Here is a 57671-nt window from a genome sequence, read left to right as displayed (position 1 = left end):
ATCAGGCTATATCGAACGTGAGCAGGAAACCCGTAGGCGAATTAAAGCCGCGATGCGCTATCCGATTTTTGTTTTGATCGCGATCGCTATTGCCATGGTGATCCTCAATATTATGGTGATCCCCAAGTTTGCTGAGATGTTTTCCCGTTTTGGCGCCGATCTGCCCTGGGCGACTAAAATCCTCATTAATACGTCGAATCTTTTTGTTAATTACTGGCCTGCGATGATAATTGCGCTTATCGGCACTTTTGTCGGCATTCGTTATTGGCATAGCACCGAGAAAGGCGAGAAACAGTGGGACAAGTGGAAGTTAAACATTCCCGTAGTCGGTAGCATCATCGAGCGCTCAACTCTGTCTCGCTATTGCCGCAGTTTTTCAATGATGTTGAGCGCCGGCGTACCCATGACCCAAGCGCTGAGCCTCGTCGCTGACGCAGTCGATAATGCCTATATGCACGACCGTATTGTGGGTATGCGTCGTGGTATCGAGTCGGGCGAGTCGATGTTAAGGGTATCGAATAACTGTCAACTGTTTACCCCTCTCGTACTGCAGATGGTGGCAGTCGGTGAAGAGACGGGGCAAATCGATCAATTACTCAATGATGCCGCCGATTTCTATGAGGGTGAAGTTGACTATGATCTTAAAAACTTAACGGCTAAGTTAGAACCGATTTTGATTGGTTTTGTTGCCTGTATTGTTTTGGTACTCGCACTCGGTATTTACCTGCCTATGTGGGATATGCTCAATGTGGTTAAGGGCGGCAATTAATGAAGAGTGTGGAACATTAACGTGCGGAGTCAACAAAAATCCGACGCAGAATTGATTACCATTTATGGCAAAATGATCGCACTGATAATATTGCTATTTGTGTTGTCTTACTTAGGCTTTCATTATTTTGGCAGCATTAAGCAAGTTGGTCAGCCAAGTATTCGAGTGGAGCATACTCGGCTACTGAATGTATTAGGGGTTGTGCGCTCACAATGGCTTATGCGCAGTAAGCCTGAAACCTTAGTACTCGATTGGTATTCAGATAATCCGGAGCATGCCTCATCGTCTGGCCAAGTGCGTATGGCTGTTGGTGGCTGGCCTATTCCTGATGAGACAAGTGTTGCTGGTTGTCGTCGATTATTGACTGAATTGCTCGGGCTGAGTTATGTGCAACAAATTGAAACACAGTTCAACTCAGATACAGGGGTGTGTCGATATATTGGCGACTCGGGCGAAAGTATTAGCTATCAAACAAGCTCTGGACGAGTCATTTTTTTGACAGAGGCCCGTTAGGCGCCTAAAAAGAGTGAAATTATCTGTTTTCTAATTTTAACAAACTGCTAGAATAGCCATATACAAAACTGGGGGTAAAATGAAACAACAGTATCAAAAGGGCTTCTCCCTTATCGAATTAGTCATAGTCATCGTGATCTTAGGCTTGTTAGCTGCGACGGCTATACCACGTTTTTTAAACGTAACTGATGATGCTGAAGATGCCAGTGTAGACGGCGTAGCCGGTGGCTTGAGCACTGCGGTGAGCTTTGTTCGCTCACAATGGGAAGTCGACGGTCGTCGTAATAATTCAGTTCTGTTGGACGGTACTAATGTATCGCTGGATACTCGTTTTGGTTATCCGACGGGTCTTAGCAATACCGATGCTAAAGGCATGGACCAAAATTCTTGCCAGGAAGTATTTGATCTTGTTTTACAAAATGCACCACGAAGCGTAGTTTCAGGAGTCGACGCGCGTAAAGCAAGATATGTAGTGAGCGTGGCAAAAGGAGCGGGTGGTAGCTCAAACACTATAGATGGCGAGCTTGTTAGCGGTCTTGATGTTTGTTTGTATTACCTCGCCTCATCACTGGTGTTGAATTCACAAACGGGCATACCGACAGAGGATTTAACGGACTTAAATAATTTGGCGGGCAAAGGGGTGACTTATAACCCAGGCTCAGGCCAAGTGGCGAGTTTTATTGACTAAACTAACTTAACTACTATTTAGTAGCTCTTAGTGAAGACGTTAATAGCAAAAGTTAATAGTTTACAGCTGACAGGTATTAGCCGTCCGCTGTATTTGATATGTGATTGAGGATATTTCTATGCAAAAGCAAAATGGTTTTACACTAATCGAATTAGTGGTAGTGATTATTATTTTGGGTATTTTGGCAGTGACTGCAGCGCCTAAATTTATCAACCTACAGAGTGATGCCCGTGCATCAGCGCTTCAAGGTGTTAAAGGTGCCATTCAAGGCGCTAACGGCCTAGTGTTCGCAAAAGCGGCTCTAGCTGGTGATGAAGCTAAGGCTGGCCCTGTGGATGTTAATATCGGTACAGATACGGATAAAATTGAGGTTCCAACAACTTATGGTTATATGACCGCTGAAGAGGCTGCATTTGAACTTGCTGTTGATGCAAGCTTTGTTGCTGAAGTGGGGATTCCTGCTGATAGCACTGAAGATTGGATTGTCGCAGAGGCTGGAACTCCAGGTGCTGGCGCAACAATGGTTATCTATCAACGTGGTGCTCCGAATGATAGTAAAACATGTCAATTGACATATAAAGAAGCGACATCTACAACTACCCCTACGTACACAATTGTAGATACTGGCTGTTAATCGGACCTGTTTAAGAGTAAATGAAAATGCAAAAGCAAAATGGTTTTACCCTAATCGAATTAGTGGTTGTGATTATCATCCTAGGTATTTTGGCGGTTACGGCCGCACCTAAGTTTATCAACCTGCAAGGCGATGCTCGTTTATCGACTCTTCAAGGTGTGAAAGGGGCTATTCAAGGAGCTAACTCTCTTTATTACTCGAAAGCGGCAATCGGCGGTTTTGAAAAGAAAGCAGCTACCGATACAACAGATCCTCTTCCAGTGGTTGGCGACGTAACTTTACAATATGGTTATGTTCAAGCAACTAAAGACCAGCTTGTGAAAGCACTAGAAATCAGTGCAGCTGATTGGAAGTTTGTTGAAACAGCTGCAACTGGCAATGCTGCTGCTTCTGTTGAAATATCTCCTGTTGACGCACCTGCTGAGTGTAAATTTGAGTACACTGAAGCTAAAGATGCATCAACGCCACCAGTATATGGCGCAATGCCTACTGCTGATCAGTGTTAAAGTTATCTGAGTGAAAAAGGCCTGCCTCGCAGGCCTTTTTTGTATCTGGGGCGTTAATGGTGGCTTTATTTGCCATAATTATTAAACTGTTGGAAAATTAGTTTTAGAATTTGCAGAACCTAGAACCTAGAACCTAGAACCTAGAACCTAGAACCTGCTAATACTCAGGCCTAGCTCCTAGAACCTAAGCTCATCAATCAGGACTGACAATGCATAGAGCGCAGCGACACGCCGGCTTTACATTAGTGGAGCTGGTGACCACCATTATCCTTATTGCCATTCTTGCTGTGGTGGTTGTTCCTCGCTTGCTTACCTCTTCAAGTTACAGCGCCTTTACCCTGCGAGATGAGTTTATTAGTGAACTGCGTAAGGTGCAGATCATGGCGATGAATAATCAAGATCGCTGTTACCGTCTGTCGGTAACTGACACCAATTATCAAGTCTCGCGCTATAATGGTCGCTTTAGTGGTGCTTGCACTGGCACACTCGTGCGCACCGATGCGCCGCAAGCGTTTCAAGGCGGCGCGAGCCTCGCCCTGCTCAATGGCGGCGCGAGCACCTTTAATATCGAGTTTAATGCTCTGGGTGTCCCCATAATAAATGGTGCTCGTTGCAGTGGTAATTGCATCAGTGTCATTGCCGATGAAACGCTATCTCTTGCGATAGAATCTGAAGGTTATATCCATGATGGGCAATAGATTTTCAGCAATAAAACGGCAAACTCAAAAGGCTTTTACCTTAATTGAATTAGTCGTGGGTATGGTGGTGATCAGTATCGCCTTCGTGCTGCTGAGTACCATGCTATTCCCTCAAGCGGAAAGAGCTGCCGATACCCTGCATCGAGTGCGGACTGCAGAACTTGCCCACTCTATTTTGAACGAGATTTGGGGTAAGCGTTATGATCAAAATACCAACGCCAATGGCGGCGTTCCGGCTTGCGGTGCGCCAGAAAATCTAGCGTTAGGCTTGCCAGCTGGTTTACCTTGCACCTCACCTAGTAAATTAGGCCCCGATACCGTTGCTGGCGTGACGGAGAATCGTAATAACTATAACGATGTCGATGATTACAATGGACTTAATATTAACAGTCTTATGCTTGACAGTAGCGAAACCTATGCTCAGCGTTATGTGAATTATGGCCTTAATGTTGAAGTGACATATAACAATTTACCTAGCCTAAATACTAAGCTTATTACTATCAATGTCACCACGCCCAATGGCGAGGTGATGACTTTCAATGCGATCAGGAGCAACTATTAATGCAATCGTTAATACGTCCAGCTTCGAGGTTGCAATTAAGCAAACTGAAACAGCTTAGAAGCCGCGGCTTCACCTTGGTGGAGATGATCACAGTGGTGATTATCTTAGGTGTGTTAGTGCTTGGAGTCAGTAGCTTTCTGCTTTTTGGCACTCGCATTTTTATCAACGCCACTTCGGTCGACCAAGTGATGAGTCAGAGCCGTTTCGCTATCGAGCGCATGACCCGAGAGATCCGTAACGCCGCGCCAAACAGTATTCGTGTCCGCGATAGTGGTGATGGTGCTTGGCAATGTATCGAGATGATGCCGATTATCTCTAGCGCGTCTTATATCGATATGCCTATCGCGCCAGCCTCTGCTGCTAGTAGTGGCACTGCGATGCAATCCAGTGCCAGCGCGCCTTTAAACGCGGATCAATTTTTGCTGATTTATCCACTGTCAGCAACCGATGTTTATACCTCAACAACTGGCTCGCAGGGCAAGTTATTTAGTATCAAGTCAATTACAGCGAATAGCACCAATGATCTTAGTATCGATTTTGGCCGAGCCGTTCGTTTCGATGCCGCCTCTCCACGGCAGCGTTACTTTGGTGTTCAAGATGCGGTGAGTTTCTGTTTCGAGCGAGTAACTCCAGAGCTGAGTTTATTAAAGCGTTACGCGGGCTACGGCTTTAATCACCCCAATTTACAGCCAGCACCTAATGATATGGGCACGGGAGTGTTGATGGCCGAAAATATCGTCAATACTATAGGTAACAATAGCCCTATTGCGTATACCCCGGGGACGCTACGCAACAATGCCATGGTGCATCTGAGTCCGTTGTTTGATGTGCAAGGGCAAACGTTTCAATATCATCATCAAGTGCAGGTGATTAATGTTCCATAACAGCATGCGATTCCTCTCTAGCCGCAACCGTGTCTCTCTGAAAGCTTTGGGGTCTATGAGCTCAGGCTCTATGAACTCAGGCTCTAGTATGAGCTCTGGGCAGCGCGGTAGCGCCTTGATAATCGGTGTATTCATCATCACGGTGATGTTTCTGTTGGCAGCGACACTGATTAATGTATTGGATGATGCCGATCAAGAGATCAGCATAGAGGTTTGGGGCACTCGCGCCTTTGCGGTAGCAAATAGCGGTGCGGATCGCGCCTTAGCGACTCTGTTTCCTGTCGATGGCAGCAGCGGCAGTTGTAATACTCTGCCACCTTGGAATACTCCTTGGAATATCGGAAATGAAACTGGTCTTGTCGGTTTTCATGGCTGCGAAGTGCTGATGACTTGCTCTGCAACAACCGCAACAACTAATTCATCACAAAATGAGATGACCCAATATTTGATTACCAGCACCGCAACCTGTAGTACAGGCCAATGTGATTCCGGTCGTGATAGCGATGCCAGCTGTATTCGAGTGAGCCGTCAGGTGGAGGTCGAAGCCCGTGATTAAAATGGTACGTTCAATCCAATTTTTCCTATTGATATTTGTATCTGTATTATTTGCAGGAAGTGCAATGGCGGCCGATTGGACGCAAACTTTTAAAGAGGGGGTTAACTCCTACTCTAGCTCAGGGCAAATACGATTTCACAGTGGATCTAAATTGTTTGACGCCCCGAATAACGGCAGACTGCCTTCTTATTCAGTTACCGATTCCACTAGGTCAGCTTGTGTTCCCGCTAATGGGAATTCAAAAAAATGTAAGGCGGGTAATTTTACTGCAAGATTACCGAGTGACAGGTTCCCTTTTGCGCAATGTGCTTCAACTAGCAATAAAAATTTAGGGCCATCGGATGCCGTTAATTATGTGATAGAGGTACCCGAGGGAGAGTACTCGAATATTAACTCTCACTTTTACTATCACACGGTTAAATTTACGAATAGTGATACCGGTATCTATCGGATTAAGCAGTTAAATATTCAAGATGGCATATTAGAGTTAGCGCCCGGCCAATACTGGATTGAAAACTTACAAATAGCTGAGGGGGTGACGGTTAGATTTCCTACTAGTGGAACCGTTAGCTTCTTTGTCAAAAATCACTTTGTTCAGTACAACAGCATGCTGCCATATCGTTCAGAGTTCTTCATGCTGTATGGTTATTCAGACATAGATTTGGCTGAAGACTCTTATCTTCGTGGTCATATTGTTTCCGAAGGTCGACTTATTTTTAGTGAAGAAGCTAGAGTCGAGGGAGCTGTCACTTCTGATTATATTGCGATTGATGACGACGGCTGGGTACAGTTTGATGATCGTGCCTACTTGATCGACTTAGTTCCTAACTGTGACTTGGATCTGCCTAACCCTCCAGTCATTCCCCAATGCCCTGCCGAGCAAAATAACATCCAAGGCTTAACTTATCGTACTTACGATGCTGAAAGTTGGGATGATGACGGTGATAGTCCTGAAGATCACGATGATTTTGAAGATCTAATTGATGAAGTAAAGAAAACTCGCTATCAGATCGGCGAGTCGATTGAGACAAATTTAAATCAGAAAGGTAATGGCATTAATCCCCATTCAAATGCAGCAGCCGACCAAGACCAGTATTTAGGTATATTCGAAGGTTACATTGACGCGCCTGAAACGGGTGAGTATACCTTTGCTATCGATGGCGATGATGCGATTGAGTTATTGATAGATGGTGAAGTCATTACCGGATTTTATGGCGCCCATGGCACATGTAATTGCACACGGTATCAGGGCAAGGTATCGCTTGAACAAGGGGCGCATACTATTGAACTGAGATTTCATGAGGCCTTTGGGTCAGAAGCCTTTAGATTGTATTGGCAAACACCCTCTTCAAATCGCTTTGAGATTGTTCCTGCTGATAACCTATTAACCTGTCCGGCGCCACAGTTTGAGTTTGGCCGCGTGGAGCTCGATGCTAATGGTAAGGCCACTATTAGCTTTGACAATACCTACGCAGCTCCACCAGTCATTATGGTTATGCCGACGATTGATGGTGCAGATGCCAATGGTGACCACTCCTCTACAGTAAGAGTCGATAGCCTTAGTTCGAGTAATGCTTCAATTAAGCAGCTGAACTCAGGAAGTTCGCAAGTTCTGGACAAAAAGATGGATAAAGTGGATTACTTTGTCATGGAGCCAGGTTATCGCTTCCTTGAGAGAGGCAAAGCCTTGCAGGCTGGATCGATATCGACCGAGTTGTACCAAGGTAAAAACTTGCCAAGCTCAGGTCGAGGCTATGAGAGTATCGAATTTGAGCATGATTTTGGTATTCAGCCTGCCATGATTGGTCAGACATTGACTCATAATAACAACCGCTTTATCACAACAGTGATTAATAATGTCGATGCTGATGGTTCACAATTTGATATTGCAATTGAAGGTTCTGAAATGAGCTCTGTGATCACACACCCAGAACTTTTAGGCTTTGTTGCGGGTGTTGGCCAGGGCGTCATGACGGTCAATGGTGAGAACCTAAAATACGAGTTTGCTAATGGCTTAAATTATGGCAACGGAAGTTCAGTTCGAACACTGAGCCAGCAGTGTGCTTTTAATAACAACTATCAGCAAACCTATTCTGCGCAGCCTTTAACCATCGCCAATAAAAATCAACGTCGTGGTGGCGATGGCGGCTGGGTAAGACGTTGCACTAAAGATAGCTTTAACAATCAGGTCAGCTTTGCAATCGATGAATATCAACATACAGACGGTGAGCGCCGTCACCTCGCTGAAAGTATCGGTTACTTTGCCTTTGAGTATGCACCAGAGCCGCCTGCGGTTAACCATTACCAGATTAATTTTAATTCCGGGGCGCTCAGCTGCGCCGCTAAATCAATCACTATTCAGGCCTGTGCTAATACTGATTGTACATCTTTACTAAGCGATCCCGCCTCGGTGACGTTAACCAAGAACAACACAAATTATACTCGTACAACCTTTACTGGTAACACAACAACAGAGCTATGGCATCCTGAGGGAGGCTTGGTCACACTCGGATTAAGCTCGACCTTGCCGACGGCTAACTACAGCTGTTATATCGATGGCGCTTTTGTCGTCAACAGTCAATGCCAATTGAATTTTGAAGATAGCGGCATCTACTTTAATATAGATGACTCTACCGCCTGTAAAAACTCCAATAACTTTGAGCTGTTTGCGGTTAAAAAAGATCAAACCACTCAGCAGTGTGTACCGTTATTTGCCAACAAAACAAAGCCGATTTCAATGGCGTTTAATTACATTACACCCGATGCTGCAGGGATAAATGAAGCGGCCAAGCTGACCATTAACAGCCTCAATGCCCCAACAGCAAGTAAAGAGATCGCAGGCGGGGCAAGCCAAGAGCTGCAAGTGCATTTTGATGCCAACGGTAAGGCGCTGCTTAATGTGAATTACCCTGAAGCGGGTAAGGTCGAGCTTGCTGCAACACTCACAGAAACAATTAGCTCTCCTGATGGTAGCACTAGCGAGACCTTGGTGCTTGAGCATAGTGAGCAGTTTGTCTCTAAACCCGACGGCTTCCACTTCTTCAATGATTCAGGCCGTAATGGATGCAGCGGGGCAAGTTGTGACCTGTTTGCTAAGGCCGGTGATGACTTTAAGATGAACGTGAAGGCGGTATGTGGCGTCGATGATGGGACGTCTTATAAAGATCGTCCAGCACTTAAGAATTTCCAATTTTCAGACTTAAAAATTAAGCCTGTGCTACAAGCGCCATTAATCACTAACGGCGATGAAAAAGATGGTGGCCTCGGAGGCTTAGGACTAACACAGCTTAACTTTAGCAAGACCAATAGCGCACCATTGAAAGTGACCAATCAGAGCTATTCTGAGGTTGGCGCGATAAGCATAATGCTGGATGGTGAAGTCAATTACCTAGGCGCAACGATTGCCGAGGCAAATTCAAGCAGTGAAACCTTTGGTCGCTTCTCTCCTTACTATTTAACCGTGACAGGCAATACCCCTAGCCTTGAAGCTCAGTGTGGTAGCTTCACCTATATGGGGCAGCCGTTTGGCTTCTTAACGGGTAAAGAGCCTACCTTGTCGATTACCGGTAAGAGTAAGAGTGGGGCGAACACCAATAATTATCAAATTGGCGACTGGTGGCGCTATCATGGTAATCAATGGAACAATCGAAGTTACAGCGATACCTCTGGTGCAACGTCCGTCAATGGCGATGCACTACAGATTTTGGATGGTTCGCCAATATCGGAGAAAGTTGAATACTATCCGATAGACCAAAACAACACAGTTCAAAGGGCTTACTTAACAGGAACACTGCTACATTACGCCCGTACGGCTTCATTGGCGGTACCGTTTAATGCGCAGTTTGATCTAGATCTTTCTAAGACCGATGTCACCGATATAGACGCCATCTGTTACCAAGACTCGGCCTCTGGCGCCTGTATCGGCTTTAACTTTGATGATATTGCTAAAGGCGATGGTTTTGTTATGCGTTACGGTCGACTTGCGATGCAAAACGCCTATGGCCCATCATCTGAAGAGCTACGCCTTGAGGTCAGCACTCAATATGTGAATGCCGCAGGCAAGTGGGTCACCAATACTAGCGATAGCTGCTCGGTTTTTGATACAACTAGCGCGACGGAATCGGCAGATGTGGGCTTGAATTTAAAGCCTGATGTGGGGCTTGAAGCGGTGCAAGGTTTTACCCAAACTGGCGGGTCAGGAAAAGCGGGAGCTATAGGTTTAGGTAACAGCTTTATCTATTTTCCTGCACCTCATAGCGATGGTGAAGTGGGCTTGCAACAACATGTCGACAAATGGCTACAGTGGTATTGGAATTATGATGGTAATACAGGCCTGCAAGATCCGCGAGCGACAGCCTATTTTGGCACCTATCGCGGCCATGATCGTATTATTTACTGGCGAGAAGTTAATTAAATGTCAGTAATTGAGGGCGAGACAAGTTATTGACTCGCTCTTTCGCGGTTATATCGCAAAAAATACAGTTTCATTAGCAATTGTTAACCTCTGCGGTCTTGTGGATTTTAAGAAGCATGATAAAGTTACCTGATTTCTTTTTTCTACGACTCCACTGAGACAGGCTGGTTACATGTTCAAGAAGCTACGCGGCATTTTTTCTAATGATCTTTCGATCGATTTGGGTACAGCAAATACACTAATTTATGTCCGTGAAGAAGGCATAGTGCTAAACGAACCGTCAGTAGTTGCGATTCGTGGAGAGCGAAGCGGTTCGGGTCAGAAGTCGGTTGCGGCCGTCGGTACTGAAGCTAAGCAGATGCTAGGTCGTACTCCTGGAAACATTCAAGCAATTCGTCCAATGAAAGACGGTGTTATCGCCGATTTTTATGTCACAGAAAAAATGCTACAGCATTTTATCAAGCAAGTTCATAACAACAGTGTGTTCCGTCCAAGCCCTCGCGTTCTAGTGTGTGTGCCAGTTGGCGCAACGCAAGTTGAACGCCGTGCGATTCGTGAATCAGCAATGGGCGCGGGTGCACGTGAAGTGTATTTGATTGAAGAGCCTATGGCGGCTGCAATCGGTGCTGGTCTACCCGTTTCTGAAGCAACCGGTTCTATGGTTGTCGATATCGGTGGTGGTACTACAGAAGTGGCTATTATCTCGCTAAATGGCGTGGTCTACTCATCATCTGTTCGCATCGGTGGTGACAAGTTTGATGATGCCATCATCAACTATGTACGTCGTAACTACGGTAGCCTAATTGGTGAAGCAACGGCTGAACGCATCAAGCACACAATCGGTACAGCCTACCCAGGCGATGAAGTACTAGAGATTGAAGTTCGCGGTCGTAACCTTGCAGAAGGTGTACCACGTAGCTTTACCTTGAACAGTAATGAAATTCTAGAAGCCCTACAAGAGCCGCTATCGGGCATTGTGAGTGCGGTCATGGTTGCCCTAGAGCAGTCTCCACCAGAATTGGCATCTGATATTTCAGAGCGCGGTATGGTATTGACCGGTGGTGGTGCACTTATTCGTGACCTAGACAGATTGCTAATGCAAGAGACGGGCATTCCAGTGATGATCGCTGATGATCCATTAACTTGTGTTGCACGCGGTGGCGGTAGAGCTTTAGAGATGATCGATATGCATGGCGGCGACCTGTTCTCTGAAGAAAACTAACCACGGTTAAAAAGGGCGGTATTTAACCGCCCTAGTTTGTTATGAAGCCAATTTTTGCTCGCGGTATTTCCAACCAATTTAGATTAACACTGGCCGTTATCATGTCAGTGATTCTGCTTGTCGCTAATGACAGGCTTGAACCTGTGCGTAATTCACTCTCTTCGCTATTAAGCCCACTACAATATGTGGCAAATATTCCCGGTGCACTGCTTGACCTCTCTGCTGAAAGTTTAGCGACGCGCAACATGCTAGCTAAGCAAAATAAAGAGTTATTGCGCCACCAACTGCTGATGAGTGAACGTTTGCAGCGCTTTGAGCACTTGCGCCAAGAAAACGATCGCTTACGTGGCTTACTTGGCTCTCCTGTACACATGGATGCTAAGAAGGTAGTTGCCGAGGTGATGGAAGTCGCCAGCGACCCTTTTCGCCAATATGTGGTGCTAAACCATGGCTCGCGTAGTGGGGTATTCGTCGGTCAACCTGTGGTCGATGCTCAAGGGGTTGTCGGCCAAGTCGTGCAGGTGAGTGAGCTTACCAGCCGCGTGTTGCTGCTTTCAGATACCACCCATGGAATCCCCGTACGAATTACTCGAAACGATGTGCGCTTAATGGCGTTTGGAACTGGCGTGCTCGATGAGTTAGAGCTAAGACATGTGGCCAAGAGTACCGATGTGCGTGTCGGCGATCTCTTGGTGTCATCAGGCTTAGGTAAACGTTTTCCTGAGGGCTATCCCGTTGCTCGAGTCATGAGTGTCGAAAAAGACGATGGTAAGAGCTACGCTACCGTGATCGCTCAGCCGTTAGCCGCATTAGATAGAATCCGTTATCTGTTATTACTTTGGCCTGATATTGAGTCTGACGGTAAAGATCTTACCCCTCCAGAGGGTGTTGAAGAGGCTGTGAAGGCGAGTCAGGAGGTAGCGCTATGAGCCTACATGTAGCAAATGGCCGCTGGGTTGTTTGGTTAAGCCTATTAGTGGCGATGCTGTTTCAAATTATGCCGTTGCCAGACTTGGTGGAAGCGTGGCGCCCAGAGTGGCTATTGCTAGTCATCATCTATTGGGCGATGGCACTGCCTCACAGATACAATATTCTAACGGCATGGATATTGGGTGTGATGTTGGATATCTTACTCGGGGCAACCTTAGGTATTCGTGCTTTTGCAATGTCGGTGGTTGTGTATGTGGTGGTGCTGCATTTCCAGCGTTTGCGTAACTTCCCAATGTGGCAGCAGGCACTATTGATGGCTATGCTGGTCGCGCTCTATAACCTAGTGGTATTTTGGGTGCAATTTGTTACTGGTAGCGCTGTGTTCGATATTAGTCTGTTCTATCCAGCATTTTCGAGCCTAGTGATGTGGCCATGGATCTTCTGGGTTCTACGTCGAGTAAGGCGTCTGTACAAGGTTCGATAGTCACTGTTTATTTGTTTTTCTTGGCTTATGGAATTAGCGTCATTTCCGTTCTTGTTAGCCTAGTTAGAATCATAGAAGGGTACTGTGTATGAAGTTAGTACTTGCTTCGGGCTCGCCTCGTCGTAAAGAGTTATTGGGCCAGTTAGCTTTTTTAAACACTAACAGTGCTGCCCCATTTGAATTTGAGATTTTAGCGGCCGATATCGATGAAAGTCATCAAGCAGGTGAGTCTGCTGAAGCGTTTGTATTACGACTTGCCGAAGAGAAAGCGCTAGCTGGGTTAGCCCTATATGGCGTGGAAAGTGGCGCGAATAAGCAAGCCGTGGTTCTTGGTTCTGACACCATCGTTGTGCAGGGTGAGACCATTTTAGGCAAACCAAAGGATGAAGCCGATGCGGCGCTAATATTGGCGAGTCTTTCAGGGTTACAGCATCAAGTGATGACGGCCGTAGCGTTAACCGATGGCATTAAGACAGTGAGTCGCTTGGTTAAAACCAAGGTGCAGTTTTGTCAGTTATCTGAGGCTGATATTTTAGCTTATATCGCAACGGGTGAGCCGATGGATAAAGCGGGTGCCTATGGGATCCAAGGATTGGGTGGAAGTTTTGTTGAAGCTATCGAGGGAAGTTATTCTGCGGTAGTCGGGTTACCTTTGGTAGAAACCCGTGCGTTATTGTGTGAGATGCAAGTTTTATAGTCATAAAGAACAGTAATAAATAGGCCTTAATTGCCAAGCTATAAAACATCATTCTTTGCAGACTTTAGCTCGCTAACCGGTATTTAATCCCCGCTTAGCGAGATCACAATCTACGCCAAATCCTTTTTAAATTAGCTATTTCCCTAAGTGGGGTGAGTTGTGAGTAGAAGTCGATTCGCGCAGAACAGAGTGCAGAAAAAAATAGGCTCTGAACTCTTAATTAATGTAACACCTACAGAAGCTCGAGTAGCATTAGTTGAGCATGGGGTGTTGCAGGAAGTCCATATTGAGCGCCGCATGAAGCGGGGCTTGGTTGGTAATATTTATAAAGGCAAGGTTAGCCGTGTACTACCCGGTATGCAGGCCGCTTTTGTTGATATCGGCCTCGATAAGGCGGCATTTTTGCACGCTTCAGATATTGTGCCACATACCGAATGTGTAGCCGATGTTGAAAAAGGCAACTTTGTCGTGCGTGATATCGCCGAGCTTGTTAGGCAAGGGCAAGACATCATGGTGCAAGTGGTTAAAGACCCATTAGGCACTAAAGGCGCGCGTTTAACTACAGATATCACTCTGCCATCTCGTTACTTGGTTTTCATGCCTGGCTCTAGTCACGTTGGCGTATCGCAGCGTATTGAGTCGGAAGAAGTACGGGCCCGCTTGAAAAAAATTACTCAGCCATTTGTCGATGATGATGGCGGTTTTATTATTCGCACCGCAGCAGAAAGTGCCGGTGAAGATGAGCTAGTGCAAGATGCCGGATTCTTAAGGCGCGTCTGGGCTAAAGTCAGTGAACGTCGTAAGCGTCGTGGCGTGTCTTTGTTATATCAAGATCTCGCCTTGCCTGTGCGTATCGTGCGTGACTTTGTGGGTACAGAGCTGGACCAAATTCAGGTCGACTCCGCCCAAACCTATGAAGAGCTACAGCAGTTTGCGCAAGAGTTCATGCCGGAGATCGCCGATAAGCTAGATCACTACAATGGACCGATCCCGATTTTCGATCTATATGATGTCGAGAATGAAGTGCAGCGCGCACTTGGGCGTAAAGTTGAGCTTAAATCTGGCGGCTACCTGATCATTGATCAAACTGAAGCCATGACCACAGTCGATATCAATACTGGCGCATTTGTTGGTCATCGTAATCTTGCTGAAACGATTTTTAATACCAACCTCGAAGCGACTCATGCGATCGCAAGGCAATTACGTCTGCGTAATTTAGGCGGAATTATCATTATCGACTTTATCGATATGATGAACAATGAGCATAAGAAGCGGGTGCTAGCCAGTCTAGAAAGCGCTCTATCTAAAGACAGAGTGAAAACCAATATCAGTGGTTTCTCTGGTTTAGGCTTAGTGGAGATGACTCGTAAACGTACTCGTGAGAGTTTAGAGCACGTGCTGTGTGGTGAATGCCCTGCATGTCTCGGTACGGGGAATTTAAAGACGGTAGAAACGGTTTCTTATGAGATCTTTAGAGAGATCATTCGCTTGAATCGTGGTTACGATGCCGATGAGTTCTTGGTGTACTGTTCACCCAATGTGTATCAAAGCCTGAAAGGTGATGAGAGTCATCTACTAGGAGAGTTGGAAGTCTATATCGGTAAACGAGTTAGGCTGCAAAACGAACCTATGTACGCGCAGAACAAATTTGATGTGGTGATAATGTAGTGCCGCTTGAGACCTGTGCGCCTAAAAAGCGCTCTTTTAATTTGACGCGTTTTTGTTGGCAATTTCTGGCCATCATTTTAGTGTTATTTGCATTGATGGTAAGCCTCTTCAGAGGCTTATTGCCACAGCTAGATCAGGTTCGTATGGAGCTGATCGCTTTTGTCGAAGCCGAATATCAAGTCGAGGTCGAAGTCGGCCAGCTTGCGGCTGAGTGGCAGGCCTATGGGCCTGCATTAACCGTTAAAAACTTTGTCTTACCCGCACAGGATAACCTCCCCGTTACTCTGCTATTCAATCAAGTTCATATAAAGTTCGATTTTTGGCAGTCTTTAATGACCGCATCGCCACAGATTGAAGATGTGATTTTTGACGGGGCTAACATCGCCTTAGATCTGGATCGCTTAAAGGCGCTCGAGCCTCGCGAGTCGACCACAAAAATGCAGACGGATTGGATCTATAAGTTGTTATTAGAGCAGCTGGATCGCTTTTCAATTACCGATGCGAGATTTCAGTTACTTAGCAAAGAGCATGACTATCGCCCCATCTTTATTAAGGATATGAAGTGGCGTAATACTAGTGGTCGACATAGAGCTGAAGGCAAGGTGGTGCTCGATGAAGATGCCTCTGAGGTTGAGCAGTTAGCATTAAGTGTCGATATTAAAGGTAATGGTGATCGGCCTGAATCACTCGTAGGTCAGTTCTATTTAGCCGCTCGCTCACTCGATATTGGTGAATGGGCAGCGAGACAGCCTAATCCATATGACACCACACAGAGTCTGCCACTGGAAGGCGTTGTCAATCTCCAGGCTTGGGCTGGATTTTCAAATAGAAGTATTGATGGTGTCACGGTCGAGTTTCAGCCTAGCTGGTTAGAGTGGTTTCTCAATGATGAGTCGCAAAAATTTACCATTAACTCTGGCACTGCAGTATGGCAGCCGAAACCGCAAGGTTGGTCATTAACCAGTTACGGGCTGGATTTTTCAACCAATGAGTCATCATGGCCAGCATTATCGTTGCTCGCTGAAAAGACCGAACAAGGTGTTGATGCTAGCTTAAATCAGTTAGCACTGAATATGTTGTTGCCTCTGCTGCCGCTAATCCCAGGGGTAGAGCTCGATAGCCTAAATACTTGGCAGGCATTAAAGCCTGCCGGTAACGTCAAAAATATTCGCGCGCATTGGGATGATCTGCTTAAGCTGCCCCAAGTTTCGCTTGAACTGGATAAAATTACTTGGCTTGCTTATGGGGGTATTCCAGGTGTCGCCCCTATTGACGCTAAAGTGAAGATGATTGATGACTCGCTAAGTTTTGCACTGCCAAAGCAAAATTATCGCCTCGACTTTAATGGTGGTTTTGAAGCGCCAGTCAATTTTAATGGTGATGCCTTTAGTGGTGATTTTAACGTTTCAGATTTAGCCTTATCTTTACCCAAGGTGCACTTTAGTAATACCGACTTAGATATTGATGCGGGTCTGCGTTTAGAGTTTGCCGATGCAGTGCATATGGCGCTACTGGCCAATATTGATATCAATGATGTTGCCAACATTCACCGCTATTTTCCGCTTAAAGGCATGAGTAGTGCGCTGGTTAGTTATCTTACCGAGGCGCTCAAGGCGGGTAAAACCGACGATGCGGTTGTGGTGTGGCACGGTGCATTTAGTGATTACCCCTATGCCCAGCACGATGGTATTTTTCAGGCAGGCTTTACCTTAACTGATGCGACTTATGAGTTTCAGGAAACTTGGCCTGCGGTTGATAAACTGAATCTATCGGCGTTATTTGAAAATGACTCCATGGATCTTTGGGTTAACCGTGGTCAGCTACTCGATGTTAAGGCCGACGGCGCCTATATCGGTATTCCAGCCTTAGGTGAAAGGAGTTTGCTGAGTGTTAAGGCCGATCTCGCCACCACAGCGGAAGCCGCCAATGAGGTGATCCAAAAGTCGCCGCTGGTAGACTCAGTTGGTGCCACGCTCGATGTGGTACAAATTGCTGGTGATATCACTGGCCAGATAGATTTATCTATCCCGCTTTATGACGGTGAGTCAGAGGTGATTAAAGGCACGGTAAACTTTAATGACACCCCTGTGTACATTACACAGCCGGGTATCCAGCTAGAGAAAGTCACAGGACAGGTGCAGTTTGTTAATGATGTGGTTACAGGGACAAACCTCAGTGCCCTCATGTATAAACAGCCGCTACAACTTAGTTTTAATACCGAAAGCATGAATCAGAATTATGGTGTTGATGTCGAACTTGCAGGGCAATGGCAGTTAGCCAACTTGCCACAAGAGTTACATAATCCGCTGAGTGATTATTATGCGGGGCAAGTCGATTGGACCGGCGATTTGATGCTGATTTTCGATCCTTTGGGTTACCGAGTTCAGGCGCGAGTCGAAACCGATCTTGTCGACGCTGCGCTGAATTTACCTGCACCATTTTTCAAGCCAAAGGGCCAAGCTAAGCATCTGGTTGCCGAGTTAATTGGTGATAATAAGCAAGCATCACTTGGCATTAAGCTGGATAAGCAGATGGAATTTTGGGGTGGTTTTGGGGCTGACTCGGGTAATGCGCTAGAGCATTACGACCTGTTACTTGGGCGGTTATTCAAACCCGGCGATAAATTACGTAAGAACCAAGGTCACTTGCAGATAGATATAGATAAGACTGAGTTGTCACCTTGGTTGCCGATAGTGCAAGCCTTTGTCAGTCAAGGTGATGTGACAACAGCTCAGGCAGATGAGCCTGTAACAACGAAAGCAACTTTCTTCCCTGCTTTAGTATCAATCGATGCCGATTTTAATGAGCTAAATCTAATGGGGCAGCCACTAGAGGATATCCACTTTAGCGCTGCGCCAACAGAGCATGCTTGGCGTTTCGATGTTAAGTCGCAGCAGTTCGACGGTCGTCTCGACTTTTACCCTGACTGGGTCGATCAAGGGCTAAAAATCGTTGCCAGTAAGTTCTATATGGCACCAGAATCTCGTACAGAAGAAAATACTCACTATAAGTCCGATACGATTATGGCTAACTTGCCGCCATTGGCGATCGATGTCGATGACTTCTCATTATATGGCAAGTCTTTAGGTCACTTAGTGCTGCAAGGTACACCTAAAGGGACGTCATATGAGATCCAAACTGTGTCGCTCACCACGCCCAATGTACAGTTAAAAGGCCGTGGTGACTGGGATATGAGCCAAGGTAAAAACCTCACCTCATTCCAACTCACTTTAGATGCCACAAAGTTCGACTATCTGTCAGAGCAACTGGGGATCGACCCCGGACTTAAGAACGCACCGACAGCCGTTACCGCTGATATTTCTTGGACTGGCGCCCCTTATGCGTTCTCACTCGAGACGCTTAATGGCGACGTGAGTTTTGAGTTAGGTAAAGGCCACCTGTCAGAGGTGAGTGACAAAGGCGCGCGGATCTTCTCGCTGTTTAGTTTAGACTCGCTACTGCGCAAGTTGTCATTGGACTTTTCCGATGTCTTCGGTAAAGGCCTTTACTTTGACTCTTTTAATGGAACGTTAAAGCTCGATAATGGCGTGGTGAAAACCACTGATACCGAGATGAAAGCTGTCGCTGGCGATATGCGTGTACGCGGCTATACCGACTTAATGACCGAAAGTCTTAACTATGATATTCGTTTTGTACCGCAGCTGGCCTCTAGCGTGCCGACCGTCGTACTGCTCAGCACTGGCGGTTGGACCTTCGGCTTAGGTGCATTTGCGCTGACCAAGGTACTCGAGCCTGTGATTGAGGTGATCTCTGAGATCCGTTTTAGGCTCACAGGCACCATGTCTGAACCTAAGCTCGAAGAGCTAGAGCGTAAGAGTAAAGAGATTGAGATCCCTGAGTCGGTGCTACCGAAGAAGGTCACCGGACCAGAGACTCTGCAAGTGCCAATGGGGCCACAAGTCATGGGACAAACAGCCCCAGATATGAGTGTTCAAGCCGAGCCTAACGAGGCTAATATTGAACCAGACAAAGGTGCGCAAACATCTGGAGTGGAGCTTAAAGCCGTCACCCCGCCGAATACTGATTTTGTCGATAGTAGCAAGGAGCCCGCAAAGCTGACCCTGATAGAGGGCAAGCCGAGTGAGCAAGCGCCTAGTGAGGCCCAAGTTGAGTCATCACCAAAGCCACTGCTAGATGGGAATAAAGAGGGAGAGTTAGATGCAAGTCAGCCTACTGCAATGTCAAAGCAGCCGCAGCGTATCGGACAACCTAGCGTTTATCGAATCGCAGCTTAGCCAGTTACCCCGTAAAGTAGATGAGCCACAGTTGGTGGTGCTGCCGGAGTGTTGCCTGCTCTTTGGTGGTCAGGAAAGCCAGCAGCTGCAATATGCGGTGGATGCCAAAGATAGCAAACTCAAGCACGATTTAGCTAAGTTAGCGGCGCTATATCGCGTTGTGATGGTCGCTGGCAGCATTCCTATTTTGGCCGAGGATGGCCGCGTTTATAATCGCTGTTATGTTTTCGATGCCGATGGCAGTATCTTAGGTCAATACGATAAATTGCACCTGTTTGATGTTGAGGTGTCTGATGGTACTAAGCAGTATCGGGAAAGCGATGCGTTTTGCCCCGGTAAGCAGATAGTTGTGGTCGATACCCCTATGGGGAAGTTGGGGCTGGCGATTTGCTACGATATCCGCTTCCCAGATCTTTTCAGGGCGCTGCGCGAGGCGGGCGCTGAAATGATCGCTGTACCTGCTGCATTTACCAAAGTGACGGGTGAAGCCCATTGGCAGGTGCTGTTACAGGCTCGCGCTATCGAAACCCAATGTTTTGTCTTAGGGGCTGCACAGTGGGGGCAACATAATCAAGGTAGCCGAGAGACCTGGGGACAAAGTATGATAGTCGGTCCTTGGGGAAACATTCTTGCCCAAAAAGCGCAAGGTACGGGTTGGATTCAAGCCGAGATTGAGCTGCAAAGCTTGCAAGAACTTCGCGCTAAAATGCCGGTGATGACTCATAATCGATTTGTGTCGCCAAAGCTTAAATAACTCAATAAATTTAGGGGAAGCCGAAACTTGCAGTGAGTGAGACTCGGTTTGCCGAAGTATTTTATCGAATTAATATAAAGAGAGAAGAGATGTCATTTATAACCCAAGTTGGACAAAGCTTATTACAAGATGGGCTAGCAATCGATGATCTACAAAGCTATTTAAAGCGTATTCATGAACATCAAATTGATTTCTCAGATCTTTATTTTCAAGGCAGTCGTCACGAATCTTGGGTATTGGAAGATGGCATCGTTAAAGATGGTAGCTTTCATATTGAGCGTGGTGTTGGCGTTCGTGCCATTAGTGGCGAGAAAACCGGCTTTGCCTATGCCGATGAAATTACACCTGCGGCATTAGAAGCGGCGGCAACCGCTGCTCGTGGTATTGCTACAGCTGGTGGCAATGCGCAAGTTAATGCTTGGCAGCAACAACAGAGTAAGGCGCTGTATATCAGTTCTGATCCGATTGCTGCAATGGAAGAGGTGAAAAAGATTGAGCTGCTTAAGCAGGCCGACGTTTATATCCGCAGCTTAGATAGCCGAATTATTCAAGTTGTAGTGAGCTTGTCTGGTGTTCACGAAGAGATTTTAGTCGCGGCAAGCGATGGCACACTTGCTGCCGATATCCGTCCTTTAGTGCGCTTTAACTGTAGCGTTATTTTAGAAGAAGACGGTAAGCGCGAGCGCGGCGCCTCTGGCGGCGGCGGGCGTCATGATTACAGCGTGCTATTAGAAGATGATAGCGATGGCCTACCTTACTGCTTCGGTTTTGCTCGTGAAGCGGTGCGTCAAGCTCAAGTGAACCTACACGCAATTGATGCGCCTGCGGGCGAGATGCCTGTGGTACTCGGTGCTGGCTGGCCGGGCGTGTTACTACACGAAGCCGTGGGTCATGGCCTTGAAGGTGACTTTAACCGTAAGGGTAGCAGTGCCTTTAGCGGCAAAGTGGGGCAGAAAGTCGCGTCAGAATTAGTGACGGTAGTCGATGATGGCACTATGGATAATCGCCGCGGCTCACTGAGTATCGATGACGAAGGTGTACCGACTCAGAAGACAGTATTGATTGAGAACGGGATCTTAAAAGGCTATATGCAAGATAAGCTCAATGCGCGCCTGATGGGTGAGCAATCAACGGGTAATGGCCGTCGTGAATCTTATGCACATCTGCCGATGCCACGTATGACAAACACCTATATGGAAGCGGGGGAGTCAGATCCAGCCGAGATCATCAAGTCGGTTAAGAAGGGTGTCTATGCGCCTAACTTTGGTGGCGGCCAGGTGGATATTACCTCGGGTAAGTTTGTGTTCTCGGCATCAGAAGCCTATTTGATTGAAAACGGTGAGATCACTCAAGCGATCAAGGGCGCGACTCTGATTGGTAATGGTCCTGAATCGATGAGCCAGATCTCTATGGTCGGTAACGATTTAGCGCTGGATAAGGGCGTAGGCGTCTGCGGTAAAGATGGTCAAAGCGTACCTGTCGGAGTCGGCCAGCCGACATTGAAACTGGATAAGTTGACTGTTGGTGGTACAGCGTAAAGTTAAAACTTTAACCTCCGCTAGGATTTAGTGAGTAAAATATCGACTAAGTCCTAGCGAGTAAGATGTTGCGATGGTAGTATCTACCGATTAAAAAATAGAGTAAATACTCTAGAGGTGTTGATGAAACGTTCGCTGTGTGCTCTTTTGCTACTGTTACCTTTAACCGCTCAGGCTAAAACAATGGCCTTCGATGAGGCGTGGCAGCAGCTGATTAAGGTCAGCGATAAGCTGCAGGCGGGGGCTCAGGAAGTTAACCGTGCTGAAGCTGAGCGAAGAGCTGGTGAAGATATGAACCTGCCCTCTATTGAGCTTACTGGTAGCTATACTCGTTTAGAAAAACCGATCGAATTAGATCTGCGCGATCTTAATCCTCTGGCTTCGCTCGATCCTGCCACATTGCCGCCCGCTCTCGGTGGAGCGCTTGCAGGCATTCCTGGTTCTATGTTCGTGACGCCTTTTACCGAACAAGATATTTTCCGCTCAAGCCTACAAGCTATGTGGCCTATCTACACAGGCGGTAAAATTTCGGCTGCGCAAGGGATCCATGAGGCGGAGGTTGCCGAGAAAGAACAGCAACTCAAGCTGACAACTCGCGATCTATTTTTACAGTTAGTCGATCGCTATTACGCGGTTGCCGTTACCGAAACCCTAACCCGAACACAAGCAGAGTTAGTTGATTCACTGACCTTGCATGCATCTCATGCCGAAAAGCTTGAGCAGCAGGGGCAAATTGCCAAAGTCGAACGTCTCAACGCCCAGGTTGCACTGGAAAATGCCCGTGTGAGTTATGGTAGTGCGAAGCGCCAGTCCGAGATGGCGATGATAGCCTTGTCGAGAATGCTGCATGAAAGAGAAGTCGATACCACCTCACCACTATTTATGTTGCATCAAGCGCCATCTCTGCCACAACTGACTCAGTTGACGATTAATCAACACCCTGCCTTAAAGCTACTCGAGGCTAAAGAAGCTCAGGCTCAGGGTTTGGTGGATGTCGAAAAGGGCAGTTATCTACCAACCGTATTTCTTTACGGTAATTACACCTTATATGAAGACGATAGTCTATTTGCGCAAATAGAGCCTGATTGGATGCTGGGGGTTGGCTTTAAGCTTCCTCTATTAAGTCGAGAAGGACGCAGCGGCAAGGTAGAGGCGGCAAAGAGCGCCTTGCTACAGGCTCGATACACCAAAGCGCAGACTCAACAGGATTTGAACTTACTGCTGGATCAAAGTTATCGCCAGTTGCTACAGGCACAAGAAGAGGTGGTGTCGCTAAATACCACCATGAGCTTGGCAGAAGAGAATAAACGTCTTAGAGACATTGCCTTTAAGCAGGGATTATCCACCTCAATCGAAAAGGTGGATGCTGAGCTTAAGCTTAATGCGGTAGCAACTCAGCAACTGGGCGCGCAATATCGATATGTACAAGCATACGCAAGACTGATGGCGATTAGCGGTCAGTTAGATGAATTTATAGGTAGAAGTATTATGCAAGGGGAAACCAATGCGCACTAACCGTATCTTAGCCGCAGTGGCATTAATCGTATTAATTGGTGCCTTGCTATATGGGTTGCTCCTTGCTTACACACCAAAGCCACAACTGTTACAGGGGCAGATAGAGGCGCGCGAATATAATGTGTCCTCAAAAGTACCGGGTCGAGTAGAAGAGGTATTGGTTAGACGTGGTGATCTTGTTACTGAAGGCGACCTGCTTTTCGCTATCAATAGTCCAGAATTAGAAGCTAAATTGATGCAAGCAGAGGGCGGCCGTGATGCCGCCGTTGCGATGCAAAAAGAGGCGGATAACGGCGCACGTAAGCAGCAAATAGCTGCAGCAAAAGAAGAGTGGTTAAAGGCGCAAGCGGCGGCCAAGTTATACCGTACGACTTATGAGCGTTTAGAGGTGCTGTTTAACGAAGGGGTACTGGCAAGACAGAAGCGAGATGAAGCCTTTACTCAATGGCAAGCAGCCAAATATACCGAGCAAGCAGCGCTGGCAATGTACCAAATGACTGATGAAGGCGCGCGCATTGAAACCAAAGCTGCCGCAGCGGGTAATACTCGTATGGCCGAAGGTGCAGTGAATGAAGTCTCTGCAATCTTGCTTGATAGTCAAATGCGCTCACCAAAAACGGGTGAGATTAGTGAAGTTTTACTACAGGCGGGTGAGCTAGCCCCTAGTGGTTTTCCCGTGGTGAGTTTGATTGATATGAGTGATGCTTGGGCCGTGTTCCAAGTACGCGAAGATCAGCTAAAGAAGTTTAAGCAAGGTGATGTCCTCAAGTTAACGATTCCGGCACTAGAACAGGAAGTGGAGTTCAAGGTCACCAATATTGCTGTGATGGGTGACTTTGCCACTTGGCGAGCGACAGAGAGCGGTCATGACTTTGATATGCGTACATTCGAAGTAGAGCTACGTCCTAACAAATCTATTGCAGATCTAAGAGTCGGCATGTCGGTACTATTCACCCTTTAAGGTGAATAGGACAACTAAGAGGTCAAGGATTTGATAAAGGCGCTCAAACGAGAGTTCACAGCTCTGCAAGATGATCCATGGCAGTTGGCGTTGATAAGCTATATTCCGCTGCTGTGTATTATCGCTCTGTGGCTGCTGTTTAGTGCTGGCTTACCAAGACAGCTACCGGTTGCTGTGGTTGATCTGGATAATAGCCAAGTTAGCCGTGCTTTAGCGCGTCAATTGCAGGCCAACCCCGTGACTAAGCCGATTAGTTACACGGGTTTGCCGAGCGCAGTCGATGCGATGAAGCAGGGGGAGGTTTATGCTCTGCTTGTGCTACCCTATGGGCTCAATCGCGATCTACTGACAGCCAAAACGCCAATCATCGATATTCGTTACAACAGCCAATTCCTATTAGTCGGTAAGTTATTATCGAGTCAGTTACAGCTGAGCATGGCCGATGGTCTCAAACCGCTCGGCAAGATGAAACTGCTTGCTGCTGGTGTTCCTATAGAGAGAGTTGCAGTTAATTTAAGCCCTGTGAGTAGCCAAACTACCGCGCTATTTAACAGTAATACTAACTACGTTGGCTTTTTAGTACCGCCGGTGTTGATTGCACTGTTACAGCTGGTGGCCATGATGGTGTTTGCTAACAGCCTCAATCGCGAGCTACGCTGGAATACCACTGAGCAGTGGTATGCTCTTGGGCTCTGGAAAGTGATTGCGGCTAAGGTGCTGTTCTATACACCGTTGGTATTGCTACACGGTGGCTTTATGTTAGCGCTTATTTATCTGTATTTGGAACTGCCTATTGCTGGCAGTATTGCGGTGTTATTAATAGCCCAAACCCTGATGTTTCTGGCGGTTTGGCTGATGGTGCTGACCATCTTCTTCGCCCTAAAAGATAGTGCGAGAGTCATTAGCTTTTGCACCGCGATGTTTGCCCCCGCTTTCGCCTTTATGGGCGTGACTTTCCCAGTCCATGAGATGCCAGTCCTTGCCCAGTGGTGGCGAGTTATCATGCCTACCAGTCATTATATTGAAACCCATATTGCGGTAGTCAGTTATGGTCAAGGTTTGCTCGCAAGCTTATCGCAAATGGCCAGTTACTGGGGATTTCTGTTGTTGCTCTTTCCAATCGCTATTTTGGCTAAAAAAGGCTTCCCTGTGACAGAAGAGCCCGAGCTCGACACATTGGCAAAGGAGCAATAATATGAGCTTCTTACAACTTATTTTCGCTGAGATAAAAGCGGTATTAGCAGATAAAACCATTGTTCTTACCGTTTTTGGTGGCGTGCTATTTTACTCGATTCTTTACCCGCTGCCTTATCTCAATGAGGTCCCGACAAAACAGCAAGTGGTGGTAATCGATCATGACCACTCGTCATTGAGCCGCAAGCTTATCCGCGATGCGAATGCCAGCCCCAAAATTGAAGTGGTTGCCCAGCTAGGTTCAATCGATGAGGCTAAGCGGTGGATTGAAACCGGGCGGGCTCATGGTCTGCTGGTGATCCCTGCGAACTTTAGGCGAGATCTGTTATTGGGCCGCGGTGTCACCTTAAGTTATGGCGGCGATGCCAGTTACTTTCTGATCTACTCTGCCATTGTTGAAGGTTTAGTATCAGCAGGTTTAGATGTCAGCAAAGATGTCCAGCGCATGGGACTGCTAGACAAGGGCGAAAACGCCGCTTCGGTAAAGCAGAGTCTTAATGTCGTTAAGCTTAATAGTATTCCCGCTTTTAACCCAAGCTTAGGGTATACGCCTTATGTGGTGCCGGGTTTATTCCTGCTGATATTGCACCAGACTTTGCTGATTGGCACCGGAATATTAGGGGCAAGCCAATGGAAAAAGCAGGGCTATTGGCGGCAGGTGAGCCCGATTAAATTGATTTGTGGCCGTATGGCTGCCTTTATGTTGATTTATGCGTTACTAAGCAGTTATTACGTTGGCTATTGCTACTATTGGTATGACGTTAGTTTGCAGGCGAGTCTAGGTCAGGTTGGGCTGCTGATGTTGCCTTTTTTGCTCGCCACCAGCGCAGCGGGGATAGCCTTTAGCAGCTTGTTTAGCCGTCGCGATCTACCGACCCAAGTATTACTATTGGTTTCTATGCCGATATTGTTTGTTTCAGGCTTTGTGTGGCCAATAGCGCTTATTCCCGATGGCGTGATCGCTGTATCGCAAGTGGTGCCAGCGGTACCCGCTATTATGGCGATGTTAGAGCTAAATCAGATGGGCGCTTCGTGGCAGAGCATTATGCCCCAGTGGTTACAATTATGGGCTATGGTCGCAGTTTACTTTGGCTTGGCCTATTGGGGCGTATCAAAGCGATTAAAGCCGACAGCTTAATTAACGGCTCATCTTGATTTGACTCCGCAAGACGCCGTGAACTTATCCATGAGGGCTTAACCGCAGCATCCATGCTGCAGATACTTACTCCATCAATACCAAGCTGATCTTCATTGGACTGTAAGATTAATCGTGTATGTAATTGGTATCATTAAATTGCAATTAGGCGATAGAATCAGATGGAATCATGCTAAATAAAAAGCCCGCTGTAACCTAAGTTACAGCGGGCTTTTTATTTGCTTATAGAGTGAAGTTGCTGGTGTTTAGGTGCCGCTTAACTCAACAGTTAATGATGCGCCTGACTTCACCGCTTTAGGTGTTTCTACATTGATAGAAATAGAGCTGCTCTTGGCGGGTTCGCCAACGCTTGCAGGATCGATATCATTGCTCAGGATAAAGCTGGTTGTGGTGCCACCTATGCTGTTGGTGTTTGGTACTTCATAGGTTGAAGCATCTAACTCACCTTTGCTGGCAGTGGTGGTTAGTGTGGTGCCCGCTGGCATAATCTGATTCGCGCTATCGAAGAAGCGCACTGCAAATGTTGATGTTGCGCCAGCTGGAATTGCTGTTGGAGTCAGGGCTTGTTGGCCACTGGTGTAGATAACAACGCCATCTTGCTTGATTTCAAAGTGAGCAGTAGAGCCTGACATGGTCATAACTAATGCTTTACGAATATAGGTTTTGTTAGCTTGAGTTCCACCACATAGGCTACCAGTACACTGTGGGCCGTTAAAGACTCCATCCGCTGCCGAGTAACTATTACTAGCTAGAGCGTTGAAGTACGGCTCTCCAGAGTCATACTTTCCATCTTCATTATTATCACGAAATGCATCGCCTAAATCGCTAAAGCCTTGAGCATGATAAGTTTCGATATCCATGCCGTTACCTGTACAGGCTACTGCAGTGCCATTTTTGTCTAGGCAGGCTAAGGCAATAGCGCTGCCATCAGCATCATCGAACACATTGTTACCGTTAGTGTCGAAGAAGGTCTCATGGCCGAGTGCGTAAGCTAGGACTGTGATGCGGTGATCGGGCACGCGTGGGCTGGCCGAAGTCCACTGAACGCTACAACTGCCGTTAACTGTGACGCAGCTTGGCTCAATTTGGCCGCCCTCGGCGGTAAAGTTGATGGTGGTGTCATTGGCGGCTGGGTTGCCAAAGCTGTCCGAGGCATAAGCAGTAATCGCTACTTTTTCGCCATTGTGGTTTGCGGCCTCAGGGTTAAACAAGCTGCTCGATAAACTAAAGCCTAACTGCTGTGGTAAACCCGTGTTAATGGTGAGCTGCTCTGACTGAGTGGTGACTGACTCACCATTCGCCGTTGCGGTTGCGAGTACGCGCACAGGGGTTGGCATAGTGCCTGACAGTACGGTGGCGCTAACAAGACCTGCCGAGTTACTGGTGTTGCTCGTGCTCGTGCCACCGTTAGCGAAGCTAATGCCGCCCACCGTTGTATCGAGCGAGAAATCAACGGCTTGTTGAGCGATAGCTTGGCCATTGGCGTCAGATACCTTAAAGGTGATTAGTGATGACTCACTAGAACCGGTACCGCCGGCGCCTTTAATGCGAATCGACGTTGGTTCAGCCGAGATAAAGCTCAAGTTAGCCAAGGTCTGGCTTGCGAGTGAAAAATTAAGCTCAGCGGTTAGGGTTTGGTTACCTGCCACCACGGAAGCGATAATCTGATCATCACGCTCGCCATTACCACTACAGTTCGTGTTTTGGAAAGTGGAACTGGCGGTGCCTGATAATGTGGTTACCGGCGAGTCTATACTGGCATTATTGCTTGATATACAGCTAGAGTTGAAACTGACGCTGGTCGGCGTTTGTAATCGTGTATAGCTGCCATCGTCATTTTTAGTGGCTAAATCGGCGGTAACGCCAAAGGTTCCGCCTGCGCTAACAATATATTTATCCGCTTCAAATGGCAGAGTCGTAGCGAGTTTATTTTCTGTAAACGTGCCGTCTTCTGAGAAGTTACCGATAACGATAATGCCATCGTCACTGACTGCATCTTTTGCTAGTACTTCGTACAGACCTGAGCTTTGATAGGTCTTGCCGTCATCTTCAAGAGTCACCGAGAAATTAGCGGCTCCCAGCTCACTGTCACTCGGTGTGTAGCTCACCTGAGCAATACCATTGTCTTTAGTGAGCGCCGAGTCTGGATTAAGGCTAGCGCTACCAGCGGTGAAGCTTGCTTTCTTGCCTGCTACGCCTTGGCCCTGCTCATCGAGGAACTGAGCTTGCAACTGTACGGTTTCACCTGCCTTAAACTGGGTCACGACTGTAGTGCCGTTGATAATGGCGCTATTTAGGCTGAACTTAGGCTCTGATGGCGCGGTTGCCGAAGTGAACTCAAAGTTCTTGCTGGCATTAGCATTGTTTTCACCTTCGGTGAAGCTAGCGGTTAATGTTCCCGCGCCTTCGGCTGCTGTAGGGTTACTGACGATGATTTCGGCCAGACCATTGGAATTAGTGAGCTTGGTGGCTACAGATAGCTCGCCAAAGCTTGTCGAGAAAGAGATCAGTTGGCCGCTGCGGTTACTGTTATCTTGCTTGAGGTGGGCAACGGCGCAAAACTGACTATTGGCGGCAAAACTGAGTGAATTAGTTGGCTCGGCACAAACGCCATTTTCAACGGTTTTGTAACTTAACGAGAGACTGTAAGTACCGCCGTTGTCGGTATCACTATTGTCATCCGATGCACCATTACAGCCACCGAGTAGAGAAAGACAGAATAAAGATAGGGGGAGGGTAGCCAGTTTTGAAGGCAGGCGCATTTGCATATTCCTTAGTGCTACAAATTTTTACTGAAACAATGCCGAACGGTAAAGAATACCAATCAGTATGAGATGGGACCTTCAGTAAAAGCCTAAGAAATAGACCCATAAAAAAGCTCCCTAAGTATGGTTAATACTAAGAGAGCTATTGTGTCGCTATATAGTGATGATGTCTATATATGTAACGATTAATCTTTGATCTCGTTACGTAAATACTTACTTAACTCTTTAGCTGTCTTTGACGCTTCAATATCAGCATTTTTAGTCAGCTCTTTTTTGGTCTGACGAATAAACTGACGTAGCTTCTGACGATCGAATTCAGGATGTTGCTCAATCAAAGCTTGCACTGCAGAGTCGCCTTCAGCTAATAACTGATCACGAGTCTTGTCTGCCACATTGGTTTTAGCACTTTCATTACTATTTTTGTTGAGCACATTCCTAATCGCGACTTCTAACTCTTCGAGATCAACATAACGCATCAGTTTACCAATGTATTGAATGTGACGACGATGTGCTTCAGTATTCATTTTAATCGTTTTAGCTTTCAAAACATTATCGTGAAGTGTTTCATCGAGGTTCAATTTTTCTACTTGGGTTTTACTAAGTGCAACTAACCTATTACCGTATTCTTGATAGATGGCGATTTCGCGTTTAGCGTCCGCTCTACTTTCGTAGTTCTCATCTTTGTCATAAGGCTGGTGGAAGTGTTCTGAGTCACCGACAATCTTCATATCTAAAATCTCTTACAAATTCTGTGCTAATAATAACATCTAAACTTGCTTATTTCCTTTCCTATTTTTGAGGCTGCTGACCTTTATTACCGGTTTTTAGTTTCATTTAGCGGATATTTTTATACTTAAGAAGCGAGCGATAGAGCAGGTTATGAGGGTATTATTTAATGTGATTGGGTTTTGGGTTTGTTATGCTATCGCTATTGCCGACAAATAAAGAGTAGATTTGTGTCCTCACCTAGCATTGATATTGAATTGGATTCCTTGAAAGATGCCGTTTCGATGGCGCTGGAATATGCAAAAACATTAGGCACTTCTGGTGCAGAAGTTGCGATCAGTAAGCAGCAAGGCTTGTCTGTTTCGACTCGAATGAAAGAAGTTGAAACCGTTGAGTTTAATAAAGATGGCGCCCTAGGCATTACCGTTTTTAGAGACGGATGCAAAGGTAGCTCATCGACTTCAGATTTAAGTAAAGCTGCGATTCAACAAGCGGTGAAGGCGGCCGATGATATCGCTCGCTTCACTTCTGCGGATCCTTTTAACGGTTTGGCTGAAAAGTCGTTAATGGCGACCGAGTTCCCGGACCTTGATCTGTACCACCCAGAAGATATTTCTCCTGAGGAGCTAACTCGCTTAGCCGTATTAGCCGAAGAAGCGGCGCTAGATACTGATCCGCGAGTGCAAACTTCTGACGGTGCGAGTGCTAATGCGCACTCTAGCGTTAAAGTTTATGGCAATAGCCATGGCTTTTTGAACGGCTATTGCAGTTCACGCTACAGCCTAAGCTGCGTCGCGATTGGTGAGCTTGAAGGCAGTATGCAGCGTGACTATGACTACACGATTGCACGCAAATTTAGTGAGATGACGGCGCCGGAAATTATCGGTAAGAAGGCGGCTGAAAAAACGGCTGGCCGCTTAGGTGGGCGTAAAATAGCCACCACGCAGCTTCCTGTGCTGTTTTCACCTGAAATTGCTACAGGCTTGATGGGTCACTTGGTAGGAGCTATCAGTGGTGGCAGCTTATATCGTAAGTCTAGCTTCCTGCTCGATGCTATCGATACTCAAGTGTTCCCAGATTGGTTTAGCATTCATGAAGACCCATTACTGGTCGGCGCATTGGCAAGCTCGGCATACGATAGCGAAGGCGTTGCCACTCAGGCGCGCGATATTATCGATAATGGCCGCTTAGCAACCTACCTGCTTACCAGTTACTCGGCGCGTAAGCTTGGGTTGACCAATACTGGCCATGCCGGTGGGATCTATAACTGGACGCTATCGACAACAGGGCAAACTTTTGACCAGTTGGTTAAAGAGATGGGCACAGGTCTTATCGTGACAGAAGTGATGGGCCAAGGCGTGAATACGGTTACTGGTGATTACTCTCGTGGCGCAGCGGGTTTTTATGTCGAAAATGGCGTAATTTTGTACCCAGTTGAAGAGATCACCATTGCGGGCAACCTTAAAGATATGTACCAAAATATCGTCGCGGTTGCTAAAGACAGAGATCTGCGTTCATCGATCCGCACTGGCGGGATCTTAATGGATAAGATGAAGATCGCGGGTAATTAAGGCTCCATATCTCTATTGCTATTAGTGATAGAGTGATTAGCTCTTATATAGAGCCAGCTGTAATCGACTCATCTAAAAAAGGCTTCCAATGGGAAGCCTTTTTTATAGCGGCTTACATAAGGGAACCCAAATTGACAGCTAGTCGCTGGATTAATCAGGCTTGCGACTATGCGCCTGCTCAGTGCTTTCCCAAAATTGGTGTAGTGCCCTCGCAAGTTTATCGCTACGTAAAATACTGACGTGATCTTCATTTAACCCATATATACGTTCAGCCTGCAGTTGGGCCTTATCTCTTAGTTGGCTATCTAGGCTAATCACACCATCATTGCTCTTTTTATTGATGATGCCACTGACTTTATAGCCAAAAATTAGTTGGTGTGCCGGTTTGACTAAGTCATCATCGCTGGAGAATAACTCAGCTATAAAGCGACTTTTAGGGGCCAGATCGCGCCAGGACGGCATGACCACGGGGGCATAGTCGACTCCGTCTTGGGCTGACTCTACACCACCAAAGGGGCTCGATATTGAGGTGAAGCTAGCAATGTCATCGCAACCTAGCTGATTACGGCACAGATCTAAATAAGCCTGAGTGATAAGCCCGCCCATACTATGGGCGACTAAGTGTAGGGTTTTAACGTCATAGCGGTAATCGATAATTTTTATGAGGCTATTTAATCCATTAGCTAATAACTCGAGCGGTAATCCGCTGGGGTAGTTCATCACCCAAACTTGATACTTGCTGCTGTCTATTTTATCGATGAGGGGGGCAAAGTCTCGAGCTGTACCGTTCATGCCATGGACAAAAAGGATTGGAATTTTTTTGTCATCAAATTCATCGATAAAAAACACACCACTATTGCCCTTAAGCAGGTAGCTTACTGGTTTCCACATCCCGAGTTCAGCGATATCCCTATCAAATTTGGGTTCATCAAGGCTGGCTTTCTCACCTATCTTGGCTGGGCTGATTTTAACGTTGACTAGATTGTTTAACGCTTTGTCGACCAAGTATTTGGGATAGTCTTGATGGGCATTTGTCAGACTTAGGCTGAGGCGCTGATCCGCTGTGCGGGGAAGTTTTATGACCGAATATGCTTCGCCAACTTGAAATCTTAGATCGTTATTGCTGTCGTTAAAAGTAAATAGGTATTGGCTTGAGGTATCACCGGTTACGGTGATCTCTTGATTGCCAATAACCACTTCATAACCATCGACATAATCGGTATTTAGCCCCTGTAGTAGCACTAACACAAAAGACTCCGTCTCATGATTCGACTCAATAATAACTTGGTACTCGACATAGACCCTATCGAGCATATCGACCTCTTTAGCGAGGTGACGAAAGTTAGCGCAACCATGGATTAAGCTCATGATCGCGATGATGAGCAATATTTTTATTGTCTGCATTGTTAGCGCATTCCTTTGGCTTCTCGCTCTAATACTAATTTAAATCATATAGATAACTTAGCAGCATTTGTGACCAATGTTGATATTTTTGCTATTGATTATCAGAACTAAAAATGAAAACTTGTACATATGAAAATTCATATATATTATTTTTCATATGTACGGTGTTTCGTGCATAACGGTTTATAGAGAAATGATGATGACACCTTTACTATTTTTTAAGGCGCTGGCCGATGACACCAGACTGCGTAGTTTACTGCTGATCCAGGCAGAAACTGAGTTGTGTGTTTGTGAGTTAATGACGGCACTCGATGAGATCCAGCCTAAGATCTCACGTCATTTAGCACAATTACGAAAATTAGGCTTGCTAGTTGATAGGCGTCAGGGGCAGTGGATTTTCTATTGCATTAATCCCGAACTACCAAGTTGGGCTAGCGAAATTTTACAAACTTTGGCTAAGGAGCAGGCCGAACTAATAGGTAGCAATTTAACCAATCTTATGCGGATGGGTGACCGCCCAGAACGCGTTAAAAACTGCTGTTAACCATCAAATAGTGACTTCGGTTGGTATTAGTACAATTTTTTATTAATAGGCAAATATTATGGGTATTTTTGAGCGTTATTTAAGTGTGTGGGTGGGGCTGGCTATTTTAGCGGGTGTTTTCCTTGGAAATTTGACCCCCGATACCTTTGCTGTGGTCGCTGGGCTTGAGTATGCCCATGTCAACATAGTGATAGCGGTTCTGATCTGGGTAATGATCTACCCTATGATGGTTCAAATCGATTTCTCTGCCGTGAAAGACGTAGGTAAAAGCCCAAAAGGGCTAGTGCTTACACTGGTGATCAACTGGCTGATCAAGCCGTTTACTATGGCGGCATTGGGTTGGTTATTCTTTAAAGTATTTTTTGTTGATTTCGTCGATCCTCAGACTGCGAGCGAATATATCGCAGGTATGATCTTGCTTGGCGTTGCCCCATGTACAGCGATGGTATTTGTGTGGAGTCAGCTGACTAAAGGCGATCCTAACTACACCTTAGTACAAGTGTCGGTGAACGATTTAATCATGGTGGTCGCATTTGCCCCTATAACGGCGCTGCTTCTTGGGGTTAGCGATATCCAAGTCCCATGGGCGACCCTGTTATCTTCAGTTGGCTTATATGTGGTATTGCCTCTAATCGCTGGCGCAATTACAAGGCACTTGCTGCAGAAAAAGGGTGATGATACTAAGCTCAACACGTTCGTGGCGACATTAAAGCCGTGGTCTATGGTGGGCTTGCTGGCAACCGTTGTTTTACTCTTTGGTTTTCAAGCTCAAACCATTATCGCCCAGCCGCAAAACATCGCTCTTATTGCGATACCCCTATTAATTCAAACTTATGGCATTTTCTTCATTGCGTTTTATGCAGCGAAAAAAATGAAGCTAACCCATAAGATTGCGGCGCCAGCATGCATGATTGCCACCTCTAACTTCTTTGAGCTAGCGGTTGCAGTGGCTATCTCTCTGTTTGGGCTACACTCAGGTGCCGCGCTTGCTACCGTTGTGGGGGTATTGGTTGAAGTACCTGTGATGTTATCACTGGTCGCCATTGCTAATCGCAGCCGTCACCTATTTGCTGATGATGCGGTTGTGGAGCCCTCAGCGTAAATTAACGTTATATAGCCAAGATAATTAGAGATTAGCTATTAGTAAATAGCATTTATAAATAGGTTGAGTTCTGTGCTAGCGCTAAAACGAAAGCAAGAAGCTAGTACAAGAGCTCCAGCTTACAGCATTCAATAACAGGTTAAGAGACGATTATGACAATCAAAATTGGTATCAATGGCTTCGGTAGAATGGGGCGCCTAGCATTACGCTCGGCTTGGAATAACAGTGAGGTTGAGTTTGTACAGATCAACGATCCTGCAGGTGATGCACCGACACTAGCCCACTTGCTGACATTTGACTCCATACACGGTCGTTGGTCTGAAGAAGCAACGGCAGACGGCGATACTATCGTTATTGGAGAAAGCCGCATTGTGACCACTCGTAATAACGCGATTGCCGATACCGATTGGTCTGGTTGTGATGTGGTGATTGAAGCGTCTGGTGTGATGAAAACCAAGGCTCTATTGCAAGCTTACTTAGATCAAGGCGTTAAAAGAGTGGTGGTGACAGCGCCAGTGAAAGAAGAAGGTGTATTGAACGTAGTGATGGGCGTGAATCATGATCTTTATAATAAAGATATTCACCCCATCGTGACTGCAGCATCGTGTACTACCAACTGCTTAGCGCCAGTGGTCAAAGTGATCCATGAAAAAATCGGTATCAAGCATGGCTCGATGACCACGATTCATGACATTACCAATACCCAAACGATCTTGGATGCCCCCCACAAAGATCTACGTCGCGCCCGTGCTTGTGGTTTAAGCCTTATCCCAACAACCACGGGTAGCGCAACGGCAATTACCCATATTTTTCCTGAGCTTAAAGGAAAGCTAAACGGCCATGCAGTGCGTGTGCCATTGGCTAATGCATCCCTCACAGATTGTGTATTTGAACTAAACCGCGATACCACAGAAGCTGAGGTGAATCAGTTATTACGCGAGGCTGCAGAGGGAGAGCTTAAAGGTATTCTTGGATACGAAGAACGCCCACTAGTGTCTGTAGATTATAAAACTGACCCTCGCTCAAGCATTATTGATGCGCCATCGACCATGGTGGTTAACGGTACCCAAGTTAAACTGTACGTCTGGTATGACAATGAGTGGGGTTATGCTAACCGTACCGCTGAATTAGCGATTATGGTCGGACGATTGGATCAAGCTGGGAAGTGCTAACAATGGCTCTTTGCTTCTAGGTTCTAGGAAGAGCTGGTTCTAGGTCTTAGGACCTAGGTACTAGGAAAAGCAGGAAAAGCTAAGACGATGAAAGCTGAGACGGTATATGCAGTTTTGGCTTTTGCTTTCCTAGCAGCGCAGCATTCTAGCAGTGGCGAAGCCACGCCCTCGCATCCTAGCTCCTTTTTTTTTGATTCTGGTATATGGATTCTTGGTATATGGAAAGTAAGTTGTGATAGCTAAATATCGTTCTTTGCCAGATAGCGTTAAGCAGTATCTATTAGTGACGGGGAACTACTGGGCATTCACTCTCACCGATGGCGCCCTGCGCATGTTGGTGGTGCTGCACTTTTATGACCTCGGTTATACGCCGCTGGCGATTGCGATGCTGTTCCTGTTTTACGAGATCTTCGGCGTGATCACTAACCTTATTGGCGGCTGGCTAGGGGCTAGGCTTGGGCTGAATCGCACCATGAATATCGGCTTAGGTTTGCAGATTGTCGCGCTATCCATGTTATTACTGCCAACAGCCATGCTCACTGTGCCTTGGGTTATGGCGGCGCAGGCGCTGTCGGGAATAGCCAAAGATCTTAATAAGATGAGTGCTAAGAGTGCGATAAAAACCTTAGTGCCTAAAGATGCTGAAGATAAGCTCTACCGCTGGGTGGCGATGCTGACAGGATCTAAAAATGCACTCAAAGGTGCGGGTTTTTTTCTCGGTGGCCTATTGTTATCGCTTACCGGCTTTACCGGAGCCGTAGCCATAATGGCGGCAGCTCTTTGTGTCGTTTGGCTTGGCAGTATGCTGAGATTGAAAGCCGATTTAGGCAAGGCTAAATCAAAGCCTAAATTCACCGAGATCTTCTCTAAGAGTGAAAGTGTAAATATTTTATCAGCTGCGCGACTGTTTTTGTTTGCCGCTAGAGATGTGTGGTTTGTAATTGCACTGCCAGTATTTCTTGCTAGCCAATTAGGTTGGGATCACAGTAGCGTCGGTGCTTTTCTTGCGCTCTGGGTTATCGGCTATGGTATGGTTCAATCCATCGCGCCCTCTTTAACCGCAAGAAACAAGACACCTGACGGTCACGTCGCAACACTTTGGGCGGGATTACTGAGCGTGGTAACGCTTGTGCTCGCAGTGCTTATCTTTACTGGCTGGGTGGCACCTCAAATTGCGCTTATTGTGGGCTTAATGGTTTTTGGCGCCGTCTTTGCTATCAACTCCTCTGTGCACAGTTACTTGATTGTCAGCTATGCCAACGACGATGGAGTGTCGCTCGATATTGGTTTTTACTATATGGCCAATGCGCTGGGAAGATTACTGGGGACGATTCTATCTGGCTGGGTTTATCAAGAAGCGGGGCTTGCGGCTTGCTTGTTTATTTCGGCTGCCATGTTGTTTGTGACATTTGTTATTTCCTTCAAATTACCTCGAACTCGAAGTTGATCGCTGCTAAATAGTCAAGGTGCCTTCTGGCTGTGTCTATCAAGAGTCGGGGTTGTCAGCATTCGGCTTGTTTGTTTATTTCGGCTGCCATGTTGTTTGTGACCTTTGTTATTTCCTTCAAATTACCTCGAACTCGAAGTTGATCGCTTCTAAATAGTCAAGGTGCCTTCTGGCTGGATCTATCAAGAGTCGGGGTTGTCAGCATTCGGCTTGCTTGTTTATTTCGGCTGCCATGTTGTTTGTGACCTTTGTTATTTCCTTTAAGTTGCCTTGAGCGATGCATAGATAAAAGCCCTTTCTATGGCAAGCTATTGCTATAACAGACCTTTGCCATAGCGTGGTTACACACTATGGTAAACCGCTCTAGTTTATTTTTTAGCCTTCCCAAAGGTTAACAATTCGTTGTACTCTGTTTGAAAGTTTGAGTGTTTTTATCTCTATAGGGATGAGCATTCGCTTTGTTAGGACCTTTTGATCTTTCTAGTCTAATTCAAGATCAAAAATGCAAGATCAAAAAGCCCTAAATACATGATTATAAATATAAATAATAACGATAAATTCTCTGTATCGACGAGGTTTGAATGGAAGCTATTACTGATTTTGTAGGCATGATCAACGGCGTGGTCTGGGGGACACCCATGTTGGTTATGATTTTAGGTGTGGGCTTATTTTTAACAGTGGGTTTGCGTTTGATGCCAATTTTAAAACTCGGCACCGGATTTAAACTCTTATGGTCTGGGCGTATTCCCGATAAAGATAAGAGGATGAAGGGGGAAATTAGCCCTTTTAATGCCTTAATGACCTCACTGTCAGCCACCATAGGTACCGGTAATATTGCCGGTGTTGCTACTGCGATTTTTATCGGCGGACCGGGTGCGTTATTTTGGATGTGGTGTACGGCGCTGGTGGGCATGGCAACAAAGTTTGCCGAAGCCGTATTAGCGGTTAAATACCGTGAAGTGGATGACAATGGTAACCACGTTGGTGGCCCAATGTACTACATCAAAAATGGACTAGGTTCGAAGTGGGCGTGGTTAGGGACCGCTTTTGCACTGTTTGGCTCGCTAGCGGGTTTTGGTATTGGTAATACTGTGCAGGCTAACTCTGTAGCCGATGCGCTTAGCAGTAACTTTGGTGTGCCTAATTGGATCACAGGCGTTGTGCTAATGGTATTGGTTGGTGCAGTGCTAATGGGCGGTATTAAGCGTATTGCCGATGTTGCTGGCAAATTAGTGCCTATGATGACGGTATTTTATATTGCGGCAGGTATTGCGGTATTGGTGGTCTATGCCGCTGAGATCCCTGCTGCCATTGAGTTGATCTTACACAGTGCCTTTAATCCAGTGGCTGCACAAGGTGGTTTTGCCGGAGCGGCGGTTTGGGCTGCAATTCGTTTTGGTGTTGCGCGTGGTGTGTTCTCCAATGAGGCGGGTCTGGGTAGTGCGCCTATCGCTCACGCGGCAGCGCAAACAAATAATCCGGTTGCTCAGGGCTTAGTCGCTATGTTGGGCACATTTATCGATACCTTGATTGTTTGTAGCATTACTGGCTTGGCAATTATCGTATCGGGAGCCTGGACCTCGGGTGAAAATGGCGCGGCGCTCACCTCGTTTGCCTTTTCTCATGCTTTCCCGCTTGGAAACTATGTGGTAGCGATTGCCCTAAGCGTATTTGCGTTTACGACTATCTTAGGTTGGAGCTTTTACTGTGAGAAGTGTGTGCAGTTCCTATTTGGCGTGAAAGCGATTAAGCCATTTAGAATCGTTTGGACCTTAGTGGTACCATTAGGTGCGGTGAGTTCACTCGAGTTTATCTGGCTGTTGGCCGATACCCTCAACGCTATGATGGCGATCCCTAACTTGATAGCTTTAGCATTGCTTAGCCCTGTAGTATTTGCGTTAACCAGGGAGTATTTTCTGAAGAAGCGTGAGACGGATTTGGAATCGCAAAAAGCGAAATAGGCAATTATTGGATGTTTAAAAACTAAAAAAGCTCCTGGATAGTATCTCAGGAGCTTTTTTTATTACGCTATTTTAAGTTTATGCCCAAAAGTCATCTTCACTTAAATCACGTTTTAATTGTGCTCTTTCAAGATAGGCTTCGAGGCGTTTTTTCACCTCTTTCTTGTGCGCTAACTCGTCAGCAGCCTGCTGATTTTTAGGCGTAGTATACGCCTCCACCTCTACATCGTTGGGCACAAAATCAATAGTCTGAGCCATCACGAATTCCTCTTAGCTAGGTATCCATTGTTCCGAATCGCTTGCTTAGCGTTAAAAGGGAATACTCTCGATACCATATGGTTAATAACTAAACAATGTCTGCACTCATTGGCTTACTTAATTAAACCTATTAGTGAGTGCTTAATTTGGAATTTAGCAGGATGTGATTTAAAAATATGCGATCCATGTAACAAAATTACATTTAGAGTTCGTTTTTTATTATTTTGAATGTTTTTTAGATGTTTAGTGAAAGTCAGCAACATTTTAACGGTAATTGCATCATTAGCCATTTACTCTTAAATTATGAGTAAATGGCTTTTGTTACAGTGAGTTATAGGTCAAAACTGTAGCTATAACCGAGTAAAACCTTAGCATCATCATTTTTAAGATCTGTGTCACTGACTGTAAAAGAGACCGTTCCCAAGTCGGTATCTTTACTCAGTGCGATTGAATAGTCGGCATAGTTGTTAGTGTCAAACCAAGCGGTGACGACATCGCCTGTAGAGTAGCCATAATGAGCAGAAATCGACAGTGTATCTGATAGTGGATAAGTCAGGGTGGTTTGAATATAACCCATATCGGTATTATCAACAGTTGGAGCGGTTACATCGCTGCCTGCGTTTACCAAGTGTGAGTAACTCACGGCTATCCATCTCCAGCTCGCCGATGCGGTCACTTCGCCTAGGTCGATATTGGCATCTGCATCCGGGTAGGCGTAATAGAGGTAGCTCAAGTCATATTCAAACTCGTCGCCGATAGTGCCGGCGAAGCCGGCATAAAAATCAATTTCATAGCTAGTGTCATCGCCAAAGTCGACATTCGATGCCCAAGTGCCTGCATAGAAGCCTGAATCGTGGCTGTAATCGATACCACCCTGCACAGCCACTGCATCATCGGTTTGTGTCACTCCGCGCCATAGGTAGTTTGAGGTTGCGCCTATGTTGGCTTCCACTGCTGCGTGGGCTGCAGTGCCGAGTAGCGATGTCAGTAGGATTACCGCACTATTGATTAGTAACTTGTTCATTTTATTCCCCTTTGCAGAAACATTCATTGTGTTGTTTTATGCTCACAACTTATTTAGCAAAGTCTAAGCCAAACTTTTTAATCAATTAAAACAATGAGTTATTAATGTGCGTGTGGGTAGTTATAGCTGAAATGAATCAAACTGGGGCAAAAAAGCACCGTGATAGAGCAGGATAATGAAGGGGTTTTTGGAGTATGCAGGTATAAAAAAACCTCCGCAAGGAGGTTTAGTTATCAACTGCGGAAACAGTGATTTAGTTAACGCTATCTTTAAGCGTCTTACCAGCTTTGAACTTAGGAACTGTAGCTGCTGGGATTTGGATCTCTTTACCAGTCTGTGGGTTACGACCAGTACGCGCTGCGCGTTCTGTCGTTTCGAAAGAGCCAAAACCAACAATAGAGATTTTCTCTCCATTCTTCATCGCTTCTGCAACAGTGACTTCGAAAGATTTTAAGGCGCGTGCGGCTTCTGCTTTAGTTAGTTCTGCAGATTCAGCCATTTTTGCAACAAGTTCAGTCTTATTCATTTGAATAGTCTCTTCTTTCCGTAGATTTATTTGTTAGTAGCGTTATGTAACATGCCACAAGCATTTGCATTTGAAAAGCGCTTTAACCCTATGAAATAGGCATTAAAGTCAAAAATAGGGGCGATTTCTCAGTTTTTACGATTCGAGTCATCGCTAGAGGAGCTGTTTCAGTCAATTTTGCTCTAAAGGCTTGTCATAAAGCGCATTCACTCCGGCTTGTGGCACACGGTTTAAATGGAGGTATTAACCTCTGAAACCTCTGATGACACCATCAAAATCGGAATATGAGATTGTTGGCTGTCGTTGCTAATAAACTGGGTGAGCGCTAAACCATCTACGCTTGGCATATTGTAATCGGTAATGATCAAATATCTGCAGCCTCAGGCTTTAAGTATAGTCGTGTCTTTGAACTAAAAGCGACCCAGAACTGGAATGTCATAATGATGGCTGCGGCAATGACGATGCCAATAATAGGAATATTCTGACCGTTATAAACGACTTTAACGTCCTCTGGAGTGATCTGGTAGCCGATAACAGCCGCTGTTGCTAATGCGAGTAGGGCAACAGTTTGAATAGCGAGGTAGATTTTGAGTACCACACCGGCCCAAAATTTGCGTAGTATTAGGCCATAAAGCACTGGAAATACACCTAAAGTTAATAGGTCGAAGGCTTGCGTAGTAAAGGTGCGCCAGAGCGCAGCAACCGCGAGTAGAGTGTAGAGAAACATTAATATGGCTAACAGTGGGTGAGGTTTTGTCATGGGTATTTAAAGCCGCTATATTTTTATAAGTTTGTTGCTAGAAGTTTAAGAAAAACAGCTGGCCACGTCTACATGACTTGTGGGGTTAATTGGCTTAATCGATGGGTGAGATTGTTTAGCTAAGATGACGGGTAATGCGATAGAATAGCAACCATTACTGCGTACAATTTAGAGAATCCGATGACAGAGTCTGAGTTTTGGGAGTTAGTCACCCGAACATCACCACAACAAGATCAAACAGAACTTGCTGAAGCGCTTAAGCAAAAGCTGAGCCCATTAAGTAATGAAGAGTTGCGAGACTTTGATAAGATATTTGGTCAGCAGATGCGTCGTTCGTACTCTTGGGCTGTTTGGGGCGCGGCTTACATTATTACTGGCTGTGATTCAGAGTATGCTTTTGCCGAGTTTCGTTGCTTCTTAATTTCATTAGGCAAAGATTGGTACGACAAAGTGGTCGAATCGCCTGATGAATTAGGCTTATTAGCACTTTGGCCTGAAAAAGATGGCTATGCCTATCCTTTTGTTGATGAATACGATCTTATTGCGGGTCAGCTTTATGAAGATCGTAGCGATGATGAGCTCCCTTATGTGCCATCGGGACAGGCAAACCCCGCGGGGAAAAAGTTCTCTCATAAGAAAAAATTACTTAAAGCGGCTTATCCACAGTTAAGTGCAGCATTCCCGTTTTAAGGTAAAACGATTACGTAAATAGCAAAACGAGGCCCCTTGGCCTCGTTTTTTGTTGGGCAATTTGCCCGCGAATTGCGACTTATCATGGATTCTTGTTAGCCTTTTATTTGCTGTTATTCGTAACAGACTTCAAATTCACTATCGAAATCTAAGCCGTGAGTGGCACAGGTCAGCTCCATAAATTCTTGCTCAGAGTCGAGCACTTGCTCGTCAAATTCTGCCTGTAATTTTGACTCTAAGGCTTGGTCTGATTCGGCTTGATGTTCGGCAAGGATGTCATAGTGCTCACTGATAGCGGCTTTTTCCTTAGCGGTAAACTCATTAGCGTTAGCCTGTCCGATAAAGCTGAAAGAGATTAATAGCACTGCGATAAATGCCATGCGGCCAGAAAAAGGGATGTTGGTAATATTTGAATAGTTCATATTTGACTCCAAGCAATTAAATAGATGACCCATTCAGGAAGCGTTTACTCTTAGCTACACGTTTGCTTTAAGCTGCGTTAGTGGCAAGCTTGCGAGTATTCCTCAGTGGTTCGAGTTAACTTGATACGAATGTTAGCGGATGCAACATGTACCCAAGCTGAACAAAAAACGAACTGCTAATGTTTTAAATGATAAATGGCTAATTAAGTTGTTGAGTAATATGTTGAGAAAGTTGTTGAGTAAGCTGCAATCGTTTTGAACTATTGCATCAAAGTAAGGTTGTTTATTTATTGCAGGGGAATGGTGTTTATCAAGATTGCTGGTTGTTTATGGTCCGCGGGTTAAGGTGAAGCCCGCAGCTCTAATGCTCCACACAGAGAGATTAAAGTGATCACTTACTCATTCGTCATCGTTTCGCAATGAAAGCCCTGTCGCATCGAATCAAAACCGCAGTTTAAGCCGCACTCCCAGGCAACACCTTGGAGTTTATCTGATTCCTGTTCGGCATAGGCTTTACAGCTTGGATAACTGTCAAAGTCATCTTTCTTCTCATACTTTCCGGAGTTATATCCATTTTTATAGATAAAAGCTGACCATGTTTCAGGCTCTGAAGATATTTCGGATGGGGTAATTCTAAAAATGGCTGCGGCTAGGCCTACAAATAAAATTATGACAAAGAAAACAGGGGCTAACTTTTGCATGAACTCATTTCCGATAATTGATTTTCAATAGCAGTCTTTTAGTCACTTAACCGTAGTAACCGATTTCTAATAACCTAGAGCCTAGGGCTTAGCATTTCTAGCTTAAGAGCTGCACCAGATAAAGCAATCGATAAGGTGATTAATGAGACTTAAATTAAATGCTGATTCAGCTTGTTGTAACAAGCTTACTTAAAGTATGGTTTACTAATGTTAGAGTGTTAACTGCCTAACGATACTAGATTAAGTTTCGATACAGGTTCACTATTGTATAGTTCAATCATCCTATCATGCTCAACAGTGGAGGCACATATGAAGGTTAAACATTTACTGGTAGCGGGTTTACTTGCATCTAGCTCAGCTTGGGCGACAGATGAAGTGGTTGAAAACCCGATTACTGAAGAAGGCGTGGTAAAAGTGGAATGGCAAGACCCTAGCAACTTTCGTGACGTTGAATCTAGCGGTGATATTCAATCTCGTTTCGAAAAGCGTACCTTCGAGCAGTTGACCAAGAGTTTAAACAAGGAAGCTGCGAAGATCCTTAAGCCAGAACAGAAGCTTGAGATGGTGGTGACTGATTTAGATTTAGCGGGTGACGTTAGGCCTACATTTGGTGCAACTACGAATGATCTTCGAATCGTAAAGAATATCTATCCGCCACGCATTACCTTTAGCTATAAGATTCTTGAAGGCGATAAAGTGATTATGGCTGGTGATGAGAAGCTAACAGATTTAAACTTTATGTATTCAATCAATAAGATGAATGACAAGCCTTATCGTTATGAAAATGAGCTACTAGCGTCTTGGCTTAAAAAAACGGTGAAGCCAAACCTTTAACTTGCTTGATTCTTAGTTATTAGCGCCGTAAACCCTGAGCATGGCTTATAGACTCATTGCAGTCTTCAATATAAATAGGCTAAGTGAGCTTTCTGCTCGCTTAGCCTTTTTTCTGTGCGCTGATAAACTATTTAGCGTTAGACTTAAATGCCTGCATAGTCTGTAGTAGTAAGCCAAGCTTAGGAATGTAGCTTTCTAGCGACTGGGCAAACGTATCAGGATCTTGAATAAATCCTTCCATATCGGCGGCAAGTTCCTGCACATATGGTGTGAAACGATTGCTTTTGGTAGTGAAGCCTTCAGATGTACTAAAGATGGTATCAAACTTCACGTGACCCGCTTTTTTAAGCTCATCTAGTCTCGCATCGGCATCAATTGCTTGGCGGTAGGCGGTTTGCAAACTGGCTTTAAGTTGCTCGATAACCTGTGTGTGTGGCATAACAGCCTCTCAATTTTAAATTTTGCTGAATTATAAGGGGCAAGCATGATAGCAACAAGTGTCGTTAGGTGTTTATTCTCATTAGCAGGGCTCAGCTTGCTGTTTGTGTCAGTTACAATTCAGGCTGCACCGGATGATAAACCGCCTTTTTATCAGATATCTTATCAAGGTCAGACTGCTTATCTTCTAGGCTCTATCCATATTGGCCAGCAGAACTTTTTCCCATTAGCAAAACAGGTCGAGCAGGCGTTTCAACAGTCGGCAGCATTAGTGGTTGAGGCGGATGTGAGAGGCGCTAATGTGCCAGCGCTGTTAGCTAAGTATGGTTCGAAAAAGATCCCGATAGATGCAAAAACCGAGACCGTATTGTCTCAGTACTGTCAAGATAAGCAGCAATTTTGTACCTCCATTGAGAACTATGCCCCTTGGTTACAGTCGATGCAGCTTAGTATTGGGCGTTATGCCGCACTCGGTTATAGCGGTCTTTATGGCGTGGATTCGGTATTAGTAAGCCAGGCGGGAAATCGGCCCGTATATGAGTTAGAAAGTACGGAGTTTCAATTTAATCTGCTATCGTCTTTTGATGCAGACACACAGTGGAATATGGTGAGAGAGGCCATTGAAGCGCCAGATTCAGATATGCTTAAATTAATAGCAGCATGGCGTAGTGGCGATGAAACAGAGCTTGCCGATCTGATGGAGGGGGAGATGTTGCGTGATGGGGAGACACAAATGGTTGAGAAGATGCTCTGGGATCGCAATAAAACCATGGCTCAGGGGATAGTTGATTTGATGCAATCATCAAAAACTATGCAGCCACTATTTGTGGTCGTTGGCGCAGGGCATTTAGTGGGTAAAAAGAGTGTTCAGTCCTACTTGCAGCCCTTTGGCGTTAAGACTAAAAACTGTTGGCAACACACTTGTAATTAAAGCACGTTTAACACAGCTTGCTAGTGCGATTATCGGGTTTGGTCATTTTGATGTATAATATGGCGCTTGTTTTGGGTTCCTCGTGTCATTTCAAAAGGTTTTATCGGTTTGAATAAAGAATACTGTATCGATTTAAAGGCGTTGCCTTCGCTATTCACGCTTTATCGCAAAATATTTTTTGGACGCAAGCCCGGCTGGGACGAGCAGCCATTGCCGATGGTCAAGGTGACGAGCCAAAACGTATCGCTATCATCAGACAAGGTGGTGCAATACTCAAAAGTGTGTGGCTTTGATTTTGACGGAAACACGCTACCGCCAACCTATCTGTATGTGATGGCATTTCGATTACATGCGGCAATTTTTACCCATGAAGCGATCACCTTCCCACTGCTTGGGATGATCCACTTAAAAAATAGCATAACTATGTATCGTAGTGCTCGCGTGGATGAGAAGTTCGAGATCCAATGCGCGCTAACCACGAGTCGTATGACAGATTCAGGTCTTGAGTTCGAGTTAGTCTCTAAAGCGTATGTGGGCAGCGAGCTTGTATGGGAGTCGCTATCAACTTATCTATATCGTATCGAAGGTAAGGCAAAGCGAATTCGTCCACCTAAAGCCAATGATATGGCTTGGCAAGAACCTGTAAGCTGGAGCTTGGCCGAAGATCTTGGTCGTCGTTATGCTAAGGCCTCCGGTGACTATAATCTTATTCATTTACACCCTGTGATGTCTAAGCGCTTTGGTTTTGATCGTGTATTGGCTCATGGAATGTGGTCAAAAGGACGCTGTATTGCCCAGTTGATGCCGAGCATTGGCGAGCGCGCCTGTCAGATCGATGTGGCATTTAAGCTACCGCTGTTTATGCCTAACAGTGTTAGCTTTGCGGCCGAACAGCAGGAAGATAAAACCGTATTTGAACTCAGAGATCAAAAGGGACGTCGTCCACATCTGAGTGGCGAAATTACCTTTTTATAAACATCAATGATGATAAATTAAGGCGCTTTAAGCGTCTTTTTTGTATGAGAAATTTAAGTTTAGCCCCGCTATTTGGGGCATCATGAAAAAGCCTCATCAAGTGCATCTGCACGTTAAATCGGCAAAAAAATAACCAATTTATTGACGTAGATTACAAAAAGCTAAAATAACAACGCATTGTTATTTTCTCGATATCAGAGATGACCTATATTGCAGCGGTAACTACCCTACATAATAATAGATTGTGGAGCCATAAGCATGCAGTCAGATATTGAAATTTCGCGCCAACATACTTGTTTACCTATCACCGAAATCGCAAAAGATCTCGGACTGAATCCAGATGAGTTTTCTCCTTGTGGTGTTAACAAGGCTAAAGTCTCACAGTCAGTCGCTAGAAGATTAGCCGATAAAAAAAATGCCAAGTTAGTGATTGTAACTGCCGTTACTCCGACGCCTTTTGGTGAAGGTAAAACCGTGACCACCATTGGCCTAACTCAAGCCATGAACCTCAATGGTATTAAAACTTGCGCCTGTATTCGTCAGCCGAGCATGGGACCTGTATTTGGCACCAAAGGTGGCGCTGCGGGCGGTGGCTACGCGCAAGTCGTACCGATGGAAGAGCTTAATCTGCACCTGACCGGTGATATTCATGCGGTGAGTAGTGCTCATAACTTAGCGGCCGCCGCAATCGATGCTCGTCTATTCCATGAACATCGTTTGGGAGCTGAAGTCTTTGCTCAAGAGTCAGGCTTAAGTGCGCTCAATATCGATTCTGAGAATATCCTCTGGCGTCGAGTGGTCGACCATAACGAGCGTAGCCTAAGACAGATTAAAGTCGGGTATGGCAAAGTTAACGGTCCGGTTCATGAATCAGGGTTCGATATTACTGCGGCGTCAGAGCTGATGGCTATCTTGGCGCTAAGCCAAGATCTGAAGGATCTAAGGCAGCGTATTGGCCGCTTGGTGTTGGCACTTAATACCCAAGGTGAGCCGATTACCGCTGAAGAGTTAGGCGTTGCAGGGGCAATGACGGTAATTATGGCCGATGCGATTGAGCCAACCTTGATGCAAACCTTATCTGGTGACCCTTGTTTCATTCATGCAGGGCCATTTGCCAATATCGCTCATGGCAACTCCTCTATTATTGCCGACACCATTGCAGCAAAGCTAGCCGATGTAGTTATCACTGAGGCGGGCTTTGGCTCCGATATGGGCTTTGAAAAGTTTAGTAATATCAAGGTGAGAGAGTCGGGCTATGCGCCCAGTGCATCTGTGGTTGTCGTGACGCTTAAGGCACTTAAAGCTAACAGTGGCATCGAGTCTGACAAAGATATTAATCAGCCTGATATGGAGCGTCTACAAGCAGGTTTTGCCAACCTAGAGTGGCATATCAACAACGTAAGCCAATATGGTGTACCTGTTGTGGTTGCGATTAACCGCTTCCCAACCGATACCGATGAGGAGCTTGAGTGGCTTAAGCAGGCTGTTGAGCAAACTAAGGCCTTTGGTAGCGAGATCAGTGAAGCCTTTGGTAAAGGTGCCGAGGGAGCAACTAAACTAGCGGATATGGTTTATCATGCCACACAAACGCCGTCGGACTTTAAGTTACTTTATCAAAGCGACACAAGCTTAGAAGCTAAGCTAATGACCCTCGCAGAAGTTGGCTATGGTGCATCGAGCGTGACGTTATCCGATAAGGCCAAGTCACAGCTACACTGGCTAACCAAACATAATTATGGCCAGCTACCTATCTGCGTGGCTAAAACGCCGATGTCGATAAGTCATGACCCCAGTATTAAAGGGATCCCGACAGAATTTGAGTTACCAATCACCGAGCTAAGACTGAATGCGGGAGCCGGTTTTGTTACAGCATTAGTTGGCCAAGTGATGACCATGCCGGGTCTTGGAATTAAACCGGGTTATCTCAATGTCGATATTAATGATGATGGCGAGATTATTGGCCTAGCTTAAGATTGCAATAGCTAATAAAAAGCCCCGGCAACCTAAGTTATCGGGGCTTTTTTAATTTTATCTTTAGAGCGACAGGATTTATTTCTCTAAGGCAGTTTGATAAATATGCACATCGCGCTGCGGGAACGGAATGCTAATACCTTCGGCATCGAAGCGCATTTTAACCGTACGAGTAATATCCCAGTACACATCCCAATAATCTTCAGGTTTAGCCCAAGGACGAACAATAAAGTCGACTGAGGACTCGCCTAAGGTATGCAGCTTAATCATCGGCTCTGGATCTTTAAGCACTAATGGATGTGCCATCACGATATCATTCAGCACTTTTTCTGCATGCTCGATATTATCGCTATAGCCGATACCAAAGGTCATATCCACACGACGCTGATGTTCAACGGTAATGTTGTTAATCGTGTCGCCCCAGATCTTATTGTTTGGCACGATAAGTCTCTGGTTATCTAAGGTCTTAATCGTAGTCGAAACTAAGCTCATGTGGCTTACACGACCCGTTACGCCGCCAGCGTTGATAAGATCGCCGACATCAAATGGACGGTAAATCAAGATCATCATGCCAGACGCAAAGTTAGATAGTGTATCTTGCAGAGCAAAACCGATAATCACACCGGCGATACCGAAACCAGCAAGCAGTGGCGCAAGCTCAAAACCAAGCTGTGATAGGGCGATTAATAGGCCTAAGGCAAACACCGCTTTACCCGATAGCGAGATAAAGAAGTCTTGTAGCAGCAGGCTGAATTTAAGCTTTGAGTTACTAACCGTCTTCTGAACTACACGCTTAACGACCTTGCCTACTAGGCTAGATAGGAACAGAATAAGACAGAAGATGATCAGTTTAAATAGAATGCTCGCACCATTTTCCATCGCTTGATTTTTAGCGATAGTCACCCACTCAGACAGTAAGCTACTGGCTACATCTAAGTTCAGTACGTCCTGCGTGATATCACCAGAAATGCTAAATAGCGTCTGCTTGTAGAGGGCGGTATCTTGGCCTAAAGAGTCCAGTAGATCTATGGTGGTAGAAAGGCTCGTTGAGCTTTGCTCTAAACGCTCTTTTAGATCAACAACAAGCGCCTTTTGCTCGCTACTAACATCGGCGCCGGCGACTTGAACATCGGCCACAGCCTGGGTTAAGCGTTCTTGGTTGTAGTAGACAAAACTATTGAGATCATCGGCACGGGTTACCAAGGTGGCAATAAAGGTTTTAGTCTGTGCGTCGGTATCGGCTCCTGAGTCTTTAGCCCAGTTTAATAGGCTTTTTTCTGCAGTGAACAGCTTATCTTGCTCGCGCTGGATCTGCATCAGGCCAAGCATGATCTTATTGTCGTCGCCGCTACCGACTTGACCCATAAGATTAGCTCTTTGTTTTTCAAAGTAAGTTTCTACTTCATCGGTGAAAGCTAACTGCTTAACGATATAAGGTTTTAGGAAAGCGAAATCAGGATCCGTTTTTTCCACTTGTGCCTTTAAAGTGTCCTGAAGTAAGGCGGCATTGCGGCCAATGCGGTACTCAAGGAAACTCTTAATTTCGCCTTTAGCATTCGGTAGTGCTTTTACATCAGCATCAATCAGGCTTTGAATTTTATTTAGGTTATGGGTTAATTCAGTATTCTCTGTGGTTGCTGTTGCTGCATATGAGCAGAAGCAGAGAATAAGCATTAAAATTTTGGGGAGCATTTTATGCATTTGATATGTCCGTTAGTTCCCAGAATTTAATAATAATATTACGCCTTTGGAAGACTGTCGATTTGTTATTGTGATAGTGGAAAGCAAAATAGCGAATACTCGGCTAAATCTGTTAAACTTTACGGCTTTAATATTGGACGAAAATCTAGCCAATATGCAGCTTAAGAGAGATAACCTCAGTGATATGCGCCCATTGTTCTAAATCGTTTGCGATAGATAAAATTGAAAACCAAAGAGGGAAGGGGTTAGCTAGCGAGATCCAGTGTCCATTCTGTCAGGTCTGGCTGGGTAAAAGTGTGGTTTTATCTTGGGTAAAAATCATCAGCTTTTATGCTGGTGTCATCTTACTGGTGTGGAGCTATTTTGATAGCAGTATACGTGAGATCTGCGTACCGGTTGCCATAGTTTCCATCATGCTGATGTTGGTGACCCACCTGATGGATCAATTGAAAGTGACTGAAGCGCCGGAAGAAGAGGTCGTTGACAATAGTGAGCACCTGCAGAAATACAGATAACTGAACTCGTTGTACCAATAGGCGAGATTAACCGTGAATAATCTTGCCGAAGGGAAGGCGGTGATAAATAACGCTAGCTCTAACTCTGACAGCCTCGGCTATCAGAGTATAAATACAGAGCTACTTATTCGATCTATTTAGTCTAAAACTTGTTTAGTCAATGACTTGGACTTGGGCTTCAAGTGCCGCTTCTACGTAATAAATACCGCCGAGTATCGCAACAAAAAATAGCGTTGTCATGATGATAAACTTTAGGTTTGAGCGAATTACTTCAAGCATGATATTTGCGCCTTTTTAAAAGATAAACTCTTGTTTAATATCACTATGGATATCATTTCACGCTAGCAATATTAGTGGTTAGAGCTTAAGACAGTATTAAATGCTATTCGAGTTTAGGTGATCTGCCTCACAAAGCGTTTGTAACACAGAGTCACTTCTAGGCTTGACTTCAATTCTTATCCACATAAACTTGTCATGTTTTAATACACAAGGTTAACACTGTGATTCGAATGAGTAGCGTAAAGCAGAAACTGGTAATGGGGCTTGTTGCCGTATTCCTGTGTCTGTCATTTGCCGCGTCCGCTCATAGTTTGAGTCATTTGGACGATGGCGCTAAAACCCATTGTACTCTGTGTTATCACCAACACCAGGTCAACAACCTGCTGCCGAGTTGTGAGCTTCACATCGCTGTAGAGCGTCAGGGAGTTGTCAGCCAAGAGTACATCCTTCCACACTCCTACTCACGTCATGTGAGTTTCTTTAACAGTCGCGCCCCTCCAGCTTCAGCCTAATTCTTTACTAACAACACAAATTTAAGAATTTTCAAAGTATTCCCACGAGGAAGACTTAGCTGTATTTCGGAGAAAAGATGACTATTTCAACTATGCGCCTAACTGGCGTGGCGGCAGCGTGCGCGCTGATTTCAACTCAAGCTGTAGCAAGCGACTCAAGCCTGACTAATCCGGCAATAAGCGCCGTACTCGACGGTTATTATCAGAGCGCAGAGAGACCTATGTCTGAGCGAGTAGAAGGCTTTGGTTTAGGCCATACCGAAGTTGCAATGAGCGCCAATATAGACGATATGTTTTACGGTAAATTAACGGCTGTAGTCGAGATGCATGACGGTGAAACTGAGCTGGGCTTAGAAGAGGCTTTCATTCAAACCTTGGCGATGCCGGCAGGTTTTTCGGTGCGAGCGGGTCGCTTCCTGTCTGATATTGGTTACTTAAACAACCAGCATGTGCATACGGATGCGTTTTCAGATAGACCCGCCGTTTATCGTGCCTTCTTGGGCAGTCACTATTTTGATGATGGTGTACGCTTAAACTACGTTGCGCCAACGGATCTCTATTGGACCATGGGAGTTGAAGCCTTTAAGGGTGACAAGATGCGCGCTGCAGATGAGCATGGTGAACGTGATTATAAAAATCTTGGGGTCTACACAGCCTTTACCAAATTGGGCGGCGATGTGGGGGCGAACGGTTCTTGGCAAGCAGGCTTAAGTTACTTACGTAATGAAAATGGTCGCATGACCGCTGATGAACATGAGCATGTTGAAGTACAAGCTGACCACGGTCATGACCATAGCCACAGCGCACAGTACACGGGTGAAAATACCTATGTGGGAGATTTCGTCTACAAGTGGGCACCCAATGGTAACTACAAGTATCAACACCTGACGTTAAGCGGTGAGTATTTCCGAGTAACCGATTTTAAGCCCCTTGAGGAGCATGATGATCATGATTCACATGGCGATGAAGGGAAAGACTATCAAGAGGGTTGGTACTTAAGCAGTGTTTATCAGTTTTCACCTCATTGGTCGGCGGGTCTTCGCTATGGTCAGGTCGATACCCAGATGATGCATGGTGATCACTTTGATCCACAAAAGTTGAAAGAGACTGAAGTCAGTCTTGCTTGGCATCACAGTCACTTCTCAACCGTGCGTTTGCAGTACACCAACCAGCAAGGGACTAACTTTGATGGCATCGAAGATGACAATGTCATCACTCTACAATATGTCATGACTCTGGGGGCTCACGGTGCGCATCAATTCTAAGCAGTTTTTATCCAAGGGGCTTAAGGCTCTGACATTCACTTTGGCATTAGGCACTGCTAACAGCGCCGTTGCTGGCTTGAATATTTTCGCTTGTGAGCCTGAATATGCCGCATTGGCGAAAGAGTTGGCTCCAGATGCCAAGATCTATTCGGCCACGACCGCAATGCAAGACCCACATCAGGTGCAGGCGAGGCCAAGTTTGATCGCAAAAATGCGACAGGCGGATCTGGCAATTTGTGCCGGCGCCGATCTTGAGGTGGGTTGGTTACCTATGCTGCAGATGAAGTCGGCTAACGCCAAGGTGCGATCGACCGATCAAGGCTTGTTCTTTGCCGCCGAGCAGATCGATACGCTTGATCGGCTCACGTCTGTGGATCGATCTATGGGCGATGTACACGCAAAAGGTAATCCGCATCTGCATTTCGATCCCAAGCGTTTACTCGATGTCGCAAGCGCATTAACGGCTAAGCTTATCCAGTTAGATCCCGATGCGAAAGCAGAGTATGACGCGGCCTTAGCGAGCTTTAGCCAGCGTTGGTTAGCTGCGATCCCTCACTGGGAGGCTAAAGCGCAAACTTTACAGGGCAGTAAAGTGATCGCTTATCACTCTAGCTTCAAGTACCTGTTTAATTGGTTAGGGCTAGAGCAGGTCGCAGATCTTGAGCCGAAGCCTGGGATCCCACCGAGTAGCTCTCATCTGGCCGGCTTACTCAGTCGTGCTAAGCAGGGAGATATATTGGCGATCGTGATCGCTTCCTACCAGAGTGAGCGCGGCGCCGACTGGTTGGCTGAGCGCTCAGATCTGCCTGTGCTGATATTGCCTATGTCGGTTGGGGGCAATGAGCAGAGTGTCGATCTATTTGGTCTGTATGACAGCGCGATCGATCTGTTGCTGAGCGCGAAGCAATAACGCTTAGTATGGCCATGGTAGTGCCTTGTCTTGTTTAGGCTTGGCATCGACTATGGCTAAAACAAACTAAGACAGATCGCCATAGGGAGATCTGTCTTAGTTTTTTAATGATAAGAGTCATTACATATGTTTGATCTCGATCTACTCTCTATTTTGTTTCCCGCTTTTGTGGCGGGGATCTTGGTGCTGTCGACTCATGTAGTCTTAGGCCAACAAGTATTAAAACGCGGTATCATCTTTATCGATCTGGCGATCGCTCAGGTAGCAGCTTTAGGCGCTATCGTTGGTCATCTGAACCATGATATCGAAGCCTTGCCATTTTCAAATGTGTGGATGCCAGCGCTATTTGCCATCGCAGGGGCTGGATTTATTGCTTGGCTGTCCAAACGTATGGCCGAAGAACTGGAAGCGATAATCGGTTGTTTCTATGTACTTGCTGCTGTGGCGGCCATGTTACTGCTGTCTAATGATCCCCATGGCGCCGAGATGTTGAAGCAGTTGATGTCTGGACAGATCTTATGGGTGAGCTGGAGTCAGTTGATCCTGCCCGCTTGTATCTATCTTAGTGTATTAGCCACTCTAATTTATCGGCCTGCGTTACTCGATGGCCGCGCTTTTTACCTGATCTTCGCCGTGGTGATCACGCTTTCAGTCGAGTTAGTCGGCGTGTATCTGGTATTTAGTAGTTTGATCTTGCCAGCGCTTGCGGTAAACCAATTTAAGGGGCGCTTTAAGCTCGGATGGGCTTATATCGTGGGCTTAGTGGGTTATGTTGCCGGCTTAGTCTTATCTGCGACTTTGGATCTCCCTAGTGGCGCAGCCATAGTGGCGACCTTAGCTGTGACGGCAATACTGTTTAGGCTCTGCCTCTATATAAATAGCAAACATTTGGCCTTGAGAGTGAGCGGATGAACTAGATCTGTGTCAGGTCAGACCTTACGGCTAAAAGAACTAAGCTAAAATCTTCGGGTTAAAATACGCGAGATTAAAGTTCGCTTAAGCTATTTACGCTAAAGTCTCGTGATTTTAATCTCGTTTGGCCTACCTTCAGGCTACACGTGTAAACTAATGTTCATTGACATAAGTTGTATTTATATTGAGTCGCACTTGGTTGGTGGCTATACTGGCGCCAATTGATTCGCGGGAGATTATCGTGCTGTTGATCCTTAGATGTTTGATCTTGTCTGTTATGCTGCTATTCGCCTTTGTTATCGGTGGTTTAGCTTGTATTTTACGTCCTCGTCATCGAGATAACGTACATATGTTCGCCAAAGTATTTTCTTGGGCTGCACCCGTGCTTGGCATTAAAGTCATTGTGCGGAACTCGCAGCAGCAAGGCGATAAGCCGTGCATTTTCCTTGCAAACCACCAGAATAACTTCGATATGTTCACCCATACGGCCGTTGTACCAAAAGGCACGGTGAGTTTAGGCAAGAAGAGTCTTGCTTGGATGCCGCTATTTGGACAAATTTACTGGTTGTCTGGCAATATTCTTATTGATCGCAAAAATCGTAGCAAAGCATTCGATACCATGGCAGCCACGGCTCGCAAGATAAAAGACAAGTGTTTGTCTGTGTGGATCTTCCCTGAAGGTACGCGATCTCGTGGTAAAGGCTTACTGCCATTTAAAGCTGGCGCTTTTTATACCGCGATTGCGGCGGGTGTGCCTATGGTACCGGTATTGGCCTCAAATCAGTGTCATATCAAGTTAAACCGTTGGAACAATGGTGTGGTGATTATCGAAATGATGGATCCAATTGAAACGACAGGTTTTGATAAGACGCAGGTTAAAGAACTTTCTAAGCGCATTCATACTATGATGTCTGAAAAGTTATCTCAGTTGAACCAAGAAGCTTCTGCATTAATGACTAAAGCGGTATAATCGGTCGCGAAATTTTTGAGGAGTTATCGATGTCTATTGAACGCCAGTTAAAAGAACAGAAACAAGAAAACAGTGAGATCGTTGAAGCGATCCTTGCAGATGGTTCATTGGCCGATGCCGAGTACACCATTGAGCATCACTTCTCATCAACGAACTTCGATCGTTTAGAAAAAGCGGCTGTTGACGCATTTAAGCTAGGTTATGAAGTCAATGATGCTGAAGAGATGGAGTTAGAAGACGGCTCTGTGATCTACTGTTTCGATGCCGTCGCTAGCCATGAGCTCAATACCGACTTGTTAGATGAAGCCTGCGAGAAGATGATTAACATCGCGGCGAAGCAGAAAATCGACTATGACGGTTGGGGTACGTATTTCATCGACGAAAATGGCGAAGAAGTCAGAGATGAATATGACGATGAAGACGAAGAGCCATTGCACTAATCTTTATTGTTCACCGACTAAAATGCCCATCTAGTGATGGGCATTTTTGTTTCTAGCGTCTATAAATACTTGAGCAACTACTCGTAAGCGATAGTGCAGTTACGTCCCGCTTCTTTCGCTTGATAAAGTGCCTGATCTGCTTGAGATAACCAAGTATCGCTGTCATTTACCTCAGGTTTAATATCACATATGCCGATGCTGATAGTGACCTTGATAAGCTGCTCTTCGTACAAAATTTCTAATTTCTCGATTTTCTTGCGCAGTCGCTCTGCAAAAAAGCGAGCATTGACCGCGGGAGTATTCGCTAGCACCACTCCAAACTCTTCACCACCGTAGCGACCAGCACAGTCGGTTTCTCGTAGTGACTTTTTAATGGTGTGAGAGACATTTTGGATGACTCTGTCACCCGCTTGATGGCCGTAGGTATCGTTAATCGCTTTAAAGTGGTCGATATCTAACATCACTAAGCTGGTTTCACTACCGTAACGAGTGTGACGATCAAACTCCTTCTGCAAGCATTGCTCCCAGTGGCGGCGGTTAAATAGCTGGCTTAGCCCATCAATTTGGCTTAAATATTCTAACCGTTCATTTGCCGACTTTAGCTGTAGTTTATTGATAGCAACATCAGTCACATCGTAAACAATCATGCTGATATGGGTCACTTCACCAGTGAGCGATGACAAAGGCAACAGGGTGACATTTTGGTACATGAAGTCAGCTCTGCCAGTGATTGGGCGATAATTTTTAAACTGAAAAATAAAGGGTCTTTGTTCCCAACTGATAAAGGCGCGGTTTTTTAACAGATAAACCGACTCCATCTTTTGCTTAAGCCATTTGGCTGGCAAGTAATCAAACTGTTCAAACAGGTTCTTACCTTTAATCGAGTTTGGGGTAACACCGCTGTGGTTTTCCATAAAACCGTTCCACAGTTGAATGTTGTAATCGCGATCGAGCACAACTAAGCCCACCTCTATGGTTTGCACCATATCGATTAACCAGTGGAGTTCATTCATTGCACTGTTGTCTACAGCTTTCTGATCTGTTGCCATCCTAATATCCATTTTAATCTAGCAAGTAGCCGAGCTTATAGTTGAGCGTAGGCAACGAGTCTTCGGTAAACAGTAGTAATAGATCGCATTGAATATCATGATCTTCAATGCGGTAGTTAATTTCCATCGCCAGTGTTCGGCTCCATTTATCGGAGTTTTCGCTGATCAGATTATTGACGCTGCAGTGTCTGCCAAGCACCACTGGGTGGCTTTGGCTGAACTTCATATGTAGCTGCTCAGATATACCGTTGAGGAAGGCACCAATCAGGACATTGCCTGTGTCTATCATGACTTCAA

54 protein-coding genes and 1 pseudogene (2 of these 55 cut by a window edge) are annotated in these 57671 nt (G+C 45.7%); 40 read left to right on the top strand and 15 right to left on the bottom strand.

Annotation, left to right across the window (positions count from 1 at the left end; all coding sequences use genetic code 11):
• The 22 genes from SHAL_RS19870 to SHAL_RS19765 form a co-directional block, all read left to right on the top strand.
• Positions 1 to 769, top strand: partial view of a type II secretion system F family protein gene (locus SHAL_RS19870; protein ID WP_012278907.1) — the 3' portion only. 452 nt of this gene lie to the left of the window's left edge; only the last 769 of its 1221 coding nucleotides appear in the window; its start codon lies off the left edge, out of view; it ends in the stop codon at positions 767 to 769.
• 21 nt (positions 770 to 790) lie between these two features.
• A complete protein-coding gene (locus SHAL_RS19865; RefSeq protein WP_041416141.1) occupies positions 791 to 1282 on the top strand; it encodes a hypothetical protein in 492 nt (163 codons plus the stop codon).
• A 79-nt stretch (positions 1283 to 1361) separates the two neighbouring features.
• Positions 1362 to 1970 (top strand): type II secretion system protein, encoded by a 609-nt coding sequence (locus SHAL_RS19860; RefSeq protein ID WP_012278905.1) that lies wholly within the window; start codon positions 1362 to 1364, stop codon positions 1968 to 1970.
• 118 nt (positions 1971 to 2088) lie between these two features.
• Entirely contained in the window at positions 2089 to 2604 is a 516-nt protein-coding gene (locus tag SHAL_RS19855; protein WP_012278904.1) for a type II secretion system protein, read from the top strand.
• A 26-nt stretch (positions 2605 to 2630) separates the two neighbouring features.
• The gene (locus SHAL_RS19850; protein WP_041416140.1) at positions 2631 to 3110 is read left to right on the top strand and encodes a prepilin-type N-terminal cleavage/methylation domain-containing protein; all 480 of its coding nucleotides are present in this window, start codon (positions 2631 to 2633) and stop codon (positions 3108 to 3110) included.
• A 209-nt stretch (positions 3111 to 3319) separates the two neighbouring features.
• Positions 3320 to 3808, top strand: coding sequence for a pilus assembly FimT family protein (locus SHAL_RS19845; protein ID WP_012278902.1), 489 nt, complete (start codon positions 3320 to 3322; stop codon positions 3806 to 3808).
• Complete coding sequence (locus tag SHAL_RS19840; protein ID WP_012278901.1) at positions 3795 to 4370, top strand: type IV pilus modification PilV family protein; 576 nt, start codon at positions 3795 to 3797, stop codon at positions 4368 to 4370. Before SHAL_RS19845 ends, SHAL_RS19840 begins: the two co-directional genes overlap by 14 nt.
• Entirely contained in the window at positions 4370 to 5254 is an 885-nt protein-coding gene (locus tag SHAL_RS19835) for a PilW family protein (protein ID WP_012278900.1), read from the top strand. The genes SHAL_RS19840 and SHAL_RS19835 overlap by 1 nt, the downstream gene beginning before the upstream one ends.
• Positions 5244 to 5810 (top strand): hypothetical protein, encoded by a 567-nt coding sequence (locus SHAL_RS19830; RefSeq protein WP_012278899.1) that lies wholly within the window; start codon positions 5244 to 5246, stop codon positions 5808 to 5810. Before SHAL_RS19835 ends, SHAL_RS19830 begins: the two co-directional genes overlap by 11 nt.
• 1 nt (position 5811) lies before the next feature.
• A complete protein-coding gene (locus tag SHAL_RS19825) occupies positions 5812 to 10224 on the top strand; it encodes a DUF6701 domain-containing protein (protein WP_223296300.1) in 4413 nt (1470 codons plus the stop codon).
• Positions 10225 to 10396: 172 nt separating this feature from the next.
• Complete coding sequence (locus SHAL_RS19820; protein WP_012278897.1) at positions 10397 to 11446, top strand: rod shape-determining protein; 1050 nt, start codon at positions 10397 to 10399, stop codon at positions 11444 to 11446.
• Between the two features lie 41 nt (positions 11447 to 11487).
• Complete coding sequence (gene mreC / locus SHAL_RS19815; RefSeq protein WP_012278896.1) at positions 11488 to 12375, top strand: rod shape-determining protein MreC; 888 nt, start codon at positions 11488 to 11490, stop codon at positions 12373 to 12375.
• The gene (gene mreD / locus SHAL_RS19810) at positions 12372 to 12860 is read left to right on the top strand and encodes a rod shape-determining protein MreD (protein ID WP_012278895.1); all 489 of its coding nucleotides are present in this window, start codon (positions 12372 to 12374) and stop codon (positions 12858 to 12860) included. The genes mreC and mreD overlap by 4 nt, the downstream gene beginning before the upstream one ends.
• A gap of 88 nt (positions 12861 to 12948) precedes the next feature.
• Positions 12949 to 13557, top strand: a complete 609-nt coding sequence (locus SHAL_RS19805; RefSeq protein WP_012278894.1) for a Maf family protein — start codon at positions 12949 to 12951, stop codon at positions 13555 to 13557.
• Between the two features lie 201 nt (positions 13558 to 13758).
• Positions 13759 to 15225: a ribonuclease G gene (rng, locus tag SHAL_RS19800; RefSeq protein WP_041416615.1), complete on the top strand. Its 1467-nt coding sequence runs from the start codon at positions 13759 to 13761 to the stop codon at positions 15223 to 15225.
• Positions 15225 to 19481, top strand: a complete 4257-nt coding sequence (locus SHAL_RS19795; protein ID WP_012278892.1) for a YhdP family protein — start codon at positions 15225 to 15227, stop codon at positions 19479 to 19481. The genes rng and SHAL_RS19795 overlap by 1 nt, the downstream gene beginning before the upstream one ends.
• Positions 19405 to 20235, top strand: coding sequence for a carbon-nitrogen hydrolase family protein (locus SHAL_RS19790; RefSeq protein ID WP_012278891.1), 831 nt, complete (start codon positions 19405 to 19407; stop codon positions 20233 to 20235). Before SHAL_RS19795 ends, SHAL_RS19790 begins: the two co-directional genes overlap by 77 nt.
• An 89-nt stretch (positions 20236 to 20324) precedes the next feature.
• Entirely contained in the window at positions 20325 to 21773 is a 1449-nt protein-coding gene (tldD, locus tag SHAL_RS19785; protein ID WP_012278890.1) for a metalloprotease TldD, read from the top strand.
• Positions 21774 to 21896: 123 nt separating this feature from the next.
• Positions 21897 to 23288 (top strand): TolC family protein, encoded by a 1392-nt coding sequence (locus SHAL_RS19780; protein ID WP_012278889.1) that lies wholly within the window; start codon positions 21897 to 21899, stop codon positions 23286 to 23288.
• On the top strand, positions 23278 to 24249 hold the full coding sequence (locus SHAL_RS19775; protein WP_012278888.1) for an HlyD family secretion protein: 972 nt from the start codon (positions 23278 to 23280) through the stop codon (positions 24247 to 24249). The genes SHAL_RS19780 and SHAL_RS19775 overlap by 11 nt, the downstream gene beginning before the upstream one ends.
• A 30-nt stretch (positions 24250 to 24279) precedes the next feature.
• Positions 24280 to 25443, top strand: coding sequence for an ABC transporter permease (locus tag SHAL_RS19770; RefSeq protein WP_012278887.1), 1164 nt, complete (start codon positions 24280 to 24282; stop codon positions 25441 to 25443).
• A gap of 1 nt (position 25444) precedes the next feature.
• On the top strand, positions 25445 to 26581 hold the full coding sequence (locus SHAL_RS19765) for an ABC transporter permease (protein ID WP_012278886.1): 1137 nt from the start codon (positions 25445 to 25447) through the stop codon (positions 26579 to 26581).
• A gap of 263 nt (positions 26582 to 26844) precedes the next feature.
• Here SHAL_RS19765 and SHAL_RS19760 read toward each other — a convergent pair whose 3' ends face one another.
• Together SHAL_RS19760 and yjgA are read right to left on the bottom strand one after the other, a co-directional pair.
• On the bottom strand, positions 26845 to 29361 hold the full coding sequence (locus SHAL_RS19760; protein WP_012278885.1) for a hypothetical protein: 2517 nt from the start codon (positions 29359 to 29361) through the stop codon (positions 26845 to 26847).
• 188 nt (positions 29362 to 29549) lie between these two features.
• Positions 29550 to 30092 (bottom strand): ribosome biogenesis factor YjgA, encoded by a 543-nt coding sequence (gene yjgA, locus SHAL_RS19755; protein WP_012278884.1) that lies wholly within the window; start codon positions 30090 to 30092, stop codon positions 29550 to 29552.
• Between the two features lie 228 nt (positions 30093 to 30320).
• On the opposite strand from yjgA, the gene pmbA reads away from it, so the two are divergent.
• Positions 30321 to 31661 carry a metalloprotease PmbA gene (gene pmbA / locus SHAL_RS19750; protein ID WP_041416138.1) on the top strand — a complete coding sequence of 447 codons (1341 nt, stop codon included), beginning with the start codon at positions 30321 to 30323 and terminating at the stop codon, positions 31659 to 31661.
• Positions 31662 to 31811: 150 nt separating this feature from the next.
• Here the strand turns inward: pmbA and SHAL_RS19745 are convergent, their stop codons facing one another.
• Positions 31812 to 33065 carry an alpha/beta fold hydrolase gene (locus tag SHAL_RS19745; protein ID WP_012278882.1) on the bottom strand — a complete coding sequence of 418 codons (1254 nt, stop codon included), beginning with the start codon at positions 33063 to 33065 and terminating at the stop codon, positions 31812 to 31814.
• Between the two features lie 199 nt (positions 33066 to 33264).
• On the opposite strand from SHAL_RS19745, the gene SHAL_RS19740 reads away from it, so the two are divergent.
• From SHAL_RS19740 to SHAL_RS19720, 5 genes are all read left to right on the top strand, one after another.
• Positions 33265 to 33609 (top strand): metalloregulator ArsR/SmtB family transcription factor, encoded by a 345-nt coding sequence (locus SHAL_RS19740; RefSeq protein ID WP_041416612.1) that lies wholly within the window; start codon positions 33265 to 33267, stop codon positions 33607 to 33609.
• Between the two features lie 58 nt (positions 33610 to 33667).
• The gene (arsB, locus tag SHAL_RS19735) at positions 33668 to 34711 is read left to right on the top strand and encodes an ACR3 family arsenite efflux transporter (RefSeq protein WP_012278880.1); all 1044 of its coding nucleotides are present in this window, start codon (positions 33668 to 33670) and stop codon (positions 34709 to 34711) included.
• Positions 34712 to 34863: 152 nt separating this feature from the next.
• Positions 34864 to 35883, top strand: coding sequence for an ArsJ-associated glyceraldehyde-3-phosphate dehydrogenase (locus SHAL_RS19730; RefSeq protein WP_012278879.1), 1020 nt, complete (start codon positions 34864 to 34866; stop codon positions 35881 to 35883).
• 232 nt (positions 35884 to 36115) lie between these two features.
• Entirely contained in the window at positions 36116 to 37330 is a 1215-nt protein-coding gene (arsJ, locus tag SHAL_RS19725) for an organoarsenical effux MFS transporter ArsJ (RefSeq protein WP_012278878.1), read from the top strand.
• 581 nt (positions 37331 to 37911) lie between these two features.
• Positions 37912 to 39291 (top strand): alanine/glycine:cation symporter family protein, encoded by a 1380-nt coding sequence (locus SHAL_RS19720; protein ID WP_012278877.1) that lies wholly within the window; start codon positions 37912 to 37914, stop codon positions 39289 to 39291.
• 78 nt (positions 39292 to 39369) lie between these two features.
• Here SHAL_RS19720 and SHAL_RS19715 read toward each other — a convergent pair whose 3' ends face one another.
• The 5 genes and pseudogenes from SHAL_RS19715 to SHAL_RS19700 all read right to left on the bottom strand — a co-directional run bounded on the left by SHAL_RS19715 (position 39370) and on the right by SHAL_RS19700 (position 41859).
• Positions 39370 to 39549 (bottom strand): PA3496 family putative envelope integrity protein, encoded by a 180-nt coding sequence (locus tag SHAL_RS19715; RefSeq protein WP_041416137.1) that lies wholly within the window; start codon positions 39547 to 39549, stop codon positions 39370 to 39372.
• A 331-nt stretch (positions 39550 to 39880) separates the two neighbouring features.
• Positions 39881 to 40573 carry a TorF family putative porin gene (locus SHAL_RS19710; protein WP_012278875.1) on the bottom strand — a complete coding sequence of 231 codons (693 nt, stop codon included), beginning with the start codon at positions 40571 to 40573 and terminating at the stop codon, positions 39881 to 39883.
• 253 nt (positions 40574 to 40826) lie between these two features.
• Entirely contained in the window at positions 40827 to 41099 is a 273-nt protein-coding gene (locus tag SHAL_RS19705) for an HU family DNA-binding protein (RefSeq protein WP_012278874.1), read from the bottom strand.
• A 171-nt stretch (positions 41100 to 41270) separates the two neighbouring features.
• Positions 41271 to 41467: pseudogene (locus SHAL_RS23525) on the bottom strand (response regulator); the annotation flags it as partial.
• Positions 41464 to 41859: a hypothetical protein gene (locus SHAL_RS19700; protein ID WP_012278872.1), complete on the bottom strand. Its 396-nt coding sequence runs from the start codon at positions 41857 to 41859 to the stop codon at positions 41464 to 41466. The gene SHAL_RS19700 and the pseudogene SHAL_RS23525, both read right to left, overlap by 4 nt.
• A 180-nt stretch (positions 41860 to 42039) precedes the next feature.
• On the opposite strand from SHAL_RS19700, the gene SHAL_RS19695 reads away from it, so the two are divergent.
• Positions 42040 to 42549, top strand: coding sequence for a DUF4240 domain-containing protein (locus tag SHAL_RS19695; protein WP_012278871.1), 510 nt, complete (start codon positions 42040 to 42042; stop codon positions 42547 to 42549).
• A 113-nt stretch (positions 42550 to 42662) separates the two neighbouring features.
• Here the strand turns inward: SHAL_RS19695 and SHAL_RS19690 are convergent, their stop codons facing one another.
• Together SHAL_RS19690 and SHAL_RS19685 are read right to left on the bottom strand one after the other, a co-directional pair.
• Positions 42663 to 42971 (bottom strand): hypothetical protein, encoded by a 309-nt coding sequence (locus SHAL_RS19690; RefSeq protein ID WP_012278870.1) that lies wholly within the window; start codon positions 42969 to 42971, stop codon positions 42663 to 42665.
• Between the two features lie 395 nt (positions 42972 to 43366).
• Positions 43367 to 43672: a hypothetical protein gene (locus tag SHAL_RS19685; RefSeq protein WP_012278869.1), complete on the bottom strand. Its 306-nt coding sequence runs from the start codon at positions 43670 to 43672 to the stop codon at positions 43367 to 43369.
• A 309-nt stretch (positions 43673 to 43981) separates the two neighbouring features.
• Between SHAL_RS19685 and SHAL_RS19680 the strand changes: the two genes are divergently transcribed.
• Positions 43982 to 44506, top strand: coding sequence for a DUF3016 domain-containing protein (locus SHAL_RS19680; protein ID WP_012278868.1), 525 nt, complete (start codon positions 43982 to 43984; stop codon positions 44504 to 44506).
• A 127-nt stretch (positions 44507 to 44633) separates the two neighbouring features.
• Here the strand turns inward: SHAL_RS19680 and SHAL_RS19675 are convergent, their stop codons facing one another.
• Positions 44634 to 44945, bottom strand: a complete 312-nt coding sequence (locus SHAL_RS19675) for a hypothetical protein (RefSeq protein ID WP_012278867.1) — start codon at positions 44943 to 44945, stop codon at positions 44634 to 44636.
• A gap of 45 nt (positions 44946 to 44990) precedes the next feature.
• Here SHAL_RS19675 and SHAL_RS19670 point away from each other — a divergent pair, with 45 nt between their 5' ends.
• The 3 genes from SHAL_RS19670 to SHAL_RS19660 all read left to right on the top strand — a co-directional run bounded on the left by SHAL_RS19670 (position 44991) and on the right by SHAL_RS19660 (position 48821).
• Entirely contained in the window at positions 44991 to 45875 is an 885-nt protein-coding gene (locus SHAL_RS19670; protein ID WP_012278866.1) for a TraB/GumN family protein, read from the top strand.
• Between the two features lie 108 nt (positions 45876 to 45983).
• Positions 45984 to 46850 carry a MaoC family dehydratase gene (locus SHAL_RS19665; RefSeq protein WP_012278865.1) on the top strand — a complete coding sequence of 289 codons (867 nt, stop codon included), beginning with the start codon at positions 45984 to 45986 and terminating at the stop codon, positions 46848 to 46850.
• A 258-nt stretch (positions 46851 to 47108) separates the two neighbouring features.
• Entirely contained in the window at positions 47109 to 48821 is a 1713-nt protein-coding gene (locus tag SHAL_RS19660) for a formate--tetrahydrofolate ligase (RefSeq protein ID WP_012278864.1), read from the top strand.
• A gap of 78 nt (positions 48822 to 48899) precedes the next feature.
• Here SHAL_RS19660 and SHAL_RS19655 read toward each other — a convergent pair whose 3' ends face one another.
• Entirely contained in the window at positions 48900 to 50522 is a 1623-nt protein-coding gene (locus tag SHAL_RS19655) for a mechanosensitive ion channel family protein (protein ID WP_012278863.1), read from the bottom strand.
• Between the two features lie 296 nt (positions 50523 to 50818).
• On the opposite strand from SHAL_RS19655, the gene SHAL_RS19650 reads away from it, so the two are divergent.
• Positions 50819 to 51037, top strand: a complete 219-nt coding sequence (locus SHAL_RS19650; protein ID WP_223296222.1) for a hypothetical protein — start codon at positions 50819 to 50821, stop codon at positions 51035 to 51037.
• A 153-nt stretch (positions 51038 to 51190) separates the two neighbouring features.
• Here SHAL_RS19650 and SHAL_RS23595 read toward each other — a convergent pair whose 3' ends face one another.
• Positions 51191 to 51316, bottom strand: a complete 126-nt coding sequence (locus SHAL_RS23595) for a hypothetical protein (protein ID WP_012278861.1) — start codon at positions 51314 to 51316, stop codon at positions 51191 to 51193.
• A 230-nt stretch (positions 51317 to 51546) separates the two neighbouring features.
• Between SHAL_RS23595 and SHAL_RS22760 the strand changes: the two genes are divergently transcribed.
• From SHAL_RS22760 to rraB, 6 genes are all read left to right on the top strand, one after another.
• Complete coding sequence (locus SHAL_RS22760; RefSeq protein ID WP_012278860.1) at positions 51547 to 51828, top strand: hypothetical protein; 282 nt, start codon at positions 51547 to 51549, stop codon at positions 51826 to 51828.
• 77 nt (positions 51829 to 51905) lie between these two features.
• Positions 51906 to 53093 carry a hypothetical protein gene (locus SHAL_RS19645; RefSeq protein ID WP_012278859.1) on the top strand — a complete coding sequence of 396 codons (1188 nt, stop codon included), beginning with the start codon at positions 51906 to 51908 and terminating at the stop codon, positions 53091 to 53093.
• Entirely contained in the window at positions 53077 to 54003 is a 927-nt protein-coding gene (locus tag SHAL_RS19640; RefSeq protein WP_012278858.1) for a metal ABC transporter solute-binding protein, Zn/Mn family, read from the top strand. The genes SHAL_RS19645 and SHAL_RS19640 overlap by 17 nt, the downstream gene beginning before the upstream one ends.
• A 126-nt stretch (positions 54004 to 54129) precedes the next feature.
• On the top strand, positions 54130 to 54915 hold the full coding sequence (locus tag SHAL_RS19635; protein WP_012278857.1) for a metal ABC transporter permease: 786 nt from the start codon (positions 54130 to 54132) through the stop codon (positions 54913 to 54915).
• 241 nt (positions 54916 to 55156) lie between these two features.
• A complete protein-coding gene (locus SHAL_RS19630) occupies positions 55157 to 55885 on the top strand; it encodes a 1-acylglycerol-3-phosphate O-acyltransferase (protein WP_012278856.1) in 729 nt (242 codons plus the stop codon).
• A 29-nt stretch (positions 55886 to 55914) separates the two neighbouring features.
• Positions 55915 to 56325, top strand: coding sequence for a ribonuclease E inhibitor RraB (gene rraB, locus SHAL_RS19625; protein ID WP_012278855.1), 411 nt, complete (start codon positions 55915 to 55917; stop codon positions 56323 to 56325).
• Positions 56326 to 56402: 77 nt separating this feature from the next.
• On the opposite strand, the gene SHAL_RS19620 is transcribed toward rraB, so the two are convergent.
• Complete coding sequence (locus SHAL_RS19620; protein ID WP_041416136.1) at positions 56403 to 57374, bottom strand: sensor domain-containing diguanylate cyclase; 972 nt, start codon at positions 57372 to 57374, stop codon at positions 56403 to 56405.
• Between the two features lie 13 nt (positions 57375 to 57387).
• On the bottom strand, positions 57388 to 57671 hold the final stretch of the coding sequence (locus SHAL_RS19615) for a response regulator (protein WP_012278853.1). It continues 712 nt past the right edge of the window; the window shows 284 of its 996 coding nt (coding positions 713-996); its start codon lies beyond the right edge, outside the window — the gene reads right to left on this strand; it ends in the stop codon at positions 57388 to 57390.

This window comes from Shewanella halifaxensis HAW-EB4, assembly GCF_000019185.1.
GTDB classification, from domain to species: Bacteria; Pseudomonadota; Gammaproteobacteria; order Enterobacterales; family Shewanellaceae; genus Shewanella; species Shewanella halifaxensis.
Note: the sequence above shows the minus strand (reverse complement) of the source record. Positions and strands in the feature narration are given on the sequence as shown.

What these genes read in the sequence shown, in the direction of transcription:
- SHAL_RS19860 (WP_012278905.1), top strand. Translation starts at nt 1,362, where the DNA reads ATGAAACAACAGTATCAAAAGGGCTTCTCCCTTATCGAATTAGTCATA.
- SHAL_RS19855 (WP_012278904.1), top strand. Translation starts at nt 2,089, where the DNA reads ATGCAAAAGCAAAATGGTTTTACACTAATCGAATTAGTGGTAGTGATT.
- SHAL_RS19850 (WP_041416140.1), top strand. Translation starts at nt 2,631, where the DNA reads ATGCAAAAGCAAAATGGTTTTACCCTAATCGAATTAGTGGTTGTGATT.
- SHAL_RS19845 (WP_012278902.1), top strand. Translation starts at nt 3,320, where the DNA reads ATGCATAGAGCGCAGCGACACGCCGGCTTTACATTAGTGGAGCTGGTG.
- SHAL_RS19840 (WP_012278901.1), top strand. Translation starts at nt 3,795, where the DNA reads ATGATGGGCAATAGATTTTCAGCAATAAAACGGCAAACTCAAAAGGCT.
- SHAL_RS19835 (WP_012278900.1), top strand. Translation starts at nt 4,370, where the DNA reads ATGCAATCGTTAATACGTCCAGCTTCGAGGTTGCAATTAAGCAAACTG.
- SHAL_RS19830 (WP_012278899.1), top strand. Translation starts at nt 5,244, where the DNA reads ATGTTCCATAACAGCATGCGATTCCTCTCTAGCCGCAACCGTGTCTCT.
- SHAL_RS19825 (WP_223296300.1), top strand. Translation starts at nt 5,812, where the DNA reads ATGGTACGTTCAATCCAATTTTTCCTATTGATATTTGTATCTGTATTA.
- SHAL_RS19820 (WP_012278897.1), top strand. Translation starts at nt 10,397, where the DNA reads ATGTTCAAGAAGCTACGCGGCATTTTTTCTAATGATCTTTCGATCGAT.
- mreC (WP_012278896.1), top strand. Translation starts at nt 11,488, where the DNA reads ATGAAGCCAATTTTTGCTCGCGGTATTTCCAACCAATTTAGATTAACA.
- mreD (WP_012278895.1), top strand. Translation starts at nt 12,372, where the DNA reads ATGAGCCTACATGTAGCAAATGGCCGCTGGGTTGTTTGGTTAAGCCTA.
- SHAL_RS19805 (WP_012278894.1), top strand. Translation starts at nt 12,949, where the DNA reads ATGAAGTTAGTACTTGCTTCGGGCTCGCCTCGTCGTAAAGAGTTATTG.
- SHAL_RS19790 (WP_012278891.1), top strand. Translation starts at nt 19,405, where the DNA reads ATGCAAGTCAGCCTACTGCAATGTCAAAGCAGCCGCAGCGTATCGGAC.
- tldD (WP_012278890.1), top strand. Translation starts at nt 20,325, where the DNA reads ATGTCATTTATAACCCAAGTTGGACAAAGCTTATTACAAGATGGGCTA.
- SHAL_RS19780 (WP_012278889.1), top strand. Translation starts at nt 21,897, where the DNA reads ATGAAACGTTCGCTGTGTGCTCTTTTGCTACTGTTACCTTTAACCGCT.
- SHAL_RS19775 (WP_012278888.1), top strand. Translation starts at nt 23,278, where the DNA reads ATGCGCACTAACCGTATCTTAGCCGCAGTGGCATTAATCGTATTAATT.
- SHAL_RS19765 (WP_012278886.1), top strand. Translation starts at nt 25,445, where the DNA reads ATGAGCTTCTTACAACTTATTTTCGCTGAGATAAAAGCGGTATTAGCA.
- SHAL_RS19760 (WP_012278885.1), bottom strand. Translation starts at nt 29,361, where the DNA reads ATGCGCCTGCCTTCAAAACTGGCTACCCTCCCCCTATCTTTATTCTGT.
- yjgA (WP_012278884.1), bottom strand. Translation starts at nt 30,092, where the DNA reads ATGAAGATTGTCGGTGACTCAGAACACTTCCACCAGCCTTATGACAAA.
- SHAL_RS19745 (WP_012278882.1), bottom strand. Translation starts at nt 33,065, where the DNA reads ATGCAGACAATAAAAATATTGCTCATCATCGCGATCATGAGCTTAATC.
- SHAL_RS19740 (WP_041416612.1), top strand. Translation starts at nt 33,265, where the DNA reads ATGACACCTTTACTATTTTTTAAGGCGCTGGCCGATGACACCAGACTG.
- arsB (WP_012278880.1), top strand. Translation starts at nt 33,668, where the DNA reads ATGGGTATTTTTGAGCGTTATTTAAGTGTGTGGGTGGGGCTGGCTATT.
- SHAL_RS19730 (WP_012278879.1), top strand. Translation starts at nt 34,864, where the DNA reads ATGACAATCAAAATTGGTATCAATGGCTTCGGTAGAATGGGGCGCCTA.
- SHAL_RS19720 (WP_012278877.1), top strand. Translation starts at nt 37,912, where the DNA reads ATGGAAGCTATTACTGATTTTGTAGGCATGATCAACGGCGTGGTCTGG.
- SHAL_RS19715 (WP_041416137.1), bottom strand. Translation starts at nt 39,549, where the DNA reads ATGGCTCAGACTATTGATTTTGTGCCCAACGATGTAGAGGTGGAGGCG.
- SHAL_RS19710 (WP_012278875.1), bottom strand. Translation starts at nt 40,573, where the DNA reads ATGAACAAGTTACTAATCAATAGTGCGGTAATCCTACTGACATCGCTA.
- SHAL_RS19705 (WP_012278874.1), bottom strand. Translation starts at nt 41,099, where the DNA reads ATGAATAAGACTGAACTTGTTGCAAAAATGGCTGAATCTGCAGAACTA.
- SHAL_RS19700 (WP_012278872.1), bottom strand. Translation starts at nt 41,859, where the DNA reads ATGACAAAACCTCACCCACTGTTAGCCATATTAATGTTTCTCTACACT.
- SHAL_RS19695 (WP_012278871.1), top strand. Translation starts at nt 42,040, where the DNA reads ATGACAGAGTCTGAGTTTTGGGAGTTAGTCACCCGAACATCACCACAA.
- SHAL_RS19690 (WP_012278870.1), bottom strand. Translation starts at nt 42,971, where the DNA reads ATGAACTATTCAAATATTACCAACATCCCTTTTTCTGGCCGCATGGCA.
- SHAL_RS19685 (WP_012278869.1), bottom strand. Translation starts at nt 43,672, where the DNA reads ATGCAAAAGTTAGCCCCTGTTTTCTTTGTCATAATTTTATTTGTAGGC.
- SHAL_RS19680 (WP_012278868.1), top strand. Translation starts at nt 43,982, where the DNA reads ATGAAGGTTAAACATTTACTGGTAGCGGGTTTACTTGCATCTAGCTCA.
- SHAL_RS19675 (WP_012278867.1), bottom strand. Translation starts at nt 44,945, where the DNA reads ATGCCACACACACAGGTTATCGAGCAACTTAAAGCCAGTTTGCAAACC.
- SHAL_RS19670 (WP_012278866.1), top strand. Translation starts at nt 44,991, where the DNA reads ATGATAGCAACAAGTGTCGTTAGGTGTTTATTCTCATTAGCAGGGCTC.
- SHAL_RS19660 (WP_012278864.1), top strand. Translation starts at nt 47,109, where the DNA reads ATGCAGTCAGATATTGAAATTTCGCGCCAACATACTTGTTTACCTATC.
- SHAL_RS19655 (WP_012278863.1), bottom strand. Translation starts at nt 50,522, where the DNA reads ATGCATAAAATGCTCCCCAAAATTTTAATGCTTATTCTCTGCTTCTGC.
- SHAL_RS23595 (WP_012278861.1), bottom strand. Translation starts at nt 51,316, where the DNA reads ATGCTTGAAGTAATTCGCTCAAACCTAAAGTTTATCATCATGACAACG.
- SHAL_RS22760 (WP_012278860.1), top strand. Translation starts at nt 51,547, where the DNA reads ATGAGTAGCGTAAAGCAGAAACTGGTAATGGGGCTTGTTGCCGTATTC.
- SHAL_RS19645 (WP_012278859.1), top strand. Translation starts at nt 51,906, where the DNA reads ATGACTATTTCAACTATGCGCCTAACTGGCGTGGCGGCAGCGTGCGCG.
- SHAL_RS19635 (WP_012278857.1), top strand. Translation starts at nt 54,130, where the DNA reads ATGTTTGATCTCGATCTACTCTCTATTTTGTTTCCCGCTTTTGTGGCG.
- rraB (WP_012278855.1), top strand. Translation starts at nt 55,915, where the DNA reads ATGTCTATTGAACGCCAGTTAAAAGAACAGAAACAAGAAAACAGTGAG.
- SHAL_RS19620 (WP_041416136.1), bottom strand. Translation starts at nt 57,374, where the DNA reads ATGGCAACAGATCAGAAAGCTGTAGACAACAGTGCAATGAATGAACTC.